Source organism: Streptosporangium sp. NPDC023615 (assembly GCF_040640155.1).
In the GTDB taxonomy this organism is placed as follows: domain Bacteria; phylum Actinomycetota; class Actinomycetes; order Streptosporangiales; family Streptosporangiaceae; genus Streptosporangium.
Map to the genome: position 1 here is coordinate 57537 of NZ_JBFABE010000005.1, position 55171 is coordinate 112707.

Sequence of the window (55171 nt, forward strand, 5' to 3'; positions counted from 1 at the left end):
CTCGACACCGAGATGATCACCGTTTCGGACGGTTTCGAGCAGCGCGACGCGGGCCGCCGTCACCCGCAGGCCGGCACCTCGAAGCTCCTCGGCGGTGGTCGGGGGCTGGGATGCGGTCATGACCCCAACATACCCCAATAAACATGAACAATTAAAGATAATGAGTGATTCAAGTTCGAGGCCGCGGGCAGGCCGGGGCCTCGGGACGCAGGTCACGGGCACCGCGCCGGGGACGAGGACGGCCACCGGCTCGACGGCGCGCAGCGCGACCATGGTGGCCGTGTCCGGCGACGACACCCCGGCGAGGCAGACGTCCCCGGGGGTCGCCGCGCGCCGTACCAGCTCGGGGCGGGGCGGTAGACGTAGCCGTCGCGGACCAGGTCGCCGCGGTCGGCGAGGTACTCGATCAGGCGCTTGCGGAAGAAGTGCGGCTGCCGCTCCGGCCCGGTGGACGGCGGCGGCGCCTCCGGGTCGTGCACGGCCTCGCCCGTCGCGAACAGGTGCCGCATGGCGATGCGCGACAGCACCAGCGCGGCCTCGTACCTGATGCGTTCGAGCTTGACCGTGTACTCGGGCGTGCAGATGTCGCCGATGTCGATCGCCGCGATGTCGGCGCGCGTCGCTTCCTGGAGTGGCTGAGTCACGACGTGACCTCCGTGTTTCCTGATCCGAGCCACTTCACGGCGGCGTCCCCCTCGACGACGTCCAGGATCAGGTCGCCTCCCGGCGGAAGCAGCGGCACGCATCTGCGGCCGGGGCCGTACGCTCCGTCCGGCCGCTCGGCCGTGTAGAAGCTCTCATGCCCGAAGTCCCCCAGCCCTTCCTCGGAGGCGCCATCGGGGTCCGGGGCGCGCGCGGATCCCCTCCCCCGGAAAAGAGGCAGCCCCGGACCGGCAGGTGGAACAGGGTGTCCGCCCGCCGGAGTCGTCCGCTTCCGGTTCGTCAGGAGGCGGGTCCACGCCGTCCGGGTGAAGATCGCCGGCGCCGTCCGGACGGCAGTCCGCCCACCGGCGCGACGGTGTGCGTCCCGTCGCCCGTGCAGCGCCACACGGCGATGCCGTCCTCCGGTTCGGCGCGCAGGCCCCGATCGTGCACGGGACAGACGGGCCACGTCCTCCAGATCGCCTCCATGACCACTTCCTGGGTGGCGTCGGCCACGCCCCAGAGCGCATCGGCACCGGGGCCGAGGCCGTTGCCCTGGCAGATGCCCTGGAACTCCACCCATGCCGCGCCCATGGGGTCCCAGTCAGGGACGATCATCCGAAGCGTCCCGGTGATCCCCGCGGCGCGGACGTCGCGCTCCACGACCTTCAACGCCTCCTCCAGCGATGTCAGCAGGCCAGGTTCCAGGGCGAAGGTCGGCCGGAACCCGATCCCCTCGAGAAGGGTCTCGCCCAGCCGGACCAGGTCGGCGTCCGTCAACCCGGCGGCGGGGCGTTCGAGGAGCTCCCGCGTGACAGGAGTGGACACGCCCCACTCCTCCATCAGGCAGGCCAGCTCGACGAGAGGTTCGGCGTCAAGACCACCGCCGCGCAACGCCGTGTGGACGCGGGCACTCAACTCGCCGACGGCCCGATCGGGTTCACCGGTCGTTCCGTCCCTCATCGCCTCGGTGCCCTCGGCTTCGCCGCTCGTGCTTGAGAGCCAGTCGTACGGCTCCGTAGATGATGAGGAACAGAATCATTCCGACCATCAGCCAGAAGACCGCCAAGGTGATCCACCCCGTCGCTCCGATATACATTCACCCTCGCCTTTCTTGCCGGTTCGGTCGTTTCATGGGTTATGCCACATATTGGCCTCATGATCCACACGAGGGTAGCCGATCGCCGCGCGGAAGCGGAGCGACCGACGGCCCCGTACCGCGGCCCTCCGCCCGGGCTGTCGAGTTGCCTTCCCTGCCCCGGCGCATGACCATGGAGAAATGCGGGACGACCCGATATTCGAATCCATCCACCGAATGATCGAGCTCCGCGACCCCGAAGGGTTGCTGAAAGCCGGTGCGCCCGACGACGAGTACGAACCCGAGGTGAAGGACCTGGCCGCTCTGGTTCGAGGAGAGAACGTCATCACCGCCGAGTCCGTCGCCGCGGTCTTCGATCACTGGTTCGGTGAGACGTCGACGTGGACGACCCGGTGTCCGGGCGAGGTGAGCCAGGTCGCCGCCGAACTGGAGGCGATGCGCTCCAGGCTCCGGAGGTAGGGGCCGGCCGCCCCGATCCTCTGTGGTCCCGGCCGGCGTGCCGGGACGTACGGCACCGCGGGCGCACGGTCGCGAGCGCGACGAGGATGCCGGCGACCGCCACGGCGAACAGGGCCCAGTGACCGGCCACGAAGAGCGGGTCCCGCGCCAGGAGCCGCTCTCGCAGCTCGGGCGGGAGCGGGTCCTTGTCCGCCAGGGCGTTCGCCCCCAGCGCCTGCGCCGGCTTCATCAGGCCGTAGGCGCAGGTACACACGCAGACGGCGTACGCCGCGTACGCGGTCGGCTCCCGACGCGTCCGAAGGCGGCACCCGGAAACCGTTCGGCTTCCCGGGGGCGGCTTCGCCGGCACGACGGATGTCCGCATGAAGCCTTCAGTCTTTCCGTGGCGAATGCTTTGTCCGTTACCCAGCGTTTCTTTCCCCGCGAACCCGGATCTCATGGAGAATGAGCCGGCAGGCCGGGCGAAAGGGTCGCACCGGACAGGCCGTCCGGAATGATCCGGGCCGGATGGAACCGTTGACGTACGCGGGCGTGTTCCTCAAGGCGCGTCGGGAGACGGATGGCGACGGTATCCGTTCCACCGGCACATCGAGGAATGCGAGGGATGGTCTCCGATGAAGTGGCCGGTCGGCGGGTGGGGGCCGGCGCGTACGTCGGCGGCGGCTTTCACCGTCATGGCCGTGCTGGGCGGAACGATATTCCACCTGTCGAGGCACGCATCGAACACGGAGCCGATGGACTGCGCCCGATTCAGCCGGGTCGTCCTGATGGGGTTCGCCGTCGCGAACCCCGACCAGAGCATGGGATTCACTCTCGTCCCCGACGACGAATGCAGGCCGCACCCCGATCACGACGGCAGGATTCCGCCGTTCGACGGCTCCCTGAGGGTCCCCCTGGGACATCGCATGCGGGCCGGCAAGGATCTCGGGGAACAGCGCGTCCCGCCGGCGGAATTCCGGCAGGACCCCTCCGGGGAGATCCATCTCCCCGTACCCCGGCCGTGGCGTCTGACGGAGGCGATGTTCTCGTTCGGGAGCGGGGACCCGAAGGCGACGGGTCTGCTGAGGCTCGGCGTGCCGAGGAGACTGAACCGGCATCGGGCCGTCGTTCACGCGGTCGTCGCCTTGAAGCGCCCCCTGCGCGAGGAGGAGGTCAACGACCTGCACGCCATCGGACTCGACGAGGTGCTCCTGCTCTCGCCCGGCCAGGACGGGAAACCCTTCGGCTGGCCCTTCGCCTATCCCGGCCTCGTCGGCGGATTCGACGCCTTCGGAAGTCCGGGGAGCACTTCCAGGACGGCGGAGTTCAGGCGATGGGTGTCACTGCTGCAACCCCAGGACGCGCCCGCCCTGAAGCGGCTCGGCCTCGATCTGCCGGAACTGCGGAGACGCGCCGGAGAAGGCCTCGTCCACGGCTTCACCGTCATCAGCTCGCCGGGCGTCCTGGAGCACATGGCCAAGAATCCGAAGGCCCGCTCGGTGAGCCTCGTGGACGTCGTCCCGGAGATCCGATGACGGTCCCTCCTCCCTTCCTCCCGGGCCCGCCGGAACGGCCGGCTTGACTCTCCAGTGACTGGAAGGTCGATGCTGCAGTGGTGAACGACCGCGACGACCTGCTCACCATCGGGCAACTCGCCGATCGCACGGGCATGCCGGTACGGACGATCCGCTTCTGGTCCGACGCCGGCGTGATTCCGCCGACGGGCCGGTCGGCCGGCGGCTACCGCCTGTACGACGCGGAGGCCGCCGTCCGGCTCGACCTGGTGCGGACGCTCCGCGACCTGGGGCTGGACCTCGCCACGGTCCGGAAGGTCCTGGCCAGACAGTGCACGGTGGCCGAGGTGGCGCGGGAGCACGTGCGGGCGCTGGACACCCAGATCCGTTCCCTCCAGCTGCGCCGGGCGGTGCTGCGGTCGGTCACCCGTCGGGAAAGCACGAACGAGGAGATGATTCTCATGAACAGGATGGCACGCCTCTCCGCTCGCGAACGGCAGCGGATGATCGACGACTTCGTCGACCGCACGTTCGACGGCACGGACGCGCAGGCGCCGGGAGCGCACATCGCGACCCTGATGCGCGGACTTCCGGCGGATCCGCCGGACGACCCCACTCCGGAACAGGCGGAGGCCTGGCTGGAGCTCGCCGACCTCGTGGCCGACCCCGATTTCCAGGAGAGCGCACGCCGGATGGCGGTGGCCGGCAGCGCGCCCGAGAACGCGTCCGGACCGCAGCCCTTCGACTTCGCCGCGGTCCTGGAGCACGCCGGGAGCGCCGTGGCCGCCGGGGTCGCCCCCGGGTCGGCCGAGGCCAGGGCGGTCGTGGACCGGATCGTGGACCCGGCGCTGCCCGCCGGGGACCGTCGCCGGGCGGCCGACGAGACGGAGACGTTCACCGACCGGCGGGTGGAGCGGTACTGGCAGCTCATGGGGGTGCTCAACGGCAACGCGCCGTTCACGCCCGTCGCGCACGTCTTCGAGTGGTTCATCGCCGCGCTGCGCGCGTCCGCGCACTGACCGGGAGCGCCGACCCGCCCGCGCGTCACGCACCCCTGTCCCGGCGGACGGCGGCCGGGCCGGGACAGGCCCGGTGAGCGCTCACCGCCTGGGAGGTCTGCGGTACGTGACCGGCCTGTCCCCCTTGCCGGGGAATGCCATGATCAGCAGACGCTGGCCGCCCCGCTGCTGTCCCTTCCACGCGAACCAGTCGTGGTGCACGCGGATCCGGTAGTGCCCCGCACGGCCGTCGAGCGACAGGTCGGGAAGGGCGGTGCCGCTCAGGTCGTCCCCGAGCACGATCTGGCCGGTGGGGCTGCGGTAGCCGACCTCGGCGACGTGGTCCCAGCCCCTGGTCTCCACCGGCGGGCGGCGGGTGTAGGTCTCCAGCGTGACGCAGAGGCCGAAGTCGGCCTGGGTGTCGACCATCAGGTGACCCGGGAGGGCGGCCACCAGGCCGTCCTTCTGGACCCGTTCGAGCAGGCCGTCCTCGAACGGGTCCCCGCCGTCCCCGCCGTCCTCGCCGTCCCCGGTCGGCTCGTACGCCTCCAGTATCCCGTAGTCCGTCCACTGGGGTTCCTTGACGCGGGTCGCCTTGGCCGGCCTGACGAGCGGGCGGTGGCGCGGGCGCGAGTCGCACATGCGCCGCGCGTCGTCCTCCCACTCCTGGTCCTGTTGGCTCTGTTCGGCGGCCGTGGCCTTGACCACGGCGGCGGCGCCGGGGCAGATCTCCGCGAGCGGGTAGGTCAGGTGGTCGCGCTCGAGCCCCTCCGTCGCCCGGAGGCGGGCGACCTCCCGGGGATCGTCGCGGGTGTAGACGCCGCACATCCAGCGGGCGCGGGCGAGGATCACGGAGTCGGGCGCGGTGCCGGAGAACTTGATCACGTTCCCCTGCCGGAGGGAGCACACGAGTCGCTGGTCCCGGGTGAGCCCGGATCTCTCGGGCTCATCCCCCCACGATTCGTCCGGGGCGCAGTCCTCGGCCGTGGTGACCGGGCTGGGGGGCTGGTCGGCCGCGGTCACGAACCCGAGCACGACCAGCGAGGCGAGGGCGGTCGCCAGCACGTGGCGGCGTGGGCGCCGGGTGGGCGGGGTCGGGTACAGGAACAGCAGGAGCACGGCGGGGACGAGCAGGGCCGCGCTGTACCACAGCGGTGAGATACCGAAGAAGACCTCACCGTCCCTCCCCGGGGTGAACATCTCCCCCGGGTAGATCTGCGTGCCCTCGTAGGGGAACGCGTCGAACTCCCCCGACGCGGGCGCCGCGGTGACCGCGCTGACGAGGCCCACGGCCGCGGCGGTGATCAGCGTCTGTGTCGTGAGCCGCACGGCGCGGCGGGTCCGGCGCAGGACGGCGACCAGGATCAGCAGGGCGGGTCCGCCGACGCCGACGAGGGCGTCCAGGAAGAACCATGTCAGGGCATTGCCGCTGCCCCCCTCCACGCGGACGAACTGCTCGATCACGCCCCTGGGGCCGATCCAGAGGTACCTGCCGTGCGCGAGGTTGACGGCGGCGGGGATCAGCGGGAGCAGGACCGCCACGGCGGGCAGCGGCCACCACCGGGCCGCCGGCCGTACCGGCTCCCGCTCCGGGAACGGTCGCGGAAGGGGGTTCGCCAGTTCGTGGGCGGTCCTGGCGTACCACACCAGCCCGAAGACGCTGACGGCGCCGAGGAGGGAGTAGACGGTGGGCATGTGGGGGAACCCGCCACCCCCGAAGGTGACCATCCCCCTGGGCTGGAGGAGGGACAGCACCTGCGCGACGACGCCCGCCCGGACGGTCGCCGCGCTCCAGCGGGGGTCCCTGGCCTGGGCGATCAGGATCGACACGCACCACGCCGTCCAGAGGTGGCCGTACCCTCCGGCGAGGTGGAGGATCCGCGTGGCGGAGTGCAGTTCGAAGGCGCTCGTGATCTCCTCGCCGATGCCGCTCGCGCAGGCGACGAGCCCGACCACGAGTGAGAACAGCCGCGGCCCCCGGGAGACGGTGTCACGCAGCACCACGAAGAACAGCCAGACAAGGGCGAGTTGCACGAGGCCGGAGGCGATCCCCGCCACCGTCCAGAACCAGTAGATCTCCAGCGCGACGACCAGCGGGGCACCGGCGACGAGGACCAGGCCGTACCCGACACCGAGGTACAGGGCGAGCCGCAGCAGGCCGGTCCTCCCGCCCCGGTGCGCGAGCTCGCCGCGGACGCGCCCGCGCAGCACCTGCCACAGGGCCCACGCCTGGAGTGCCCCGGCGAGGACCAGGAGGAGCGCCAGCCCCCGCGGGACGGTGAAGTCCTCTTCGCGGAAGCCGGGGAACCAGCTCGTGCCGGACTCGCGGGTGACGACCTTCCACAGGAGGTCGCCCTTGCCGGTGGTCAGCGCGAGGACGCCCAGCACGACGATCACGGCGAGGTGGCCGAGCGCGATCGGGGCGGCGATCCTGCCGAAACGGTAGCGGCGCATGGCCATCTCTCGGGAGGGCGGAGCGGTCGAAGCGCCCAACCCTAGCGAGTCACCGGGAAATCGATCAAGCTGTGCGAGCGGGAGCTCTCGCGGACCGCCGTCGCCTCAAACACTCCGGCCCCCGCCCGCACGGAGCGACGGGACGGGGCCGGGCGGCGTGCAGGAACCGGGCGGGCGTGCAGGGGGAACGTGCCGGTGTCTCAGGGGAACGTGCCGGCGTCGACGCCGTAGATCGCGCTCAGCAGGGGCATGGTCAGGGCGGCCATCTCGGCCGGGGACCGCGGGCATCCGCGCTGGAGCCAGTCGGTGACCACGCCGATGAGCGCCCCGGCGGTGAACGCGGCGGGGACGTCGTGCGGGATCTCCGGCGACGACCCGTCGCGTTCGGGGAGGTCGCCACCGGCGAGGGCCTGGCGCACGCGGTCGTGGACGCCCGCGGTGACGCGGCGGCGGATGTGGTCGGTGACGCGGGCGCTGCCCTGCGGTCCCAGCAGGCCGCGGTAGAGGCCGGCGTGCTCGGCGAGGCTGGCGAAGAACGCCTCCAGCGACCGGCTCGCGTCCAGCGTCACGTCCACCGTGCCGGGACCGGGGCCGGGCAGGGACCCGATCAGGTCGTCGATCATCGCGGTGCAGGCGGCCTCGGCCAGCTCGTGGACGTCCCGGTAGTGGTCGTAGAAGGTCGAGCGGCTCACCCCGGCGCGTCCGGCGACGTCGGCGACGCTGATCCGGGACAGGTCCTGCTCCTCGACGAGCTGGATCAGCGCGCGCGCCAGAGCGGCGTGGGTGCGCCGCACCCGCCGGTCGCCCGAGGGGGTGCCGCCCGTTCTGGTGGTGGCCACGTCCATCACCCTACCTTCTCACGACACATGTAGGTTTTCCTACATGTGTCGGTTAACCTGGTGGCAGGGCGGAGGGAGCGACGACATTCACGCCGTCCGTTCACGAGGAGAGGCCGAATGAGTCCCAGCGAGCAGGTCCTGAACTACCCGATCCCCGGTGACGCGGCCCTGGAGCCGCCCGCGGAGTGGGCGGAGCTGCGCCGGCGGTGCCCGGTGAGCGAGGTGAGGCTGCCCAGCGGTGACCGGGCGACCCTGCTGACCCGCCACGAGGACGTCAAGCGGGTGCTCGCCGACCCGCGGCTCACCCGTCAGCTCAACGCGCCCGACGCGGCCCGGCTGTCGGCGGACGGGGGCGGGGTCTTCAGCAGCGAGATGGCGCAGATCATCCCCGACGGGGGTGAGGAGCACCTGCACTGGCGGCGCCTGGTCGTCAAGTGGTTCACCGCCAAGCGCATGGCCGCCCTGCGGCCGGTGATGACGGAGATGGCCGACCGGCTCGTCGACGACATGGTCGCGGGGGGCCGTTCCGGCGACCTGCGGACCGCGCTGGGCTTCCCGCTGCCGGTGTACGTCATCTGCGACATGCTCGGCGTACCCGCGGCCGACCGGGACCGGTTCGCCTACTGGTCCGACACCCTGCTCAACCTCACCCGCTACGGCCGGGCCGAGATCGAGGCCGCCCAGGTCGAGTTCTTCGAGTACATGGCGGGTCACGTCGCCGCCAAGCGCGCCTCGCCGGGCGAGGACCTGCTGAGCGAGCTGATCGCGGTCGGCGGCCCCGAGGAAGGCGGGCTGTCGGACACGCAGATCCTGGTCACCGGCATGGCACTGCTGGTCGCCGGGCACGAGACCACCGCCAACATGATCGGCAAGATGGTCTGCATGCTGCTGGCCGACCGCGGCCGGTGGGAGCGGCTGGTGGCCGACCCGTCGCTGGTGCGCACGGCGGTGGAGGAGTCGCTGCGTTTCGACGCCAACGCGGGCATCGGCCTGCCGCGCTACCTGCCCGAGGAGACCGAGGCCGGCGGCACGGTCCTGCCCCGGGGCACCACCGTGATCTGCAGCATGGCCGCGGCCAACCGGGACGAGGACGTCTTCGAGGACGCCGCCGAGATGGACCTCGGCCGCAGCCCGAACCCGCACCTGGCCTTCGGGTCCGGCTCCCACTCCTGCCTGGGCCAGGCCCTGGCCCGCACCGAGCTGCAGGTCGTGCTGGAGGTGCTGCTGCGCAGGCTCCCCTCCCTGGAGCTGGCCGTGCCCGCCGAGGAGCTGGAACCGGTGGAGGGCCTGGCCGTCGGCGGCCTGCGCACGGTCCCGGTCCGCTGGTGACCGCGCACCGGCCGGGGCGTCGCGGACGTCACGCGCCGGGAAGCCGTGCCTCCAGGCCGTCGAGGAGGGCTTCGAGGCCGTACTCGAAGGTGTGGTCGGGGGCGGCGGCGTAGTCCAGGGCGGGCGGCGTCTCCAGGCGGGCGCGCAGCCGGGGGAACCCCATGGCGACCTCGCCCGCCCTGGCGACGGTGTCCTGGATCAGTGCCTCGGCGTCCGCGCCGTTCCGGCCGAGCCTCCGCTTCAGGGACACGGTGGCCGACGCGCCGAGGACGGCGCCCATGACGAAGGTGAAGACGGTGGCCGCGGCGCGGTCGGCCTGCGCGCCGGTGAAGCCGGCCGCCTCGTAGACGGCGAGGCTGTGGTCGTCGTGGCGCGCCTTGCCCGGTCCGTGGAACAGGTGGGAGCCGAAGGCCTGGACGAGCCACGGGTGCCGTCCGAGCATCGCGTGCAGGCCGGTCGCCATCGCCGTGGCCGCGGCGCGCCAGCCGTCCGCCCCTGGGTCGGGCAGCCCGATCTCGTCCCAGACGCGGTCGCCCGCGAGCAGGAGCAGGTCGTCCTTGTTCTTGACGTGCCAGTAGACCGCCGTCGCCGCCGCGCCGAGCCGCTTTCCCAGGGCGCGCATGTTCAGGCCGTCCAGGCCCTCCTCGTCGAGGAGCTCGATCGCGGTCCGGATGATCTGTTCCTTGGTCAGCGTGTCGCGCGGCATGCGCTCACGATAGGGCACCGGAACCGACTTGAACAAAGTTCAGGAAAGTTGTTGAACTTAGTTCAGGCGGTGCGTTACGTTCTCCTTGAACTTAGTGCAAGTCGATCGCGGCGCCACCGGGCGCCCGCCGGAGGAGACCTCTCGTGAACACTCTCGTCGCCGTCATGCAGCTGCTCGTCGCCGCGGCCTTCCTGAGCATCCCGCTGGTGCGCCACCGCTACGGGGCCACCGCGACGGCCGGCGCGCAGGCGGAACTGGAGCGCCAGGGAGTACGGCCCACCGTCCTGGCCGAGAACGGGATGAGGTTCGACGCCGGTGGCCACGAGACGGCGGTCCCGGCGACGGTCGCCGCGGTGATGACCGCGCTGGCCGGGCTCAACCTGGCCGGGAGCGACCACGCCCCTCTCCTGAACGTGATCTTCCAGTCGATCGTCCTGGCCGGGAGCTGCCTCATCCTGTACAGCCAGGTGACGGCCACCCGGTCCGTACAGGCCGCCTTCCGGCGCAAGGGCGACCCGATGCTCGCCCGCGTCGACGTCCCCGCCCTGCTCAAGGCGGCCGAGGACGGCTTCCCGGCCTGGACGTGGACCCTGCAGAAGGCGCGGCACGTCGTGGCGTTCGGCGCCTCGATCCTCGTGCTGGCCGCGGTGTTCGCCGCCTGACGGGCGAACGACCCGCTCTCACCGCGCTCCGCTCCTGTCGTCCTCGCCGCTCCTGTCTTCCCCGCCGCTCCTGCCGTCCTCGCCGCACCGTCGCCGGTGCGGCCCGCTCCCCCGGAGACCCACCGTGCCGCCCTCCGTCACCGTCGCCGTCACGCTGCAGCTCCTGCTCGCCGCGACCTTCGTCGTCATCCCGGTCACCGCCGGGATCACCGGGGCCAGGGCCCAGCGGGCGGCCGAGGCGGAGATGGCCAGGCAGGGACACCCGGCCGCGCTCCTCGCCCGGCACGGGATCAGGTTCGAGGAGAGGCCCTGGGAGTTCGCGCTCGCCCTGGGCGTCGCCGCGTGCCTGGCGATCCCGGCCTGGCTCAACCTCACCGCGAGCGGGACCGGCCGCGTCCTGTCGTGGATCGCCGAACCGCTCGTCCTGCTCGCCGTCGGCTCCGTCACCGCCGGGCAGGTGTTCGCCACCCGCTACACCCGGGCCGCGCTCGCCAGGTCCGGCGACCCCGCCGCGCGGGACGTCGACGCGCGAGCCGTGATCGCCGCCGCGAACACCGGATTCCCCTCCTGGCTGCGCCCTCTCGTCCTGGCGCGCTTCGCGCTCACGACCCTGGGCTCGCTCCTGGTCATCGTGCTGCTGGCGACACCCGAGGCCGGCGCGTACTTCCGCTGACCGGCGCACGTCCCTCCCACGACACATGTGACGCCATCATGACGTCACAGCGCCCAGGTACTCCGAATGCGTGTTTCCGCAGATCAACGCGGCGAAGCAGATTCCCGTACGGGGAAACACACCCCGCGGACGAGGACGACGGCCGGTGTGACGCCAGAAAAAGCCGCCCGTGACTTGAAATGGCGTCATGATGACGCCATAGTGACGTCATGGATCTCACACCGTATGTCGACACCCTCCGGCGCGATCTGGCGGTCGCCGCGGAGGCGGGCGGTCCGGACGCCCGCGCGCTCGCCGAGCGCCTGATCGCGCCGCTCGAGTCGTCCGTCCGGCTCGCGCTGCTGGAGGCCCTGTCGGCCGCCGCCGGTGAGATCACCCGCGATCTCGCGCCGGGCTCGGTCGACGTACGGCTGCGCGGGCGCGACCTCGACTTCCTCGTGACGCCACCGGCGGCCGACCGGTCGCCGGAGGAGCCGCGCGCGAGCAGCCTCAGGAGCGCGCTGGCCGGCGCGGTGGAGGTCGCGATGGGCGTGCGGGCGCCCGTCCCGGAGGAGCCCGCGGAGAGCGACGAGGGCGGCACGTCCAGGATCTCGCTCCGCGTCCCCGACCACCTCAAGCCGCGCATCGAGCGGGCCGCCGCGCGGGAGGGGCTCTCGGTCAACGCCTGGCTCGTCCGCGCCGTGTCCGCGGCGCTCGACCCCGGCGACACCGGCCGCCGCTCCGGCCACGCCGACGATCCGGGAACCGGCCGGCACTACACGGGCTGGGTACGCTGACGCGACCCGCGCACCCCGCCGGACCCGTCCCGCCGGCCCCGCGCCGTCACCGCTCATCGCCCGTCCCCGCGGCCCGGACACCCGCCATCGTTCACCTGTGAGGGCACCGCCATGCCGACGTTCGACACCCCGGAACCGATCCACGCCGTCATCGAGCTCGCGACCGCCGACGTGCGGATCCACGCGAGCGACCGCGCCGACACGGTCGTGGAGATACGACCGAAGGACGGCTCCGACGACGCCGACGCGCGAGGCGCGGAACAGATCCGGGTGGAGTGCTCCCGCGGCAGGCTGCTGGTGAAGGCGCCCACGCCCACGCTCCGCTCGTGGTTCCGATGGGGCTCCGCGGTCGAGGTGCGGGTCGAGCTGCCGACCGGCTCCCGCGTCGACGCGAGCACGACGGGGGACTTCCACTGCGAGGGCCGCCTCGGGGAGTCCAGGTTCGAGACCTCCGACGGCCACATCTGGCTCGACCGCACGGGCAGGCTGCGGCTGAACACCGCCGACGGCGACGTCACGGTGGTCCGGTCGGCCGGGCACACCGACGTCACCACGGCCAACGGCGAGATCCGGATCGGTGAGATCGACGGCTCGGCGACGATCAGGACCGCCAACGGCTCCGTCACGCTCGGCGAGGTGACCGGCGACCTGCGGCTGAAGACGGCGTACGGGGACATCACGGTCGACCGTGCGCTGGCGGGCGTCGACGCCAGGACCGCGACCGGTGACGTCCGGATCGGCGAGGTGGTACGCGGCCAGGTCGTCCTGGAGACCGCCTCGGGCGAGATCGAGGCCGGCATCCGCGAGGGCACCACCGCCCACCTGGACGTGAGGACCGAGTACGGCACCGTGAACGTCCTGCTGGACCCCTGCGACGGCCCCCGGCGCGGCGACGAGACCGCCGAGGTGCGCGCCCGGACCTCCAACGGCGACATCGTGATCCGCCGCGGCCGGCCGCCGACCGGCTGACCCCCCGTTCACCGGCCGCCCCCCGGCGGCCGGGACACCACAGAGGAGAGACCCATGCCCCCCGCGATCGTGGCCGAAGGCCTCGTGAAGAAGTACGGCGACGTGATCGCCCTCGACCGGCTGGACCTGTCGGTCCCCGAGGGGACGGTGTTCGGCCTGCTCGGGCCGAACGGCGCAGGCAAGACCACCACGGTACGGATCCTGACCACACTGCTGAGACCGGACGCCGGCCGCGCCACGGTCGCGGGGTTCGACGTCGTCCGCGACGCCCGGCGGCTGCGCTCCCACATCGGGGTCTCCGGGCAGTACGCCGCCGTCGACGACCACCTCACCGGCGCCGAGAACCTGGAGATGGTGGGACGGCTCCACCACCTGGGCACCGGGCGCAGCAGGGAGCGCGCCCGCGAGCTGCTGGAACGCTTCGACCTGGCCGGGGCGGCGGACCGCCCCGTGCGGGGCTACTCCGGCGGCATGCGGCGGCGGCTCGACCTGGCCGGGGCGCTGGTCGCCGACCCGCCGGTGCTGTTCCTCGACGAGCCCACCACCGGCCTGGACCCCCGGGCCCGCGCCGGGCTGTGGGACGTCCTGGCCGAGCTCGTCGCCGCCGGCACGACGCTGCTGCTCACCACCCAGTACATGGAGGAGGCCGACCGGCTCGCCGACCGGATCGCGGTGGTCGACCACGGCCGGGTCATCGCGCTCGGCACCGCCGACGAGCTCAAGGACCGGGTCGGCGGCGACCGGATCGCGCTGACCGTGACGGACCCGGCCGACCTGGAGAACGCCGGCCGGGCGCTGGCACCCCTGGCCGTGGGGGAGACACAGGTCGACGCCGCCGCGCTGCGGGTGATCGTCCCGGTGGCCGGCGGCGCCGCCTCGCTCGCCGACGCCCTGGCGAGACTGGCCGCCGAGCGGATCGCCGTGAGGGACGCCGGCCTGCGGCGGCCGACCCTCGACGACGTGTTCCTGACACTCACCGGACACGGGACGACGAAGAACGTGAAGGAGCACAGCCGATGAACGCCCTGCAGGTCGCGATCGCCGACGGAATGACGATCACCAGGCGCAACGCGCTCAAGATCAAGCGTGCCCCCGACCTGATCGGGGGCGTGATCACCCTCCCGATCGTGTTCGTGCTGCTGTTCGCCTACGTCTTCGGCAGCATGATCGTGATACCGGGCATGTCGTACCAGGAGTACATGATCCCCGGGATCTTCGTGCAGACGATCGTCACGAGCGCGCAGATCACCGGGTACACCCTGACCCAGGACCTGCAGAAGGGCATCTTCGACAGGTTCCGCACGCTGCCCATGGCGCCGTCGGCGGTGCTGATCGGCCAGACCGCCTCCGACGTGCTGATGAACGTCAGCAGCGTCGTCGCGATGTCGGTGATGGGGCTGATCGTGGGGTGGCGGATCGGCTCGTCGCCGCAGGAGGCCGTCCTGGGCTTCGCGATGCTGCTGCTGTTCGCCTACGCGTTCTCCTGGGTGACGGCGACGATCGCGCTGGCCCTGCGCACCCCCGAGACGTTCAACAACATCGCCACCGTCGTGTCGATGCCGCTGGTCTTCCTCTCCAACGCCTTCGTCGACAGCGCGCGGCTGCCCGGCCCGCTGAAGGTGTTCGCCGAGTGGAATCCCGTCTCCACGATCGTCCAGGCGGCGCGCGAGCTCTTCGGCAACATCCCTCCCGGCCTTCCCGTTCCGGACGCGTGGCCGCTCCGGCACGCCGTCCCGGCGTCGTTCCTGTGGTCGGCGCTGCTCCTGGTCGTGTTCGTCCCGCTGGCCACGCGGCTCTACAAGAGAGCGGTCAGCCTGTGACGGCCCCCGGGGCAGGCGGCGCGCGCCTCTCCGGCGCGGACCGCGACAGGGTCGTCCGGCGGCTGCGGCTCGCCTTCGCCGAGGGACGTCTCACCCCCGAGGAACTGGACGAGCGCCTCGATCGGGCCCTCACCGCCGTCCCCGGCGGCGACCTGGCGCCGGTGGCCGCCGGTCTGCCCGGCCCCCCGTGGACGACGTGGTCCGCCCCTGGTCCTCGACCGGGCGCGTCCCGCCGGTGCGTCCGTCACCCGCGCGTCCGGCCCCGCCGGTCGGGGGCCGGACGCGCGCGGGCCGGGGCGGGACCCCGGCCGGGGGCTCAGCGCCGGTCGCGGAACGTGCGGCGCAGGTCGTCGACCCAGGCCTCGGGGATCTCCCAGGGGATGAAGTGCCCGCCGTCCGCGTGGGCGGTGAGGTTGACGTGGTGGTACCAGGCGGCGCGGTCGCCGGAGAGCCAGCTCCGGACGCGCTGCTCGGGGGTGGTGACGCCCGGCGGGTTCTCGTGGCCGACGAAGGTGATGCCGGTGGGGGCCTCGACGACCGGCCACCGGTCGTGGGAGGGGGTCCAGGGGTAGCGGTTGGCGTTGGCGTAGTAGCGCATCGAGGTACCGACGGCGTTGTTCACCCAGAAGATCGTCGCGTGGGTGAGCAGGTCGTCCTTGGAGAAGACGTTCTCCACGTCGCCGCGGTTGTCGCTCCAGTGGTCCCAGCGCTCCAGGAGCCAGGCGAGCAGGCCGACGGGCGAGTCGGCGAGCCCGTGGGCGAGGGTGTCGGGGGCGAGGACCTGGGCGGCCAGGTGCACGGCGAAGCGCCGCTCCAGGGCGACGAGCCGCCGCCGCACGGGCTCGGGCAGGTCCTCGGGGATCGGCTGCCCGCCGCTGAGGTCCCAGGCCCGGTCGCCGTTGAACATGGTGAGCTTCTGGCCGGAGCCGATGTGGACGGCGTGCAGCGCGTCGGCGTACTTGTGGCCGAGCTGGCCGGTGACGAGGGCGCCGATGTCGCATCCGGCGGCGGCGTACCTCCGGTGGCCGAGAACGCCGGTCATCAGGGCGTGCCAGAGGTCGGCGACCTTCCAGAAGTTCATGCCGGAGTGGTCCGGCAGCGGGGTGGAGAAGCCGAAGCCCGGCAGGGAGGGGACGATGACGTCGAACGCGTCGGCCGGGTCGCCGCCGAAGGCCGCCGGGTCGGCGAGGGGGTCGACCACCTTGGACCAGTGCCAGAAGGTCCACGGCCAGCCGTGCGTGAGGATGAGCGGCACGGGGGCGGGCCCGGCACCGGCCCTGCGCATGAAGTGGACCGGGACGCCCCGGACGTCCACCCGGTAGTGCTCGTAGGCGTTGATCGCGGCCTCGGCCGCGCGCCAGTCGTACCGGCGGAGCCAGTGGTCGGCGAGTTCTCGCAGGTAGCCGCCGTCGACGCCGTAGTACCCGTCGCGGTCACCCGTGCCGTCGGGCCATCTCGTGAGGCGCAGCCGGGCCCTGAGGTCGTCGAGCACGGCGTCGGGGACGTGCAGGGGCGCGGGTTCCAGCGGGAGGCGCGCTGTGGTCGCCATGGTGTTCCTTTCCGGGGTGTACGAGGCGGGCGCCGCGGACCGGCGCCCGGCGTCCGTGGACGCGCCGTGGACGCGCCGTGGATCGGCACGCGACGTCCACGGGCGCGGGACCGGCGCCCGACGGTCACGGGCGCGGGGATCAGCGCTCGACGTCCATGAGCGCGGCCATCCGCGCCAGGGCGGGCAGTGCGGCGCCGATGGCGTGCCGTTCCTCGGGGGTCAGGGTCTCGGACAGCCGCGCGAGCCGGTCGACGCGGTCCTGGCGCCGGGTGTGGACGATCCGCGCGCCGGCCGGGGTCACCTGGACGAGCACCGCGCGGCGGTCCTCGGGGTCGGGGCGGCGCTCCACCAGCCCGTCGCGCTCCAGCCGGGCGACGAGCTGGGTGACGGCGGGCTGGGTGATCTGCTCGGTCGCCGTGAGCGCGGTCAGCCGCATGGGGCCCCTGCCGGCCAGCGTGTGAAGGACCGACAGCGTGGTGAACGTGTGCCTCTCGGCCGAGGGGAGCCGGATGAAGCTCCGGATGAACTCCTCCAGGACGGCGGCGAGATCGCCGGCGTCGAGATCCTGCCGATTCCGCGGTGCCATGGAGCGAATGTATCACTTGCTTATATAAATTACTTATACGACTCTCGCGTGTCCGTCACCCCCGGATCACCCCCGGACCCGGCGCCCCGGGAGTGCCGTGCGATCTCATCCGCACTCGTGGACGTCTTTACCGCCATGAGTTACTTTTCCCGACATGAGGCTTAGATCGTTGACGCGCTCCCTGCCGGTCCTGTCGGCGCTCTCGGTGGTGTCGGTGTCCTCGGTGCTCTGCGTGACCACCGTGACCGCCGTGCCCGTCGGCGCGGAGACCTCGGTCTCCCGGCTCGGCTGGGACGTGAGACCGACCGGCGTGACCTCCCGCCTGCGGGGCCTGTCCCCCGTCAGCCATGACGTCGTGTGGGCCTCGGGCAGCGAGGGCACGGTCCTGCGCACGGCCGACGGCGGGCGGAGCTGGTCGAACGTCGGCCCGCCCGGCACGGAGGCCCTGCAGTTCCGCGACGTCGAGGCCCTCGGCCCGCGCGAGGCGGTGATCCTGTCCATCGGCCAGGGCGCCGACTCCCGCGTCTACCGCACCGAGAACGCGGGCCGGACCTGGGCGGAGACGTTCCGCAACGACGATCCCCGCGCCTTCTACGACTGCCTGGCCTTCTTCGACCACAGGCACGGGCTGGCGATGAGCGACCCGGTGGACGGGAGGTTCCGCATCCTGTCCACCGACGACGGCGGCCGGAGCTGGCGCGTCCTGCCCTCCGGGGGGATGCCCGCGGCACTCCCGGGCGAGGCCGGGTTCGCCGCCGGCGGCCAGTGCCTGACCACCTCGGGCGGGCGCGACGTCTGGCTCGCCACCGGCGGCGCCGACCGTTCCCGGGTCTTCCACTCCGGCGACCGCGGCCTGACCTGGACCGTGAGCGACACCCCGATCCCGGCCGCCGACCCCGCCCGCGGGGTCTTCGCCCTCGCCTTCCGCGGCCCCCGGCACGGTATCGCGGTGGGCGGCGACTACCGGCCCGACCAGGAGTCGCCGGCGGCGGCGGCGCTGACCCGGGACGGCGGGAGGACCTGGCGGCCCGCCGCCGCCGCGCCGCCCGCCTACCGGTCGGGGGTGAGCTGGCTTCCGTTCCCGCCCTTCGCGGCCGTCGCGGTGGGCCCGTCCGGCAGCGACGTGACGCTCACCTCGGGGCGGACCTGGACGACCTTCGACACCGGCTCGTTCGACACGGTCTCCTGCACGGTCCGCGCGGGCTGCTGGGCGTCGGGAGAGCAGGGCAGGGTGGCCCGGCTGCGGCTGGGCTGAACCGTCCCGCTCTCCCTCCGGTTCCGCCGGGAGCCGACCGGGCGGGGACGCTCGATCCGCGACCGGCCTGGCCGGGGAAGCCGGACCGGCGACCGGATCGGGGACGGGTCCCGAACCGGCCGCCGGGGCCTGAGGCCGAAAACGGTGACCGGGTCAGGGGTGGACGCTGAACCGGCCGAAGCGCCCCCGGTGATACAGCAGGGGACGGTCCGGACCGTTCGCGACGGCCTCGGCGACCAGGCCCACCACCAGGATGTGGTCTCCCACCTCGATGGCCCGGTGGGGCAGGCAGATCAGGTGCGCCGAGACGTCCCGCAGCAGTGGCGCCCCCAGTCGCCCGGGGCGCCACCGGGTGGGTTCCGCGAAGCGGTCGATGCCCTTGCGGGCGAACCGCGACGCGAGTTCCGCCTGGTCTCCGGCGAGGATGTTGACCGCGAAGTGATCGGCCGCGCGCAACCCCGGCCAGGTGGTGGAGTGCCGGTCGACGTAGAAGGAGACCAGCGGCGGGTCCAGGCTCACCGACGAGAACGAGGTGGCGGTCAGCCCGATGGGCACCCCCTCGTTCTGCGCGGTGATCACGACGACGCCCGCGGCGTGCGCCGCGAGGGTCCGGCGGAAGGTCTCGCGGTCCACGGCCTGGCCGGACGGGGCGGGCAGGCCCCCCGGGACGACCGGACCGGACGGAACGGGCGGGACGGGCGGGGCGGACAGGCCGGTCGAGGTGACCGGACCGGGCGGGCGGGGCGGGCCGGAGGGGCGGGGACGGGCCGTCCGCGGGGTCTCGGTGAAGGGCTCGGCCGGGCCGGGGCGGACCGTCCGCGGGGTCTCGGCGATGGTCTCCGTCATGCTTCCGCTCCTTGCCTGAGGGGCTCTCGCAGGGCCGAGGTCACCTGGGGGGCGACCCGGTCGGCCCACAGATCGAGGTGGGTGTCGAGGGCGGGGATCTCGGACTCCACCACCGCCAGCCCGGGGGTGGGCACGAGCGCGCCCAGTTCGACCAGCACGGGCCGCAGGTGGATCTCGACGGCCAGGGCGTGCCGGGGGTCGCCCATGACCAGCAGCGGCAGCGCCACGGTCCCGGACAGCGCGCCCCCGGGCAGCCGGTCGAGGAACACCTTGAGCAGGCCGGTGTAGGTGGCCTTGTAGGTCGGGCCGGCCACCACGAGCACGCCGGCCCCCGCGACCAGTTCCAGCGCCGCCTCCACCGCCGGGGACGGGACCGGCGCCAGCAGGTGCGGTGCGAGCGCCGCCAGGTCCACGACCTCGGGCGGGTCGTCGTACCCGATCCGCCGCCCGAGCGTCCCGGCCGCCGCCACGGCCACGGCCCGCGTGCGGGATCCTTCGCGAGGATTGCCGACCAGTGTCACGACGGAGCTCACGACGCCACCACCGCCTCGGGCAGCGCGGCGACCGCGGACGGCGCGTAACGGGAGGCCGGACGCGGCAGGCCGTAGTTCTCGCGCAGCGTGCGGCCCTCGTACTCGGTCCGGAACAGGCCCCGAAGCCGCAGTTCGGGGACGACGTGGTCGACGAAGTCCTCCAGGCCGCCGGGCAGGATCGGCGGCATGACGTTGAAGCCGTCGGCCGCGCCCGCGGTGAACCACTCCTCGATCTGGTCGGCGATCCGCTCGGGGGTGCCGGCCACGACCCGGTGGCCACGCCCGCCCGCCAGGCGGCCGAGGAGCTCCCGGACGGTGAGGTTCTCCCTGCGGGCCAGGTCCACGACGAGCTTGCGGCGGCTCTGCGCCCCCTCGGTCTCGACGGAGATGTCGGGCAGCGGCCGGTCCAGCGCGTCGTGCGTCAGCTCGATGCCCGTCAGGACGGAGAGCTGGGCCAGGCCGTAGGCGGGGGTGATGAGGTCCTGCAGCTCCCTCTCCAGGCGGCGCGCCTCCTCCTCGGTGGAACCGATGATCGGGGAGATGCCGGGCAGGACGAGCAGCTCGTCGTGACCCCTGCCGTACCGGGCCAGGCGGCTCTTGAGGTCGGTGTAGAACTCCCGGCCCTCGGCGAGGGTCTGCTGCGCGGTGAAGACCGCCTCGGCGTGCCGGGCGGCGAACTCCCTGCCGGCCTCGGAGGAGCCGGCCTGCACCAGCAGCGGGTGTCCCTGCGGCGGGCGGGAGGTGTTGAGCGGGCCGCGGACGGCGAACCGCTCCCCGGCGTGCTCGATCGGGTGGATCCTGGTCGTGTCCGCGTAGACGCCGCCGTCGCGGTCGCGGACGATCGCGTCGTCCTGCCAGCTGTCCCAGAGCTTGGTGACCACGTCGAGGAACTCGTCGGCGCGGGCGTAGCGGTCGGCGTGCGCGGGACGATCGACGCCGAAGTTGCGCGCCTCGGCCTCACCGGCGGAGGTGACGATGTTCCACCCGGCCCGGCCGCCGCTGATGTGGTCCAGGGAGGCGAACTTGCGGGCGACGTGGAACGGCTCGTTGTACGTGGTGGAGACGGTCGCGATCAGGCCGATGTGGTCGGTGACCGCGGCGAGCGCGGACAGCAGGGTGAGGGGTTCCAGGCCGCCGAGCGCGTTGTGGCGGACGTCGCCGTGCAGGGCCAGGCCGTCGGCCAGGAAGACCGAGTCGAGCCGGCCCCGCTCGGCGACGCGCGCGAGTCGCTGGTAGTGCCGGACGTCGTTGAGCCGGGCGGGCTCGGTGCGCGGGTGACGCCAGGCGGCCTCGTGGTGGCCGACGCCCATCAGGAAGGCGTTCAGGTGGAGCCTGCGGGTGGTCATGAGGTGGTCCTCCACGTCGAGAAGCGGCGCTCCACAGCGAGGAGGAGCAGGTTGAACAGCAGGCCGAGCGCGGAGATCGTGATGATCCCGGCGTACATGTCGGGGATGCGGAAGCTGAACTGCGCGTCCTGGACGAGGTAGCCCAGGCCGGCCTTGGCGCCGACCATCTCGGCGAACAGCAGCACCAGGATCGAGGTGGCCCCGGCGAGGCGGATGCCGGTGAAGATGGTCGGCACGGCGGCCGGGAGGATCACCTTCTGGAACAGCCGCAGCGAGCCGAGCCCCATGGACCTGGCTGATTTGATCAGCAGCGGTTCCACGGTCCTGACCCCGCTGACGGTGTTGAGCAGGATCGGCCAGGAGCAGGCGTAGAACACGAAGACGATCTTCGAGGGCTCGCCCAGGCCGAGGACCAGGATGAAGACCGGGAGCAGGGCCACGGCCGAGGTGTTGCGGAACAGCTCCAGCACCGGGCTGAGGAAGTCGGCGACCGGCCGGTAGCGGCCGATCGCCAGGCCGACCGGGACGGCGACCAGGATGGCCAGCCCGAAACCCGAGACGGAGCGGATCAGCGACGCCCGGAAGTGCTCGACGAGCTGCCCGGAGACGAGCAGGTCGTACCAGGCGAGCAGGACCTGCGAGAGCGGCGGCACGAACACCGCGTCCACCACCCCGATCCGGGGCAGCACCTCCCAGATCCCGGCCAGCAGGGCGATGGCCGAGGTCCTGCGCAGCAGCAGCCCCAGCCACGACACCGCGGACGTCCGCGCGGCGCCGGAGACCCTGAAGAAGTTCGTGGCCCGGTCCTCGGGGGTGGGCACGTCCCCTCTGGCCCGGTTCTCGGGGGTGGGCGCGTCCCCTCCGGTCCGGCCCTCGGCGGTGGGCACGTCGTCCCTGGCCCGGTCAGCGCGGCCTCCCGTCACGGGGACGGCCCCGACGGCGGCCCCGGCGGGTACTTCGGATGTGGTGAGCGCGTCAGCCAACGGTCCGCTCCTGTTCCTGAGCCGTGGCGACCTCGTCGCGCAGCAGCGTCCAGACGTGATGGCGGTACTCGCCGAAGACGGGGTCGGCGCGCAGGTCGCCCTCGCGCGAGTCGAAGGCGACGTCGACGATCCGCTTGATCCGGCCGGGCCGGGAGGTCATCACCGCGACCCGCTGCCCGAGGTAGACGGCCTCGTCGATGCCGTGGGTGATGAACACCACCGTCTTCTTCGTCTTCTCCCAGATGCGCAGCAGCTCCTCCTGGAGGGACTCGCGGGTCTGCGCGTCCAGCGCGGCGAACGGCTCGTCCATCAGCAGCACGTCCGGGTCGAACGCGAGGCTGCGGGCGATCGCGACGCGCTGGCGCATGCCCCCCGAGAGCTCGTGCGGGTAGCGGTGCTCGAACCCGCCCAGCCCGACCAGGTCCAGGTAGTGCCGGGCCCGCTCGCGCCGTTCCCTTCTCGGTACGGCCTTGGCCTCCAGGCCGAACTCGATGTTGGCCAGGGCGGTGCGCCAGGGGAACAGCGCGTACTGCTGGAAGACGACGCCGCGGTCCAGGCCGGGGCCGTGGACGACCCGTCCGTCGATGAGGATCTCGCCGCCGGTCGGTGCGGTGAGGCCGGCGACGAGGTCCAGCAGGGTGGACTTGCCGCAGCCGCTCGGGCCGACCAGGGTGAGGAACTCGCCCTCGCGCACGTCCAGGTCGACTCCCTCGACCGCGGTGAACGGGCGGTCGGAACCCCTGATCCGGAAGACCTTGTCCACTCCCCGGATCCCGATCTTCACGGGCCGGGCGGCGGCCCCGTTCCCGGTGGCGCGGCGTTCGGCGGCCCCGTTGCCGGCGGTGCGCGGGCTCATGACGCGCTCCCCGCGGCGAGGGGGTTGAACTCGTTGGTGTAGAGGTCGGACACCTTCACCTGGCCGGGCTTGATCTCGCCCTCGCGTTCCAGCCAGTCGATCCAGGTCGTGAACTCCTTGTCGGCGATCGCGCCGCCCCTGTTGTGCACCCCGCTGCTCTTCCAGAACTCGACGGCCGTGGCGTCCTCGTTGCGCCCGCGCCCGGCGATGATCTCCTTGTACTTGGCGATCACCTCCTCGCGGGGGTGGGTACGCGTCCACTCGACGGCCTTGGCGAAGGCGTTCACGAACGTGCCGGTGGTCTTCGGGTTCTGCTCGATGAACCTCTGGGTGAGCACGACGCTGCCGGCCGTGAAGGAGCCGAACAGGTCGATGTCCTTGAACAGGGGTTTGATGCCGCCGCGCTCCAGGGCCTTGTCGCGCAGGATGCCGGAGAGCGCGGCCACGTCGATCTGGCCCTGGCGCAGCGCCTGTTCGGTGTTGACCGGCGGCACGACCACCAGTTCGACCTTGTCGATCTCCTGGGGGGTCAGGCCGCCGCGCTTGAGGTACTCCTTGAGCACGGCCTCCAGGTGGGCGCCGAGGGTGTTGACGCCGATCTTCTTGCCGATCAGGTCCCGCGGGCCCTTGATCGGTGATCCGTCGGCGACGAAGTAGCCGATGTAGCTGTCCTTGTCGCTGCCGTAGTAGCCGACCACGGCCTTGATGGGGGCGCCGGCCGCCTTGAGCTTGACGATCGCGCCGTTGAACGCGCCGCCGAAGTCGGTCTGGCCGGTGGCGGCCGACTGGATGTCCTGCGGGCCGGAGATGGTGTTGCCGACCCACTTGAGCTTGACGTCACCGAGGTAGCCGAGCGCCTGGGCGAGTTCGGGGAAGGTGACGGCGCCGACGCTGCCCTGGTAGCGCAGCTCGGTGACCTCGGCGCCCGTACGGGACGATCCCGAGGCGGAGCCGCAGGCGGTCAGGGAGAGGGCCAGCAGTGCGGACGGGAGGGCGTGTCTGGTTCTGATCACGGAAGTCGTCCTCGGAGAGGAAGGGCATGCTCGCGCGGCGCCGTGGCGCGGGCGGGACATGCCGATGGGACGGGACATGGGGGAGGCGTGGGCACCGTCGGCCACGCGAAGGGGTGAGGGGCCGGGAAGGCGGCGGGACGCCGCGCCCCTCACCGGCAGGGCGATCGTCAGTGATCCGTGATCAACGACACTGCGCGCTGGCGACGTGACAGAAGTCCACGTGCGGGCGCCGGGTCAGGTGAAGCCCATTGCTCATGCTCCGAACCTACGGTCCGGTGGAACAGAAGTCAACATTTCCTACTGGCTTTACATGAAATACCCCTGCCGTGAGGGGAGGCACCTCGACGAGGTCGGGAACGCCGACCGCGCCGACCGCGCGGGGCACGCCGGTCGCGCCGGTCGGAACGGCCGGGCCGCCGGGCCGCCGGGACGCCGGGCCGCCGGGACGTCGCGCCCCTCCGACCGACCGGTGGCGAGAAACCCCCGCTCGTCGCGGAACACCACCGCGAGGATCGCACTCCCGGACCGGGTCCCGACGTACGATCGGCCAATGACCGAAATGACCGAAACCGCGTCCGGCTGGCTCTCCCCCGACGAGCTGGCGTCGGCCCGCGAGCGGATGCCGATCCTCTACGTCGACGCCGTGCCGGTACGGCTCGACGAGGCGGGAGTGGTCACGCACGTCGGCCTGCTCCTGCGCATCGGGGCGGACGGCGCGGTCAGCCGCGCCCTGGTCTCCGGGCGCGTGCTCCTGCACGAACGCGTCCGGGACGCGCTCATGCGCCACCTGGAGAAGGACCTCGGCCCGACGGCGCTGCCGCAGGTTCCCGCCTCCCCTCAGCCGTTCACCATCGCCGAGTACTTCCCCTCCCCCGGCGTCACCCCCTACCACGACCCCAGGCAGCACGCCGTGTCCATGGCCTACGTCGTCCCGGTCACCGGTGACTGCCGTCCCCGGCAGGACGCCCTCGACCTCGTCTGGTTCACGCCGCGGGAGGCCTCGTCGCCGATGGTGCAGCAGGAGATGACCGGCGGCCAGGGCGTCCTGCTGAAGCAGGCCCTCGCGCACGTCGGCTGCCTGTTCTGACCGCCTTCCGGGGGCCGGGCCGGGCCACCCCGGTACGGCCCCCGCTCCACCCGGCCGGTCGTCGCCCCGGCGCGGCCCCGTTCCGCCCGGCCGGTCGGTTCGTCCGGTCGGCCCGGCCGGTCGGCCCGGCCGGTCAGTCCGGCCGGTCAGTCCGGCGCGGCGGTGTCCTGGCCGGAGGCGACGTCGCGGATGTTGACCGGCCGGTAGGCCCGGAAGTCGTCGCCCGGCTGAAGACCGTGCCGGACGACGCGGTGATCGGTGCCGTACTGGGCGCGCTGCTGGTACGCCCAGTACGAGGTGCGCCCGGAGTCGGCCCACCTGTCGAAGATGACCACCGCGCGGGCGGTGTTGCCGCCCACCGGATCGATGACCAGGTCCCCCCGCGCCAGCTCGGACATCCCTATACGGCGGCTCAGGGCCGGTGAGGCCAGGTTGATCGTGTTCGGGCCGGGTTTTCGGAGCCCGAGCGCCATGGAGGCGTAGCCGGAGCCGTCGGTCCGGTACCCGTCGTGATTCCTGGTCTGGCTGTAGGGAACGCGCCGCGCGGTGCCCGGGTTCCAGCTCCGGGCCCGCTCGATCACCGTGTCGCGGTCGATCGCCCTGGCCTTGGCGCCGGTGGCCGTCCTGGTCCGGTCGACGGCCCCGCCCGTCGGCTCGGCCTCCCTGTCGTCCCCCTTCATCAGGACCGACCCTCCGATCAGGACACCCGCGGCCATGCCCAGGAAGAGGCCCACCGCCGTTCCGATCAGGAAGCGCCGTCGCGGGCGGCTCGCGGGCGGCCGCGCCGCGGTCATGCCCCGTCCCGGCTCGGTCGCGTCGAGATCAGGGGCCCCCGTCCCGAAGGCCGGTACGCCCGCTCCGAAGGCCGGCATGTCCGTCCCGAAGGCCGGCATGTCCGTCCCATGAGGCGGCACGCCTGTCCCGAACGGCGGCACGCCTGTCCCAGGAGGCGGCATGCCCGTCCCGGGGCCCGGTCCGGCCGTGCCGTACCCGGACGTCGTCACGCCGGGTACCGGTGCGGCGGGACCGCGCTCGACCATGGTCAGATCGAGGTCCGGCACGGTCACTCCCGGTCCCGGTACGGGCTCGCCATTCAGGGACCCGGTCGCCTCGGGTCCCGGTACGGGCGCGCCGGTCCCCTTCCCGGCGGTCTCACGCGTCCGGTCCTCCGTCCCCGGAACATCCGCCGACGCCCCCGGAACGCCCGGCGTCCCCGGAACGCCCGGCGTCCCCGGAACGCCCGGCGTCCCCGGAACGTCCGCCGCCCGCCGGTCCCGTTCGGCCGCCTCCCACAGCCTCCGGAACCTTCCCTCCTCCTCCCCGCAGAGCCGGGCGAGGCCCTCCACGGAGTCCAGGGGGATCCACGTCTCCCCCGAGAGCCATCGTCCCCAGGACGACCGGCTCGCGTGTGTCGCCTGTTCCAGCGCTCGCAGGTCCAGCCCCGCCCGCTCCCTCAGGGCTCTCAGCTCCTGGAGGAGGACACGTGTCGGCTCGGGCAGATCATCGGACAGTGGTCGCTGTCGCCGGTTCCGGCTCGTGTTCCCGATCCCATTCACCACGGTGATTCGTCCCAACCTTGTCTCAGTTGTCTGAGTCATTGCAGGTCACGTCGGTCCCATTCGTAGCTATTGTCCCGACTTCATCAATTTCACGATGTGTTTCAGGAATTTCCTGCCAACGTGTGTCCTCGTCCGACCGAACGATCAATGGCAGGAACAAGGAGAGCACATGTCCTCGAACCGAAGCTCCTGGATCACAGCGGGACATCTGGCGCTCGCCACCGTGGTCGCCTGCGGGGGCGGCCTGGTGACGGCGGCCTCCGCGCAGGCGGCGTCCGCGCAGGCACCCTCCACGCAGGGGTCCTCCACGCGGGCGGCGTCCCTCACCCTCACCGGACCGGCCGTGACGGCGACCGCTCCCCCGGCCGCCACCCCCACCCCCGCGCCGACCCCGTCCCCGTCCCCCACGAGCACGACCGCACCGGACCCGGACGGTGAGACCGAGGCGCCCCCGCCCGGCACCCCGGCGGACGAGTACGGGGAGCCGGACACGGGGTCGGAGGCGGAGGAGGCGACCACGTTCGCCGCCGCCACCATCACCCGCTCGCAGATGATCGCCCGGGCCAGGACCTGGAACCCCGGCACCTCCAAGCGCGTGCCCTACAGCCAGAGCAAGACACGCGGCGGCTACCGCACCGACTGCTCGGGCTACGTCTCCATGGCGCTCGGGCTCGGCAAGCCCGGCCCGATCACCGTCGGGCTCGCCAAGAGCACGTACTCCAAGCGCATCACCATGTCCCAACTGCGCAGGGGTGACCTGGTCATCGACGCCATCGGCAGCAACACCACCCGCCACGTGGTCATCTTCGACAAGTGGGCCAACGCCAAGAAGACCTCCTACTGGGCCTACGAGCAGCGCGGCGGCTACGGCACGGACTACCGGACGCGCACCTACGGCCTGGCGTCGGGAAGCCAGTACAAGGCCTACCGGGCGAACAAGATCCGCGAGGACGCGCCGAAGCCGCCCACCACGGTCACCCGCGCCCAGGTGATCACCCGCGCCAAGAGCTGGAAGCCCGCCACCGCGCAGCGCGTGCCCTACAGCCAGACCAGGTTGCAGGGCGGCTACCGCGCGGACGGGTCCGGCTACGTCTCCATGACGCTCGGCCTGGCCAAGCCCGGCCCGAACACGGTCGCCCTGGCCAAGAGCACCTACACCCGTCCCATCAAGATGACCGAACTGCTCCAGGGTGACCTGGTCATCGACCCGGTGGGCGGCACGACCGCCCGCTCGGTGGTCATCTTCGACAAGTGGGCCGACGCCAAGAAGACCTCCTACTGGGCCTACCAGCAGCGCGCCGGATACGGCACCGACCACCGCGTGGTCAAGCACGGCCTGACCGCCGGCACCCAGTTCAAGGCCTACCGTTCGCTGAGGGTTCGCTAGTGCTCCGGTCACGACCCCACGCCGCTCCATCGGCACCGGCCGGGATCGCGGGGGCGTTCCTGCTCGCGGTGGCCGTGGCGGCCACGGTGGTGACCGTCCCCGGCTCACCGGCCCGCGCGGCCGTCCCCGGCTCACCCGCCCGGACGGCCGTCTCCGCCGCCCCGCTGCCGGTCGCGCTCGGCGCGCCCGCGGAGGCGGCGGCCCTCGCCGCCCCCCTGCCGACCTCCCCGTGCGACCCCGGCGGGGTGACGGCGGAGGACACGGCACTGGCCGCCGAGCTCAACACCCGGCTGACCATGAAGATGCGGGGCTACATGGACGGTTACCGCGTCTCCTGTGCCCGCGCGGTGGTCGGGGCGGTCCGCGCCCGCGGGCTCGCGCGGGAGGCCGCCGTCGTCGCGGTCACCACGGCCGTCGTCGAGACGGGTGTGCGGAACATCAACCGGGAGGTGGACCATGACAGCCTGGGCGTGTTCCAGCAACGGGCCACCTGGGGCAGTGCCGCCCAGCGGCTGGACGTGGCCTGGTCGACCGGCGCGTTCCTGGACAAGATGCTCCGCACATACCCCGACGGCTCGTGGCGGTCCGCGGTGGTGGGCGATGTCTGCCAGCGTGTCCAGGTGTCGAAGTACCCGGAGCGCTACCAGCCGCAGGCGGCGGACGGGCAGATGATCGTCTCGGCGCTCTGGCCCGTCTCCGGCGTGACGCGGTCGGAGGTCGTCGCCCGTGCCAGGACCTGGAATCCGGGTACGGCGCGGCGGGTGCCCTACAGCCAGACCGCCCGGCACGGCGGCTACCGGACCGACGGCTCCGGCTACGCCTCCATGGCGTTGCGGCTCGGCGCGCCGGGACCGGATTCCCGAGGACTGTCCTCGGCCCGCCACAGCAGGCCGATCCCGGTCTCCGAGCTGCGCTCCGGTGATCTGATCATCAGGGCCACGGGCCCGGCCACCGCACGCCAGGTGATCGTCTTCGATCGGTGGGCCGATGCCGGACGCACCTCCTACTGGGCGTACCAGCAGCGTCGCGGGTACGGCACCGACCACCGGCGGATGAGCGAGGGGCTTTCGGCCGGGAGCGGTTTCACCGCCCACCGCCCCCTCACCATCCGCTGACCTCTCCGGCGAGAGCCCGGTCGCCGCAGCGACCGGGCTCTCGTTCGGGACGGGGACGGGTCCTCCGGCGGCGGGACGCCGGTCCCCTGCCGGATCCCGGCGGCGGGACGCGTCCGCTCCCGGGCTCCGGCGGCGGGACGCCCGGCCGGTCTCAGGCTCCGGAGACCGGCCGGTAGGTGCACACGTGCACGCCCGTGTCGCTGACGACCGTGGAGGCCAGCTCCATGGTGCGCAGCCCGCCGTCGTCGGGGAAGATCGTCTTTCCGCCGCCGAGCAGCACCGGCATGACCATGAGCCGGAGCTCGTCGACCAGGCCCTCGCTCAGCAGGAAGCGCACGAGCGTGGGGCTCCCCATGACCACCAGGTCGCCGCCGTCCCTCCCGCGCAGCTCCCGGATGCGGGCGGCGGCCTCGGCGCCGGGGATGAGCGTGGTGTTCTCCCAGGTCAGGTCGTCGTCGCCCAGCGTGCCGGACACGACGTACTTGGGAAGGGCGTTCATCCGGTCGGCGAACGGGTCGCCGGCCCGCTCGGGCCACGCCCCGGCCATGGTCTGCCAGGTGCGGCGGCCGAACAGCAGCGCCCCGGCCTTGGCCAGCGCGTCGTCGAAGGCGCCGCCCACCGTCTTCTCGTCGAAGAACGGGTGCGACCAGCCGCCGTTGGCGAAGCCGCCCTCGACGTCCTCCTCCGGGCCGCCCGGTGCCTGCACGACGCCGTCCAGGCTGATGAACTCAACGATCACGATACGCATGGGATGTCTCCTGTGAAGGTGCGGTGCCGGAGGTTCCGGCACCGCTGAACCGGTGTGAGGAAGGGGACGAGGGCGCCGCTCCCCGTGGGGAGCGCCTCGCCTCGGTCGGCCGGTCGGCCGGTCGTCGTTCGCCGGTCAACCGGTCAGCCGGTCAGTTGGTCAGCAGGTCAGCAGGTCAGCAGGTCAGCCGGCCAGTCGGTCGGCCCGGTGGGCAGGCAGGTCAGCCGGTCGCCGGCCGGCCGAAGTGCTCGATCGCCCAGGCGTCCCACGCGGCCTGCTCGTCGCGCCCCGCGAAGTTCTGGTGCCCGAGCACGAGCGCGTCGCCGCGTTCGGCGCCGGAGTGGATGAACCGGTACAGGCCCTCGCCCGCCCGCACCCCCAGCCCGACGGGCAGGATCGCGTGGTAGACGACCCCGGCGGAACCGTCGGGAAGCCGGACCTCGTCGCCCGCGGCGACGTCCGGCGTGACGCCCAGCGCCCCCGTCACGATCTTCCAGACGGCGTCCGCGCCGCCCGCTTCCGGCCGCAGGACCGTCGTGACCGAGGGGGTCCGGCCGGTGAAGTGCGCGAGGTACTGCCTGAGGGTCTCCAGGTAGAGGGGCCATCCGGCCTTCATCGCCTCGAACTCGGTCTCCCAGTCGTCCCCGAGCATGCCGCTCTGCACGATCCGCAGCACGGTCGTGCCGCCGGCGCGCCCCTCGACGAGGTACTCCGTCGCCATGAACCGGCCGTCGGAGGTCTCCTCGCCGCGCATGCCGAGGCGGGCGCCCGGCTCGTAGGCGGTGATCGTGGACCGGTCGGCGTACCCCATGACCGTGAGGGTCGCGGGATCGCCGACGGACGTGCCGAGCTCGGTCCGCCCCATGAACCAGGAGTCGACGCCCGGTCCCGTCGCGATCGCGTCCCAGACCTGCTCGGGAGTGGCGGCGAGCTCGATCGCCTGGTTCAGCTCGAACGGGTGTGTCATCGAGTGCCTCTCGTGGATATTCCGGCCTTCAGGCCGGGGAGGAAACGGAAGCGGGAAGGCGCTCTGGCGCCTGGGCGTGCCTGGACCCGCACGACCCGCTCCACCCAGCAATTAACTGATCTTTCCCCTTCCCTCGGGGAGGGGAGAATGTCAACGGGATTCCTTCGTGCTCGGATGGAGGGCGACGACGATCCGGTGGTCACGGCCTCGTTCGGCGGACTCGTCGTGGTACTTCGACACCAGGGACGTGACGGCCTCGGCGAGCTCGGCGGCGAACGCGGCCCGGTCGGCGGCCGAGGCGAAGCGCACCTCGCCGTCGATCGCGAAGGTCGCGACGCGCCTGCGCACCCTGGCCGCGCCGGTGATGAGCGTCCCGACGTCGCGGACCAGCCGGGCCGCGACGGCCAGCAGCCAGCTCGCCGACAACTGGTCGGGAGAGCGGGCCGGGTCGGGCTCGACCGACGCCAGGGCGGTGGGGGAGATCACGTAGGAGGCCGCGGTCGCGCGCATGATGCGCTCGTTGACGTTGCCCTTGCGCCGCTCCTCGATCATCTCGACGAGCCCGTGCGCCTCGAGCGTCTTCAGGTGGTAGTTGACCTTCTGCCGAGGCAGGCCGACCTTGGCGGCCAGCATGGTCGCCGAGCCGGGCTCGCTCAGCTCGGCCAGCAGCCGGGCCCTGATGGGGTCCAGCGATACCTCGGCGGCGGCCGGGTCCTCGATCACGGCGATCTCCTGCATGACCACAGACTAACCACCGACAAATAAAATCGTCAAGGAGGTCTTATTTTCCGGTGGAGCGCGCGGACCGCGTGGGATCCGGCCGGCGAGCCGCCGCACCCCTCTCACCCGCGGGGCCGTCCGGGATACGCTGCCTGCGAAGGTCGGCGCACCGTCGTTCGGAGAGGACGTCATGGTCTGGCTCGTCACCGGGGCGAACGGCATGCTGGGGCACGAGGTGGTCGCGCGGGCGCGCGAACGGGGACACGACGTGGCCGCGGCGGGCCGTCCCGACCTCGACATCCGCGACCCGGCCCGTATCGACGCCGCCTTCCGGGAGACGACCCCGGGGGTCGTGGTCAACTGCGCCGCCTGGACGGCCGTGGACGCGGCCGAGAGCCACGAGCCGGAGGCGTACCGGGTCAACGCCGACGGCCCGCGCCTGCTCGCCGAGGCCTGCGCCCGGTACGGCGCCCGGCTCGTCCACGTCTCCACCGACTACGTCTTCCCCGGCGACGCCGTCGCCCCCTACCGCGAGGACGATCCGGCGGGCCCGCGGACCGCCTACGGACGGACCAAGCTGGCCGGGGAGGAGGCGGTGCTCGACCTGCTGCCCTCCGCGGCCGTCGTCCGGACGGCCTGGTTGTACGGCGCCCACGGGCCGAACTTCGTGCGCACCATGCTCCGCCTGATGGACGAGCGGGAGACCCTCGACGTGGTCGACGACCAGCGCGGGCAGCCGACCTGGGCGGCGGACCTCGCCGGGCGGCTGGTCGCGATCGGCGAGACCGGCTCGGCGGCCGGAAGGTTCCACGCCACCAACTCCGGCGAGACCACCTGGTTCGCGTTCGCCCGGGAGATCTTCCGGCTGGCCGGCGCCGACCCGGACCGGGTGCGCCCGACGACCTCGGCGGCCTTCGCCGCCCCGGCCCCCCGGCCGGCCTTCAGCGTCCTGGACGACACCCGGTCGCCGGAACTGGGCCTTGAACCGCTCCGCCCCTGGCGGGACGCGCTCCACGCGGCCCAGCGCGGCTCGGCCCTCCGCCCGGCCCGGCGGACCCCGGACCTTCCCCCGGCCCGGCGGGACCCGCGCCCCGGACCGGCCCGGCGCGACCCGGGGCTCGAACCGGCTCAGCCGATCCCCGGCCCCGACGCGTAGAAGGTCACGCACTCCTCGTACGAGGGGAGCAGGCCGCGGTCGCGCGCCTCGGCGAGGGTGGGCGCGGCGGTGTCCTTGGGGGACAGGAACGGCTCGACGCCGTCGGGCCAGGCGATGCCGAGCGCGGGGTCGAGCGGGTGCACGCCGTGCTCCCTGGTCGGGTTGTAGCCCTCCGAGCAGAGGTAGATCACGGTCGCGTCGTCCGTCAGCGCCAGCAGGCCGTGCCCCAGCCCCTCGGACACGAACACCCCGCGATGCTCCTCGTCGTCGAGCCGCACCAGTTCCCAGCGGCCGAACCCCGGCGAGCCGACACGGATGTCGACGACCACGTCCAGCACCGCCCCCCGCACGCACTTGACGTACTTTCCCTGACCCGGCGGGACGTCGGCGAAGTGGATGCCGCGCAGGGTGCCCCGCCGCGAGACGGAGAAGTTCGCCTGGGAGAGCCGTAACCCCCGGCCGGTGGCGGCGTGGAACTCCCCCTCCCGAAACCATTCATGAAGACCACCGCGATCGTCGACGTGAATCCTCGGGGTGTCGATCCACGCGCCCTCGATCTCCATCGGTTTCATTCCGGCCGCTCCTGATCCGTGTCGTATGGTCGCACCGCGTGGAACGTGCCACGGAATTTCCCGCCGGGGCACTCCGTCGCCGCTATACGGTAACCCGCCGAAGGCCCCGGTGACCGAAGTCGGAGCGATTCATACTTCGGTCGGAGAATCCACTCCCGACGGCGACCTCGGTCGGGACGGGAAATCCCCATGGCCGATTCCCCCGACGGCGAATGTCCTTAACCTGGGAGCGTGCGGAAATCCATCCAGTTCATCGGCCTCGTCCTCGCCCTCCAGGGGGCCAGCGGGACGATCGACCATCTCGTCGGCCAGCCCTTCCTCGGCGTGGTGCTCAACTTCTTCAACCGCGTCGTCGTCGCCAACGTCGCCTTCCTCGAGGGTCGCGAGATCTACGCGAATCTGATCCTGGCCGCCCTCGGTGTCATTATGGTGATCGCCGCGGAAAGGGCCCCGTCATCCTGAGGGGAACGCCCTTCGTGCGCGGTGGCCCCGTCCCGGCACCGCCGGTTCCGGCAACGGACGACAAGCATCGGCACGGGCCTTTCCGGAAGGCCGGAAAAGAACGGCGTACCGCTGCCCCCGATGGAAAGAGCCGGAAATCGCGACCGAAGAGCGTGAAAGAGGCCGGTACCGCGACGGGAGCGCACGCGGCGGTCTCCCCGGAACGGCCACCATGTTTCACGATGTCCTAGGGTGACGGCATGGCCGAAATCTTCGTCCCGAACGGTTCGTGGACCTTCGACGGTGAGACCCTCCGGATCGTGCCGGGCGGGAGCGACGCGCACGAGCTGCGCAGGACCCTCGGCGAGCTGACGATCCCCCTGGCCGCGGTGGCCGGTGTCTCGTTCGAGCCCTCGCGCAAGGGCGGCGACCTCCAGCTCCGGCTGCGGCCGGGGGCCGACCCGCTGAGCGACGTGGTCGCCGGGCGGTTCTCCGGCGCCATCGACCCCTACCGGCTGGCCGTTCCCAAGGACCGGGTCTGGGCCGCCGAGTACCTCGTCGACGAGGTGCGTTCGGCACTGGCGCTGGAAGGGGTGCCGGGCGGTCCGTGCGAGAGGTTCCTGCTCCCCGGCCCCGCCGTGCCCGTGTCCGCCTCGGCGGGCGACGGCACGGTGAGCTTCGACGGCGAGCGGATCCGCCTGGACTGGACCCTGTTCGCCACGTCGGGCAAGCAGTCGGCGGGTTCGCAGACGTTCCTGCTGGGGGACCTGGAGGGTGTGGAGTGGGCTCCGCAGAGCGGTGCGGGGTACGGGCACCTGCGGTTCCGGCTCAGGCAGGCCGGCGCGGCCAGGTCCCCGGAGGACGACGTCCACTGCCTGTCCTGGGGCCTGCAGCGGTACGGCGGGGTGACCGCCCTGGTCGCCGCCGCGGTGCTGGCCAGGCTGCCGCGCCACGTCGAGGGACGGTCCGCGCTCGCGGCGGCACCGGACGACCGGCGTTCCCCCGACGACCGGCGTCTCCCGGACGCGCCGGAGGGCCACCGGGTCCCGGCGCGGGGCACGACCGGCCTCGACGAGCACGACGCGGTGATGCGCCGCCTGGGCGAGCTCGGCGAGCTGTACCGCTCGGGGGTGCTCACCGACGAGGAGTTCGCCTCGGCCAAGCGGTCACTGCTGCGCCGTCTCGAAGAGACCTGAGCGGGAGGGACCGACCGTGCCGCCCGCCCCCCGGCGCAGCGTTCGCGACTGGATCGTGGACATCGGCCTGTTCCTGGCCGCGGCGGCCTTCGGGGTGCTGACGCTCTCCGACCGCCTGGCCGCGCCCCCGCTGGACATACCGCTCTGGGCCTTCCGGCTCGACCAGCTCGTCGGCGTGCTGGGCTGCGTCGCGCTGTGGGCGCGCCGGCGGTGGCCGGTCGGCCTGGTCGTCGTCCTCGTCGTCCTGTCGGCCTTCTTCGAGCTGGTCGCGGGCGCGATGCTGGTGGCCCTGTTCACGGTGGCGGTGCACCGGACCGTACGGACCACGGCGCTCGTCTTCGCGGTGAGCATGGTCTCCAGCCTGATCTTCGTCACGGTCCGGATCATGCCCGGCATGCCGGGCGAGGTGCTGTTCATGGTGGGTTTCGTGGCCCAGAGCGCCGCCACGGGCTGGGGCCTGTTCGTGCAGCACCGGCGCCGGTTGCTGGTCTCCCTGCGGGAGAGCGCCGCCAGGGCCGAGGCCGAGGCGCAGCAGCTCGCCCGCGAGACGATCGCCAGGGAGATCCACGACGTCCTCGGGCACCGGCTCTCCCTGCTGAGCGTGCACGCCGGCGCCCTGGAGTTCCACCCGGACGCCCCCGCCGAGGACATCGCCCGCGCCGCCGGGGTGATCAGGCAGAGCGCCCACCAGGCGCTTCAGGACCTGCGGGAGGTCATCGGTGTCCTGCGTGCCCCCGCCGGTGAGCTGCTGCAACCGTCCCTGTCCGACATCGAGGAGCTCGTCGCCGAGTCCCGGCGGGCCGGGATGCGGGTGGAGCTGAGCCAGGAGGTCCGCGAGAGCGTCCCCTCCCGGGCGGGCGGGACGGCGTACCGGATCGTCCAGGAGGCCCTGACCAACGTCCGCAAGCACGCCCGGGGAGCCGAGGTGTCGGTGCGCACGGCCGGGACGCCCGGCGAGTGGCTCACCGTCGAGGTGCGCGACCGCCCCGCCCCCGTGCCGGGGACCTCGCGGGCGCACGACCGCGCCGCCCCGGCACCCGCCGCCCCGGCACCGGCGATCCCGGAGACCCCTCGCCCCACCCGGGCGCCCTCGGAGACGCACCGTCGCCCCGCCCGGGACAGCGCCGCCCCGGCACCGGCGGCCCCGTCCGAAGGGGGCGCCGGGCGGGGACTGGCCGGACTGGCCGAGCGCGTCGACCTGCTCGGGGGGCGGCTGGAGCACGGCCCCACCGCCGAGGGTGGCTGGAGCCTGTCGGCCTGGTTACCCTGGCCGGCATGACCTCCCCACCGCCGCCGCAGGTCACCCTGCTCATCGCCGACGACGACCCGCTGGTCAGGGCGGGGCTGGCGATGATGCTGAACGGCGCCCCCGACCTGCGGATCGTCGCGCAGGCGGGCGACGGCAGGGAGGCGATCGCCCTCGCGGACCTGCACGGCCCCGACGTCGTCCTGATGGACATCCGGATGCCCGTGATGGACGGGCTGGCCGCGACCAAGGCGCTCCGGTCCCGTCCCGGCGGCCCGGAGGTCATCGTGATGACCACCTTCGACGCCGACGACCACGTCGTGCGCGCGCTGCGCGCCGGCGCGGCCGGCTACCTGCTCAAGGACACCCCGCCCGCCGAGATCGTGGCCGCGGTGCGCCAGGTGGCCCTGGGCAACCCGGTGCTCTCCCCCGCGGTGACACGGCGCCTCATCGCCCGGGTCGCCGGGGCCGACGGCGACGAGCGCCGCGCGCGGGCCAGGGAGCGGCTGTCCCGCCTGGCGGACCGGGAGCGCGAGGTGGCGCTCGCGGTCGGCCGGGGCATGTCCAACGCGGAGATCGGCGTCCTGCTGCACCTCACGCTGGCCACGGTGAAGACGCACGTGTCCAGCGTCCTGACCAAGCTCGACCTCAACAACCGGGTCCAGATCGCGCTGCTCGTCCACGACGCGAGCCTGCTCGACCCCCCGTGATCACCCGGCCCGCCGCCTGCTCTTCCACCAGGAGGGGTTGTCGACGTACCAGCGGACGGTCTCGGCCAGGCCGTCCTCGAAGGCGATCCTCGGCCGGTAGCCGAGGGCGCGCAGCCGGGAGTCGTCGAGCGAGTAGCGGCGGTCGTGTCCCTTGCGGTCGGCGACCCGCTCGACCATGTCCCAGCCGGCGCCCAGCGCGTCCAGCAGCATGCGGGTGAGCTCCAGGTTGGTCAGCTCGGCGGTGCCCGCGATGTGGTAGACCTCGCCGGGCTCGCCGCGCTCGGCGACCAGGCGGATGCCGCGGCAGTGGTCGTCGGCGTGGATCCAGTCGCGGACGTTGCCGCCGTCGCCGTAGAGCGGGACCCTCCGCCCCTGGAGCAGGTTGGTGACGAAGAGCGGGATGAGCTTCTCGGGAAACTGGTACGGCCCGTAGTTGTTGCCGCACCGGGTGATCGACACCGGCAGCCCGTGCGTGACCGCGTAGGCGCGGGCGATCAGGTCACCGCCCGCCTTGGCCGCCGCGTACGGCGAGCGCGGGCGGAGCGGGGCCTCCTCGTCCCAGGAGCCGGTCTCGATGGATCCGTACACCTCGTCGGTGGACACCTGCACGATCCTCGGCGTGCCCGCCTCCAGGCAGGCCTGCATCAGCGTCTGGGTGCCCAGCACGTTGGTGCGGACGAACTCCGACGCTCCCTCGATCGACCGGTCGACGTGCGACTCGGCCGCGAAGTTGACCACGACGTCGTGGCCGGGCACCACCCGGCCGAGCAGCTCGGCGTCGCAGATGTCACCGTGCACGAAGTCGTGTGGGACGCCGTCCAGGTTGGCCCGGTCGCCGGCGTAGGTGAGCCGGTCGAGCACGGTGACCCGGGCCTGCCGGAGGGTGCGGACGAAGTGTGAGCCGATGAACCCGGCGCCGCCGGTGACGAGGACTCTCATGGGCGGGCTGCGCCTTTCGCTGGGAACCGGCCACGACCGGGGACCGGACCTGGCACGCGCCGTCCCGCCACCCGGCCACCGGCCTGCCGCCACGGCCGGCACGGGACGCGGCGAGGTCCCGGCCGTGGCGGCCGGAAGAGGGCGGCCGGTCGCGGATCACACCGACGCGACGTCCTCCTCCTACCCCCGCCGGGGCAAGCGCCGCACCGGGAGCGCCAGGGCACCGTAAAACTTGCCCCGCCCCCTTGCCGCTCCGCCGCTCCCTGCTCCTCGGGCACCGGGACGCGCACGCCCGGACGTCGGGACGCGCGTGCCCGGACGGCCACCGGGCCGGGCCGTACGGGAGGTCAGCGACGCCCGACGAGACCGAGGATGCCGGGTGCGGTGAGGTCGATGACGACGTCCTCCCCGTCCTCCGGGGAGGCGGGCCGCCACGCGTGCACCGGAACGACCCCCGGCTCCAGGATCTCCAGGCCCTCCATCAGCTCCGCGAGCCGTTCCGGGCCGCGTGAGGTGAGCCCTCCGGCGTTGGTCAGGCGGTAGGGCCGCTGGCCGGCCTCGTGCACCTCGGCGCTGACGTCGCCCTCGAAGGCGTGCGAGACGATCACGTGGCTTCCCGGGACGAGCCGCTCGCGGATCGCGGTCAGGATGCGGGTGACCACGGCCTCGTCGGGGACGAAGTGCAGCATCGCCGTCAGCAGCACGGCGACCGGCCGCGTGAAGTCGACGACGCCGTCGATCTCCGGGTGTGTCAGGAGCAGCTCGGGCTCCCGCATGTCGGCCTGGACGACCGAGGTGTGGGGGTTGTCCTCCAGGAGCGCGCGGCCGTGCGACAGGACGATGGGGTCGATGTCGACGTAGACGACCCGGGCCTCCGGCGTGACGCGGTGGGCGACCTCGTGCACGTTCTCCCGTGTCGGCAGCCCCGATCCGATGTCGAGGAACTGGTCGACGCCCTGGCGCGCGACGAATTCGACACTCCGCGAGAGGAATGCCCGGTTCTCCCGGACCATCTGCCGAATACCGGGAAGTACCTGTATGAACTGTTCCGCGGCCTCCCGGTCGGAGGCGAAGTTGTCCTTGCCCCCGAGGTAGTAGTCGTACATCCGGGCGACACTCGGGGTGCTCGGATCGATGCCCTCCGAGACGGCGTCGTGATTCGTCATATCCCTCCTTCTCGTCCCCAAGGAATGATAGAGAATATCGGTCGTCTCATGGATCTTTATTAGAGATCACGATTTTTCGGCACCTGTAAGGCGACCCGGTTTTCCGGCACCTCTTTCCCGGACTCGCCTTTCCGGCCGCCCCTCTTTCCGGCCGCCCCTCTTTCCGGTCGCGTCCCCGCCGTCGTCCCGGCGCGTCGGCCGATCCCGGCGGGCGCCCGCACTGTGGCAAAGTGTCATGATGCGTTTCCATGCCGACCTGCACATCCACTCCAGGTACGCCCGGGCCTGCAGCAAGGACAGCGATCTGGAGCATCTGACCTGGTGGGCGCAGCGCAAGGGCATCGCGCTGATGGGCACCGGCGACTTCACGCACCCGGTGTGGTTCGAGCTGCTGCGCGAGAGCCTCGTCCCCGCCGAGCCGGGGCTCTTCCGGCTCCGCGACGACCTCGCCACGGGCCCCGCCGCCGACGTCGGCGGCGCGCTGCCGGCCGGCGTGGTCCCCGGCCAGGTGCGGTTCATGCTCTCCAGCGAGGTCTCCACGATCTACCGGCGGGACGAGCGCACCCGGAAGATCCACCACCTGATCTACATGCCGGGGTTCGACGAGGCCGCGGCGTTCAACCGCGCGCTCGAGAAGGTCGGCGACCTGGCCGCGGACGGCCGTCCCGTTCTCTCCATGGACTCCCGCGACCTGCTGGAGCTCACCCTGGGCAGCGGTGACGGCGCCTACCTGGTGCCCGCCCACGTCTGGACGCCGTGGTTCGGCGTGTTCGGGTCCAAGGCGGGGTTCGACACGGTCGAGGAGTGCTACGGCGACCTGTCGGAGGAGATCTTCGCCCTGGAGACCGGCCTGTCCAGCGACCCGGCCATGAACTGGCGCGTCTCCGCCCTGGACCGCTACCGCCTGGTCAGCCACTCCGACGCGCACTCGCCGCCCATGCTCGGCCGCGAGACCACGGTCTTCGAGACCGACCTGGACTACTTCGCCGTGCTGCGGGCGCTCCGGACCGGGGAGGGGTACGCGGGCACGACCGAGTTCTTCCCCGAGGAGGGCAAGTACCACCTCGACGGGCACCGCGTCTGCGAGGTCCGGCTCGATCCCTCCGAGACGCGTGACCTGGGCGGGAGATGTCCGGTGTGCGGCAGGAAGCTCACGGTCGGGGTGCTGAGCCGGGTCGAGGACCTCGCCGACCGGCCCGAGGGGTTCCGTCCGGACGGCGTAGCGGGCTTCCGCAACCTGGTGCCGCTTCCGGAGATCGTGGGAGAGGTCCTCGGGGTCGGGCCGAAGAGCAAGAAGGTCGCCAGGCAGATCGACGACCTCACCGTGGCGCTGGGCCCCGAGCTCGCCGTCCTGCAGGACGTGCCGGTCGGCGACATCGCCGCCCATTCGCGACCGCTCGCCGAGGCCGTCGACCGGTTGCGCCGCGGAGAGGTGATCCGCGACCCCGGGTACGACGGCACGTTCGGCACGATCCACCTCTTCGCGCCGGACGAGCCGGAACGGACGGCCACCGCCCCCACCCTGTTCTAGGGACCCTCACCGGACATTCGTCGCGTCAATTCATCACGCGAATTCATACGCCGCCGCCGTACACCGAATTCGGGTCTGGATTTCGGACGCGGCGTTTCCGTCGCGGGACGTCATGCGAATCCGGCGGGGCGTGTGACGCCGCCGGGAGGAACCGCGGGGAATCCCGCGCGCCGCGGGTCGCGCGGGTCCCGCCCCGCGCCTTTCCGGGCGGGGCGGGACGGTCAGCGGTCCTCCCTGATCCGCTGTTCGTTGCTCTTGCTGCTCTGGTACGCCTCGTACCCCGGCCTCCACGTCCAGGTCTCGGTGAGGTCGCCGGTCTTGACGGTCAGCGTCCCCGAGGGCGGGTAGCCCTCCTCGGAGGCGGGCCGTGGCGGCATGGGGTCGGCGCAGGCGATCGGCGCGGCGAGCGACACCGCGGCGGCGGTGAGGGTCACGGCGGTGAGAAAACGGGCAACGGACATGTGTCCCCCCATGATGTGCGAACGGTACGGCGGGGGTATCACCGGGCGCCGGTCACAACGAACCACACCGATGATCAAGACTCTGGCCGAGTGACGTTCGACTCGCGGCGGGCACCGGGACGACGGCCGGTCACCGCCCCACCGGCGCCGACCCGGCGGTCCCTGACGGAACGCCGGACCGTCCGGCCGGTCACCCCGTCAGGGACCGCCGGGACGGCCGGTCGTGGTCTCCCGGTCGCCCACGGCGCGCAGGACGGCGTCGGGAACGACGAGGTCGGCGCGCGGGCGGGTGGCCGCGACGAGGTCGGCGTTGCGCTGGTCGGTCCCGAGCGTCCAGGTCATGGCCGCGTCGGCGTCCTTGCCGAAGCGTTCGTGGCGGGAGACGAGGCGGCGTACCCGCTCGTCGTCGGCGAGGTCGCAGTACCAGGTCTCGTGCAGCAGGGGACGCACCCGCGACCAGTCGCCCCGGTCGAGCAGCAGGTAGTTCCCCTCGGTGACGACGAGCCGGGCGGCCCGCGCGACCGGGATGCTCCCGGCGACGGGCTGTTCCAGGTCGCGCTCGAAGGCGGGCGCGTAGACCGTCTCGTCCTCGTCGTCGCGCAGGCGGCGCAGCAGGGCCGCGTAACCGGCCGCGTCGAACGTGTCCGGCGCTCCCTTGCGGTCGCGCCGTCCCAGCCTGTCGAGCTCGGCGTCGGCGAGGTGGAAGCCGTCCATCGGCACGTACGCCACCCACTCCCCGGCCGGCAGTCCCTGGGGAGGCGCCGGGCGCAGCAGGGCGACCAGGTGTTCGGCGAGGGTGCTCTTCCCTGCCCCGGGACCGCCGGTGATGCCCAGCAGCGCGCGGTGCCCGTCGCGGACGAGGGATCGGGCCCGGGTGACCAGGTCGTCGAGGGACGTCATCCCCGAACGCTAGCCGAGCCGGTCCGCCGTCTCCAGCACGGAACCGGGCCGGTCGGGACCGGCGCCGGGGGACGGCCCCGAGGTCACCCGGAGTCGGCGTTGAAGGACAGCTCCGAGGTCACCCGGTAGCGGTCGCCGCGGTAGATCGAGCGGGTGAACTCGACGATCCGGCCGCCGACGTCGCGGGCGGTGCGCTCGAAGAGCAGGGCCGGGGCGTGCTGGGGCACGTGCAGCAGCTCGGACTCGGTCTCGTCGGTGACGGTGGGCTCTATCGTCTGCACGGCCGTGCGGACGTCGACGCCGAAGCGCTCCCTCAGGAACCGGTAGAACGACCCGGACTCCATGTCCGCCGGGACGATGCCGTCGACCAGGGCGTACGGCAGGTGGATGCGCTCGATCGCCATCGGCTCGTCGTCCACGACGCGCAGCCGCACGACCCGCAGGACCGGGTCGGCCGGGGAGACCTGGAGCCTGGCGGCGAGCCGCGCGCCGGCCGGGGCGGAGCCGAACTCCAGGATGTGACTGAGCCAGGTGCCCTCGGCGGGCGGGGCGTAGAACGAGTTGCCCGTCGTGGAGGCCAGCGCCTGGGTGACCCGGTGCGGACCGGTGAACGTGCCGCGCCCGTGCTCGCGGACCAGCAGCCCCGACCTGACCAGATCGTCGATCGCCGCGCGGACGGTCGGCCGGGAGACGCCGAGCTCCCGGCACAGATCCCGCTCCGAGGGGATCGCCTCGGCCGGTCGCATGTCGGCGATGAGGTCGAGCAGGACGTCGCGCACCCGGTCGCGCTTGAGCCCGGACCTCATGTTCAGTGTCACGTTCCCACCCTACCAACCTCTTACCTATTTCTTACCAGTTGACCGAGGAAAATCAGGTCTTGACGGCGGAACTGGTAACAGCCACCCTATGCAAAGCAAGCCAATTACTTACCAATATCTGACCTCTGGGAGCACCGATGAGGCACCGTCTCCGCGCCGTCACGGCTGTGCTGGCGCTCGTCGCCGGCCTCTCCGCGTGCGGCTCCTCCGAGCCGTCCTCCTCGTCGGGCCCGCCCGGCTCCGCCGGCGCCGGCCAGGAGGGCGTGAACCTGACCGTCTGGGTGATGCGGGACAGCTTCTCCGACGCCCTGCTCGACCGCTTCCGCACCCGCTACCGGGCGGCCCACCCCGGCGTCACGCTCGACATCCAGATCCAGGAGTGGGACGGCATAGGCCAGCGGGTGACCAGCGCCCTGGCCAGCAACGACGCGCCCGACGTCATCGAGGTCGGCAACACCCAGGTCGCCGAGTACGCCGCCAGCGGCGGGGTGCGGGACCTCACCGACAAGGTGGCCGACCTGGGCGGCACCGACTGGCTGCCCGGCCTGGCCGAGCCCGGAAAGATCGAGGGACGCCAGTACGGCATCCCGTGGTACGCCGCCAACCGGGTGGTCGTCTACAACAAGGACCTGTTCGCCAAGGCGAGGATCACCGCTCCGCCGAAGACCAGGGACGAGTGGCTGGAGATCACCGCGAAACTCGACAAGGGCGGTGACCAGGGCATCTACCTGCCCGGCCAGAACTGGTACACCTTCGCCGGGTTCGTCTGGGACGAGGGCGGCGACCTCGCGGTCAACGAGGGCGGCACCTGGAAGGGCGGCCTCGCCACCCCCCAGGCGCTGGCCGCGGTCGAGTTCTACCGCAGGCTCCAGGCGCTGGGCGACGGCCCCAAGGACTCCGACGAGGCCAGGCCGCCGCAGGCCGACGTCTTCGCCAAGGGCGACGTCGCCCAGATCGTCTCCGCCCCGGGCGGCGCGGTGGCGATCGAGAAGGCCAACCCCGGCCTCAAGGGGAAGCTCGGTTTCTTCCCGATCCCCGGCAAGACCGCCGACAAGCCGGGCGCGGTGTTCACCGGCGGCTCCGACCTGGTCATCCCCGAGGCGTCGAAGAACCCCGAGGCGGCGTACGAGGTGGTCAAGGCGCTGGCGGGTGAGGAGTTCCAGGCCGACATGGCCAAGGAGATGAGCTACGTGCCCAACCGCGTCTCCCTCGCGGGCGTGCTGGACGGCAACGAGGCGACGGCCGCGATGGCCGCGGGCGCCGCGAACGGGCACGCCACCCCCAACTCCCCCAACTGGGCCGCGGTCGAGGCCAAGAACCTCATCAAGGAGTACATGACCCGGGTGCTCACCGGAGGCACCCCCGCCACCGAGGCCGCCGCGGTGGACCGGAGCATCGCCGAGATCCTCAACACCACGTCCTGAGGAGTGTCATGTCCGCCCCCTCCCGGGCCCCGGACCGGCGGCACGCCCTCGGCCGGGACGTACCGGCACCGGCACCACCGTCCGCGGCGCGATCCGGGGCACGGCCGTCCCGGCTCGCCGGCCTGTGGCCCTACCTGCTGATCGCGCCCACCCTGGCGGGTACCGCCTACCTGCTGCTCTACCCGCTGATCCGCAGCGTCGTCATCTCCTTCCAGCACTTCAGGACGGGCGAGCTGATCCGCGGCGGGGCGGAGTTCGTCGGCCTGGGCAACTACGCGACGGTGCTCGGCGGGGCGGAGTTCTGGGCCGTGGTACGCAGGACCCTCGTCTGGACGGCCGTCAACGTCGTCCTGATCATGGTCATCTCCACCGCGGTGGCCCTGATGGCCGCCCGCCTGGGCCGGAGGATGCGGCTGGCCGTGCTGGGCGGCCTGGTGCTCACCTGGGCCACCCCCGTCCTCGCCGCCACCACGATCTTCCAGTGGCTGTTCCAGTCGCGGCTGGGGGTGGTCAACTGGCTGCTGGTCACGCTGGGGTTCGAGTCCTTCAGGGACTACACCTGGTTCGCCCACGGCACGTCCACCTTCGCCATCCTGGTCGCCCTGGTCGTCTGGCAGTCGGTGCCGTTCGCCGCCCTCACCCTGTACGCGGGCCTGACCACCATCCCCTCCGAGCTGTACGAGGCCGCGCGGATCGACGGCGCGAACGGGCGGCAGGTCTTCACCGCGGTCACCTTCCCCATCCTGCGGCCGCTCTTCGGCCTGATCACCTCGCTGGAGGTGATCTGGGTGTTCAAGTGCTTCGCCCAGATCTGGGCGATCAGCAAGGGCGGCCCGGGGGAGGCCACCACCACGCTGTCCGTCCACGCGTTCCAGGTCGCGCAGTCGCTCCACAAGTACGACCTCGGCTCGGCGATCTCCACCCTCACCGTGCTGATCCTGATCGCCCTGCTGCTCGTCCACCTGCGGCGGATACTCAAGCACGAAGGGGAGGAACCGTGACCACCCTGACGCCGGCCCAGCCGATCCAGCCGATCCAGCCGGTCCGGGCGGCCCGGCCGGCCCGGCGGGCACCCGGCCGCCGGCTGCGCCGCGCGCCGCTGAACCTGGCGGCCCTGGCCGTGCTGGCCGTCTCGGTCTTCCCCGTCTACTGGATGGTGCTGACCGCGTTCAAGCCCACCAGGGACATCCAGTCGCAGACCCCGACCTTCTGGCCCGCCCACCCCACCCTGGAGCACTTCGCGACCGCGGTGAACGCGGACGGTTTCTGGACGTTCTGGCGCAACAGCCTCGTCGTCACCGTGAGCGCGGTGGTGCTCGCCCTGGTGGTCGCGCTGCTGGCCGCGTTCGCGGTGGCCCGGATGCGCTGGCGCGGGCGCAAGGCGTTCATCCTGATGGTCTTCGTCGCCCAGATGGCCCCCTGGGAGGCGCTGCTGGTGTCGATGTTCATCATCGCCCGCGACACCGGGATGCTCGACAGGTTGTCGATGCTCAGCCTGATCTACTTCATGGTGACGCTGCCGTTCACCATCGTCACCCTGCGCGGGTTCCTCGCCGCGATCCCTCCCGAACTTGAGGAGGCCGCGATGATGGACGGGTGCGACCGGCCGGCCGCCTTCCGCCGGGTGGTCCTGCCGCTGCTCGCCCCCGGCCTGATGTCCACCTCGCTGTTCGGCTTCATCACCGCGTGGAACGAGTTCGCCTTCGCCAACGCGCTGATCATCAAGAACCAGGACGACCGGACGCTGCCCGTCTGGCTCTCCTCGTTCGGCAACGTCTTCGGCACCGACTGGGGGGCGACCATGGCCGCCTCGGCCCTGTTCATGCTCCCGGTGCTGCTGGTCTTCCTCGTCCTGCAGCGCAGGGTCACCTCGGGGATGATCGCCGGTTCCGTCAAGGGGTGAGCCCCCGCCCCGCACCGCCTGCAGGCGCGCCCGTCCGGGGGCGCCGTGAAGGGAAGACAACGTGATCATTCCGAGACCGCGGGACGTCGTGGCGACCGGCGGGGACCCCGTCCCGTTCCGGCGCGACCTCCTGCGGCCGATGCCCGACGACCCGTCCCTCGGCGAGGAGGGGTACCGCCTCGCCGTCTCCCCCTCGGGCGTCGAGCTCACCGCCGGCGGCCCGGCCGGCCGCTTCTACGGCTCGCGGACCCTCGCCCAGCTCGGACCGGAGATCCCGGCCGGGGTCATCGAGGACCGGCCCGGGTTCGCCTGGCGCGGGGTGATGCTGGACGTCGCCCGCCACTTCATGCCCAAGGCGTTCGTGCTGCGCCTCGTCGACCTGCTCGCCGAGCACAAGCTCAACGTGCTGCACCTGCACCTGACCGACGACCAGGGGTGGCGGCTGGAGATCGAGCGCTACCCCCTGCTCACCGAGGTCGGCGCGCGGCGCGGCGGGTTCTACACGCGCGAGGACATCCGGGAGATCGTCGCGTACGCGGCGGAGCGCTTCGTCACCGTGGTGCCGGAGATCGAGATGCCCGGCCACGCCCAGGCCGCCATCGCCGCCTACCCGCACCTGGGCAACGACCCGGACCGGAGGGTGGAGGTCTGGACCGAGTGGGGCATCAGCGAGCACGTGTTCAACCTGGAGGAGTCCACCGTCCGCTTCTGCCAGGACGTGCTCGACGAGGTCTGCGAGCTCTTCCCGGGCACCTACGTGCACGTCGGCGGGGACGAGTGCCCCACCGCCGAGTGGGAGACCTCCCCCGGGGCGCGGCGGCGGCTGGCGGAGCTGGGACTGGCCGGGCCGCAGGACGCGTGCGCCTGGTTCATCGGCCGGATGGCCGCCCACCTGGAGAAGCACTCGCGCAGGCTGGTCTGCTGGGACGAGCCCGACCGTGAGCCCACCCCCGGCACCACCGTCATGATCTGGCGGGACGAGCAGGCCGACCGCGGCGACAACGAGATCATCCTGGCGCCGCACACCCGGACCTACTTCGACTACCGCCCCTCCGCGGGCCCCTTCGAGACCCCGGTCGGCGGCCCCGGCGGTTCCGGTGACGGGCCCGCCGCCGACACCCGGAAGACCGTCCAGGAGCACGTCCTCACCCTGGCCGACACCTACGCGTTCGCACCCGACCCGGCCGCGCGGGGCGTGCAGTGCCAGCTGTGGACCGAGTACATGCCCACGCCCGAGCGGGTCGAGTTCATGGCCCTGCCCAGGATGTGCGCGTTCGCCGAGGTCGCCTGGGGCACGGCCGGCGACTACCCCGGCTTCCTGGCCCGCCTCGGCCCGCACCTCGACCGGCTCGGCGCACTGGGCGTCCGGGGCGGCCCGCTCATCCCCTGACCCCCTGACCCTCAGACCCCCACGCACGGGACCGCAGGCCACCCGGCCCTTCCGTCCGGTACCCACCAGACCCCGGAAAGCACCGACGAAAGGAAAGAACGTGCGCGGAAAGCTGTTACTGGGCGGGTTGCTGCCCGTCCTGCTGCTCGCGCTGGTGGGCGTCGCGGCCGGCCCGGCCGCCGCCCAGCAGTCCCTGCGGCTCCAGTACAAGACGAGCGCCACCGGAGCCACCGCCGACCAGGTCGAGCCCTGGTTCAACCTGGTCAACGGCGGCACCTCGGCCGTACCGCTGAACGGCGTGAGGATCCGCTACTACTTCAAGGCGGACGCCGGATCGCCGCAGTACCGTTTCGCGTGCTCGTGGGCGACGATCTCCTGCTCCACGATCACCGGCTCCTTCGGCACCCTGTCCCCCGGTACGGCCACCGCCGACCGCTACCTGGAGGTGGGCTTTACCTCCGGCACCCTGGCGCCCGGCGCCCGGACCGGTGACCTGCAACTGCGCTTCCACCGCTCCGACTGGCAGCGGATCAACCAGGCCGACGACTTCTCCTTCGGCCCGGCCCGCACCACGTACGGCGACTGGAGCAAGGTCACCGTCCACCACAACGGCGCCCTGGTCTGGGGCACCCCGCCCGCGGGCGGCGGCGGCCCGACCCCCACGCCCACTCCCACTCCCGGCAACCCCGGGGGCGCCGGGGTGGTCTTCGACGACTTCGCCTACACCGGCGCCGACGACCCGGCCATCACCGCGCACAACTGGACCGTGCGCACCAACAGCGGCGGTCCCGGCGTGCCCGGGGCGAGCTGGCCCAAGCAGAACGTGAGCTTCCCCACCGTCTCCGGCACCAACCGGGCACTGCAGCTCAAGGCCGGGACCGACGGCACGGCGGCGGGCACCCGGCAGTCGGAGGTGCTGCACCAGCGCAAGTTCCTGGAGGGCACCTACGCGGCCCGGGTGAAGTTCTCCGACGCGCCCATCAGCGGCCCCGACGGTGACCACATCGTGCAGACCTTCTTCACGATCACCCCCCTCGCCTTCGACATGGACCCCGCCTACAGCGAGCAGGACTTCGAGTACCTGCCCAACGGCGGCTGGGGCGAGCCCGCCAACATCATGTACACCACCTCGTGGGAGACGTACCGCAACGAGCCCTGGGAGGCGGTGAACGTCCACACCGAGGTCAGGCAGAGCTACGCGGGCTGGCACGACCTGGTTCTTCAGGTCTCCGGCGGCCAGATCAGGTACTACATCGACGGCAACCTCTTCGCCGAGCACGGCGGCGTCTACTACCCGGAGACGGTGCAGTCGGTGAACTTCAACCTCTGGTTCATCAACGGCGGCCTGGTGGGCTCGGCGACCCCGCGCGAGTACATCCAGCAGGTCGACTGGTTCTACCACTCCAAGAACGAGGTCGTCGCGCCGGCCGACGTGCTGAACCGCGTCAACGGCTACCGCTCGGCCTCGACCACCTGGGTCGACACCGTTCCCAGCTCCTGAGGTCCCATCCGCGAGTCCCCGAGGTCCCCACGGGACCCTGAGGCCCGAACGCACGGCCCGCGCCACCCCGGCGCGGGCCGTGCCCTTTTCCGGCCTCTCGATCGGAACAGGACGGAAGGATCGAAGGGTCAGGGGGCGGGAGGGCCGGAGGTGCGGGAGGCCGGAGGAGAGGCACGCAGGGCGGCCAGGGCGAACGCGGTGGCCGCCCGGCCGGCACGCATCATCTCCTCGGGGGAGGCGCCGTGGCTCATGTGCACGAAGGCGGCGAGCTTGGCGCCGCCGATCACCGCGCCGACGGCGGCCGACGCCTCGGTCAGGCTCAGCTCGTCGGGACAGGCCCGATGCAGTGCCTCGGCGAGCTCCCGCTGGACGTCGAAGAGGAGCAGCAGGCCCCGCGCCCGGAGCGAGGGGACGGTCATCGTGAGGTGGTTGATCGGGGCGATCTCCCGGCTGACCCGTTCGTCCATGTCGATCGCGGCGAAGCCGGTGGCGACGACGCGGCCCAGCAGGTCGGCGGCCCGTTCCCCGGGCGCGGCCTCGGCGATCACCGTCAGGGCGCGATCGGCGCCCTCGCGCGCGTTGTGGAAGATCACCTCTTCCTTGCTCGCGAAGTAGCTGAAGAAGGTGCGGGTGGAGACGTCGGCGGCGGCGGCGATCTCCGAGACGGTCGTCTGCTCGTAGCCCTTGCTCAGGAAGAGCTCCAGCGCCGCCTCGATGAGGGCGTGCCGGGTGCGCAGCTTCTTGCGCTCGCGCAGGCCCGACCCTTCACCCATACGGGACAGCCTAATCCATCAGATAACACTCTGCACGTGTTGTAATTTTGCATTCGATGTAGTTTTCTGGAGGGAACGGAGCGCATCACGAGAGGAACGCGGATGACCCAGACCCCATCCGAGGCGATCACCTTTCCCACCGGACGTCCCGGCCCCTTCGACCCGCCCGAGCGGCTGGCCTCGCTGCGCGAGGAGGGCCCCCTGGTCCGGCTGGCCTATCCCGACGGCCGGATGGGCTGGCTGGTGACCGGACACGCGGCCGTGCGCGCGATCCTGGCCGACCCCCGGTTCAGCTCCCGCCGCGAACTGCTGAACATCCCCGTGCCCTTCCCGCTGATGCAGGAGAGGCCCGGCCCGGCCGAACCGGGCCTGTTCATCCGGATGGACCCGCCCGACCACACCCGCTACCGCAGGCCGCTCACCGCGCAGTTCACGGTGCGGCGGATGAAGGCGCTGGAGCCCAGGATCGCCGAGATCACCCGGGAGCACCTGGACGCGATGGAGAAGGCCGGGCCGCCCCTGGACCTGGTGCGCGCGTTCGCGCTGCCCATCCCCTCGCTGGTGATCTGCGAGCTGCTCGGCGTCCCGTACGCCGACCGCGACGAGTTCCAGCAGGCCACCTCGACGCTGCTGAACCTGGAGTCCTCCATCGAGGAGATCCGCGGGGCGATCGGCGGCATCGCCGCCTTCTTCGCCCGGCTCATCGCCCTCAAGCGCGCCGACCCCGCCGACGACCTGCTCAGCGGCCTGATCGAGGGCGGCGAGCTGACCGACGAGGAGCTGGGCAACGTGGGGCTCCTGCTGCTCGTCGCGGGACACGAGACCACGGCCAACATGCTCGGCCTCGGCACGTTCGCCCTGCTGGAGCACCCCGACCAGCTCGCCGCGCTGCGCGCCGACCCCTCGCTGATCGACAACGCGGTCGAGGAGCTGCTCCGCTACCTCTCCATCATCCACATCGGCCCGACGCGCGCCGCCCTGGAGGACGTCGAGGTGGAGGGGGAACTCATCAGGGCGGGCGAGGTGGTGACGCTCTCGGTCCCGGCCGCCAACCGCGACCCCTCCCGCTTCCCCGACCCCGAACACCTGGACGTCACCCGCCCCGCGAGCGGGCATCTGACGTTCGGGCACGGGCTGCACCAGTGCCTGGGACAGCAGCTCGCCCGGGTGGAGATGCGCATCGCCTTCCCGATGCTGTTCGACCGCTTCCCCGGACTCCGTCTCGCCGTACCGGCCGAGGAGGTGGCCATGCGCGACACCATGAGCATCTACGGCGTACGGGAGCTGCCGGTCAGGTGGTAGGGCGCGCGACGACGGCCATGACGACCCCGCACATCCGGGCTTCGAGGTCGTCGGCGGTGGAGGCCCGGAGGACCACCGGGACGGGAGCCGGCCAGGCCGGGATCGCGAAGAACAGGCGTGAGTACGCGCCGTAGAGGACGGTCCAGTCCTTCCACTCCCGATCCAGCCGCTCCGCCTCGGCGCGGGCCCGGTGGTCCCACGTACGGCGGGGGACGAGGGCGGGGTTCACGCCGTCGCGGTGCCGCCCTCCGGCCGGTGCGGGCCCGCGCCGGATCACGAGGCCACCCGCCCGTTCACCTGCCGTGCTGTCTCCTCCTGCCGCTCGACCTCGGCCCGCAGCGCGTCGAGGGTGTCGGCGTCGACCGTACGCGCCGCCCCGGCGTCGAACTCGGCATCGGTGAACGGGACGACCCGGGAGGCCCACAGCCGCCCCTTGTCACTGAGAATGACCCGCCATCCCGAAATCACCGGCCCGGGTGTCGCTGATCTACCATCGTCCACGGATCGGACCTCCATCCGATCAAGGACCCGCCCGGACGTCGCGAGCGCCGGGCGGGTCCGGCTTTTTGAATGGGCAAGAGGGTTCTGGAACGCACCGCCGTACGAAAATCTGAGCGGAACGGTCAGTCGGTGAGGAGTGGGACCAGAGGTCCGCTCCTGGTGGGGCACCTGTGTCTCTACGTCAGGGCGGCACGGCTCCAACCCTCTCCGTGATAGCTCGCTCACTAAAAGTAGTGACACTGGAGTCATCATGGACGTGCGTGAGGCACGCACGCAAGCCTTACGCACATAGAATTTTCACGAACAGTAACGGCACAATGTCTCTATGCCAATGAAGTCCCCCACCGTCCGTCATCGCCGCTTGGGCCGTGAGCTGCGCCGACTTCGAGAAAACGCCGGTCTGTCCGTGCCTGAGGTGGCCCGGCGGCTCGGCTGGTCCGTCAGCAAGGCGCACCGCATCGAAGCTGGTCGGATCATGGTGTCTGAAGCTGATCTGGCCGCTGCATGCGATCTTTTCGGAGCGGACAGTGCGACGACGGCAAGTCTGATCCAACTCGGCAAGGACGCCGGGCGGCGTGGCTGGTGGACCGCCTACAGCGACGTGTTCACCGGCAGTTACATCAGCATGGAGGCGGAGGCGTCCACCATCATCAAGTGGGAGCAACGCGCCATCCCTGGCCTTCTCCAAAGTGAGGATTACGCTCGCGGAGTCATCAAGGCAACATTGCCCGAGCTGAGCGAAGCCGAGTTGAAGCGCCGCGTGGACGCTCGAATGGTACGCAAGGTCAGCCTTTTCGGCCCCAATGCCCCCACGCTTCATGTCCTGGTGGACGAAGCGGTCCTGCGCCGCCCTATCGGACCGCCGGGCGTCATGGCCCACCAGTTCGACGACCTTCTCCGAGTCATGGAGCAGGCCCACATCACCGTGCAGGTCCTACCGTTCAGTACAGGAGCACACATAGGGATGGAAGGCGGTTTTTCCGTTCTGTCATTCGATGCCGAGGACCCGGCTGTGGGGTACACGGAAGGTCCTGCGGGAGAGGTGTACATCGAAGCAGCCGATCAGGTGCGAAACCTCACGCTGACCTTCGAGCGTCTCATTGACGTATGCCTGTCCCCCGAGAAGTCTGCGGTGCTCATCGCCGCAGCAAGGAGTCACCATGATCTCCCTTGACCTGTCCGGCGCCGAATTCCGCAAGAGCAGTTACAGCGTTGGCGGCAACGACTGCGTGGAAGTGGCCACCAACCTTCCGGGTCTCATCGCCGTCCGCGACAGCAAAAACCCGTCCGGTCCGACTCTTACCTTTACCGCGAAGGGCTGGAACGACTTTCTGGCAGGCGTTCGCGCCGACGCCTTCTGACCGGCGGGAGCCTCCGGCCACGGCTCATCTCGGAACAAAGCTCAGGCATCATCATCGCCTCCACCGGGACGCGGCGACAGATCGCGCGCCCTTCCGCGTGCGCGTTCCGCACGGCGCCGACGGCCAGGGCGGGCACGCGGAGATCGGTGCGTGTGGAGGGGCGTCCGGGGTCACAGCCAGTCGTGTTCGCGGGCGTAGCGGGCCGCCTCGTGGCGGGTTCTGGTCTGGGTCTTCTGCATCGCGTTCGAGAGGTAGTTGCGCACCGTGCCCTCCGCCAGGTGGAGGCGGGTGGCGATGTCGGCGGCCGAGTAGCCCTCGCCGGTCGCCCGCAGCACGTCGATCTCGCGGTCGGTGAGCGGGCAGTCGTCGACGACGGCGAGGGCGGAGACGTCCGGGTCGATCCAGCGCCTGCCCCCGTGCAGGGTCGTGATGACGGAGACGATGTGCGCCGGTTCCGCGGACTTGCTGACGAAGCCCTGGACGCCGAGCCTGAGCGCCTTGCGCAGCACCCCGGGCCTGGCGTGGCGGGTCAGCATCAGGATCACCTGGTCCGGTCGCGTACGGCGGATCTCCGCGACGGCCTCGAGCCCGTCCGTGCCGGGCATCTCCAGGTCGATGACGAGCACGTCGGGCCGGTGCAGCAGCGTGGCCCGGACGGCGGCCTCACCGTCCTCCGCCTCGGCGAGCACGGTGATCTCGCCCTCCAGGGGGAGCAGCGCCGCCAGCGCCTTGCGCAGGAGGGCCTCGTCGTCGGCCAGCACCACGGTGGTCATCGAATGACTCCCGTGGCTACTCCGACCTTCAGGCCGGAGAGGAAACGGGAGCGGGAAGGCGCTCTGGCGCCTGAGCGTGCCTGGACCCGCACGACCCGCATGGCCCGTTTCACCCACCACCTAACTGATCTTGACGTATCGTGTGAAGCGTGGCGCAGATCGTGAAGCGGGCATTCAAGTTCCGCTTCCACCCGACGAACGAACAGGCAGCACAACTGTCTCGCACGTTCGGCTGCGCCCGCCTCGTCTACAACAAAGCCCTCCAACACCGCAGCCGCGCCTACACCATCGAAGGCCGCAAAGTCTCCTACGTGGAGTCCTCGGCCACACTGACGCAGTGGAAGAAGACCGAGGACCTCGCGTTCTTGAACGAGGTGTCGTCGGTCCCCCTCCAGCAGGCGCTGCGCCACCTCCAGGCGGCGTTCGCGAACTTCTTCGCCAAACGGGCCAAGTACCCCACCTTCAAGTCCCGCAAGAAGTCCCGGGCGAGCGCTGAGTACACCCGGTCGGCGTTCATCTACCGAGGCGGTCAGATCACCCTGGCGAAGATGGACGGACCGCTGAACGTCGTGTGGTCGCGTCCCCTGCCCGAGGGGGCGGACCCGTCCACGGTGACGGTGTCGAAGGACGCGGCCGGGCGGTGGTTCGTGTCGATCCTGTGTGAGGACCGCATCTCCCCGCTTCCCGCGACCGCGAACGTGGTCGGCGTGGATGCGGGGATCACGGCGCTGGCGACGCTCTCCACCGGAGAGAAGATCGTCAATCCGAAGCATGAGCGGGCCGACCGTAGGAAACTGGCCAGGGCGCAGCGGCGCCTTGCCCGTACGGAGAAGGGGTCGGCGAACCGGCAGAAGGCGAAACTCAAGGTCGCCCGGGTGCATGCCCGCATCGCCGACCGCAGGCGTGATCATCTGCACAAGGTCACCACGCGTCTCGTCCGTGAGAACCAAACGGTCGTGATCGAGGACCTCACCGTGCGCAACCTGGTCAAAAACCGCAAGCTGGCCCGTGCCGTCTCCGACACCTCGTGGCGTCAGATGCGCACGATGCTGGAGTACAAAGCACAGTGGTACGGGCGGGAACTGCTGGTGGTGGACCGCTGGTTCCCCTCCTCGAAGCTGTGCTCGGCGTGCGGCACGATCCAGCGGTCCATGCCGCTGAACGTCCGAGAGTGGGTGTGCGCCTGCGGCGCCTCCCATGACCGGGACGTCAACGCCGCGAAGAACATCCTCGCCGCCGGACTGGCGGAGAGGTGAAACGCCTGTGGAGCTGATGTAAGACCTCAACGAGAGTCCTCTCGGGCGGGCGGTCGGCGGTGAAGCAGGAACCCTCACGGGCGACCGTGGGAATCCCCTCCCTTCAGGGAGGGGAGGATGTCAAGTCGGTCGTCCTTCCACGCTGTGGGGAGCGGCGTCCGGACCGCCGTGCGGGAACGTCGCGGCCGTCAGGAAACGTCCGTCCTTCTGCTCCACGGTCAGCTCGCCCCCGCCGGCCGCCACGCGTTCCCTGAGGGCGGCGAGCCCCCGGAGCGCGGGAAGGGGAGCCTCCGGCGCGCCGTCGTTGACGATGGCGATGCCGGAGCCCGACAGGTCGATGCGCACCTGCCCGGCCTGCGCGTGCCTCAGGATGTTGGTCGTC

The 55171-nt window shown here is 71.9% G+C and carries 58 protein-coding genes and 2 pseudogenes (2 of these 60 only partly in view); 30 read left to right on the top strand and 30 right to left on the bottom strand.

The window, feature by feature from the left end:
* The 3 genes from AB0G16_RS05660 to AB0G16_RS05670 all read right to left on the bottom strand — a co-directional run.
* Positions 1–120 carry the 5' end (the start) of a Fur family transcriptional regulator gene (locus tag AB0G16_RS05660; protein WP_362799106.1) on the bottom strand. Its footprint begins 312 nt before the window's first position, so 120 of the gene's 432 nt are visible here — the first part of the coding sequence; the start codon lies at positions 118–120; the stop codon falls past the left edge of the window.
* Between the two features lie 92 nt (positions 121–212).
* Positions 213–644 (bottom strand): hypothetical protein, encoded by a 432-nt coding sequence (locus tag AB0G16_RS05665; protein WP_362799109.1) that lies wholly within the window; start codon positions 642–644, stop codon positions 213–215.
* 298 nt (positions 645–942) lie between these two features.
* The gene (locus tag AB0G16_RS05670; RefSeq protein WP_362799112.1) at positions 943–1605 is read right to left on the bottom strand and encodes a hypothetical protein; all 663 of its coding nucleotides are present in this window, start codon (positions 1603–1605) and stop codon (positions 943–945) included.
* A 316-nt stretch (positions 1606–1921) separates the two neighbouring features.
* On the opposite strand from AB0G16_RS05670, the gene AB0G16_RS05675 reads away from it, so the two are divergent.
* The 3 genes from AB0G16_RS05675 to AB0G16_RS05685 all read left to right on the top strand — a co-directional run bounded on the left by AB0G16_RS05675 (position 1922) and on the right by AB0G16_RS05685 (position 4712).
* Entirely contained in the window at positions 1922–2200 is a 279-nt protein-coding gene (locus AB0G16_RS05675; protein ID WP_362799115.1) for a hypothetical protein, read from the top strand.
* Between the two features lie 734 nt (positions 2201–2934).
* Complete coding sequence (locus tag AB0G16_RS05680) at positions 2935–3714, top strand: hypothetical protein (RefSeq protein WP_362799118.1); 780 nt, start codon at positions 2935–2937, stop codon at positions 3712–3714.
* An 80-nt stretch (positions 3715–3794) separates the two neighbouring features.
* The gene (locus AB0G16_RS05685; protein WP_362799121.1) at positions 3795–4712 is read left to right on the top strand and encodes a MerR family transcriptional regulator; all 918 of its coding nucleotides are present in this window, start codon (positions 3795–3797) and stop codon (positions 4710–4712) included.
* Between the two features lie 81 nt (positions 4713–4793).
* Here AB0G16_RS05685 and AB0G16_RS05690 read toward each other — a convergent pair whose 3' ends face one another.
* The gene (locus AB0G16_RS05690) at positions 4794–7145 is read right to left on the bottom strand and encodes a hypothetical protein (protein WP_362799123.1); all 2352 of its coding nucleotides are present in this window, start codon (positions 7143–7145) and stop codon (positions 4794–4796) included.
* Positions 7146–7345: 200 nt separating this feature from the next.
* Positions 7346–7984 carry a TetR/AcrR family transcriptional regulator gene (locus AB0G16_RS05695; RefSeq protein ID WP_362799126.1) on the bottom strand — a complete coding sequence of 213 codons (639 nt, stop codon included), beginning with the start codon at positions 7982–7984 and terminating at the stop codon, positions 7346–7348.
* Between the two features lie 117 nt (positions 7985–8101).
* Between AB0G16_RS05695 and AB0G16_RS05700 the strand changes: the two genes are divergently transcribed.
* Positions 8102–9313: a cytochrome P450 gene (locus tag AB0G16_RS05700; protein ID WP_362799129.1), complete on the top strand. Its 1212-nt coding sequence runs from the start codon at positions 8102–8104 to the stop codon at positions 9311–9313.
* Positions 9314–9341: 28 nt separating this feature from the next.
* On the opposite strand, the gene AB0G16_RS05705 is transcribed toward AB0G16_RS05700, so the two are convergent.
* Positions 9342–10019: a TetR/AcrR family transcriptional regulator C-terminal domain-containing protein gene (locus AB0G16_RS05705; RefSeq protein WP_362799132.1), complete on the bottom strand. Its 678-nt coding sequence runs from the start codon at positions 10017–10019 to the stop codon at positions 9342–9344.
* Positions 10020–10162: 143 nt separating this feature from the next.
* Between AB0G16_RS05705 and AB0G16_RS05710 the strand changes: the two genes are divergently transcribed.
* From AB0G16_RS05710 to AB0G16_RS05740, 7 genes and pseudogenes are all read left to right on the top strand, one after another.
* On the top strand, positions 10163–10681 hold the full coding sequence (locus tag AB0G16_RS05710; protein ID WP_362799135.1) for a hypothetical protein: 519 nt from the start codon (positions 10163–10165) through the stop codon (positions 10679–10681).
* 124 nt (positions 10682–10805) lie between these two features.
* Entirely contained in the window at positions 10806–11354 is a 549-nt protein-coding gene (locus AB0G16_RS05715) for a hypothetical protein (RefSeq protein ID WP_362799138.1), read from the top strand.
* 209 nt (positions 11355–11563) lie between these two features.
* Positions 11564–12130 (top strand): hypothetical protein, encoded by a 567-nt coding sequence (locus AB0G16_RS05720; RefSeq protein WP_362799141.1) that lies wholly within the window; start codon positions 11564–11566, stop codon positions 12128–12130.
* Between the two features lie 111 nt (positions 12131–12241).
* Positions 12242–13099: a DUF4097 family beta strand repeat-containing protein gene (locus AB0G16_RS05725; RefSeq protein WP_362799144.1), complete on the top strand. Its 858-nt coding sequence runs from the start codon at positions 12242–12244 to the stop codon at positions 13097–13099.
* 54 nt (positions 13100–13153) lie between these two features.
* Complete coding sequence (locus tag AB0G16_RS05730; RefSeq protein ID WP_362799147.1) at positions 13154–14119, top strand: ATP-binding cassette domain-containing protein; 966 nt, start codon at positions 13154–13156, stop codon at positions 14117–14119.
* Positions 14116–14919: an ABC transporter permease gene (locus AB0G16_RS05735; protein ID WP_362799150.1), complete on the top strand. Its 804-nt coding sequence runs from the start codon at positions 14116–14118 to the stop codon at positions 14917–14919. Before AB0G16_RS05730 ends, AB0G16_RS05735 begins: the two co-directional genes overlap by 4 nt.
* Positions 14916–15038, top strand: a pseudogene (locus tag AB0G16_RS05740) (DUF1707 domain-containing protein); the annotation flags it as partial. The gene AB0G16_RS05735 and the pseudogene AB0G16_RS05740, both read left to right, overlap by 4 nt.
* Positions 15039–15235: 197 nt before the next feature.
* Here AB0G16_RS05740 and AB0G16_RS05745 read toward each other — a convergent pair.
* Both AB0G16_RS05745 and AB0G16_RS05750 read right to left on the bottom strand, forming a co-directional pair.
* Positions 15236–16468, bottom strand: a complete 1233-nt coding sequence (locus AB0G16_RS05745) for an epoxide hydrolase (protein ID WP_362799153.1) — start codon at positions 16466–16468, stop codon at positions 15236–15238.
* 139 nt (positions 16469–16607) lie between these two features.
* Positions 16608–17054 (bottom strand): MarR family transcriptional regulator, encoded by a 447-nt coding sequence (locus AB0G16_RS05750; RefSeq protein ID WP_362799156.1) that lies wholly within the window; start codon positions 17052–17054, stop codon positions 16608–16610.
* Between the two features lie 154 nt (positions 17055–17208).
* Between AB0G16_RS05750 and AB0G16_RS05755 the strand changes: the two genes are divergently transcribed.
* Positions 17209–18309, top strand: coding sequence for an oxidoreductase (locus AB0G16_RS05755; protein ID WP_362799159.1), 1101 nt, complete (start codon positions 17209–17211; stop codon positions 18307–18309).
* A 153-nt stretch (positions 18310–18462) separates the two neighbouring features.
* On the opposite strand, the gene AB0G16_RS05760 is transcribed toward AB0G16_RS05755, so the two are convergent.
* From AB0G16_RS05760 to AB0G16_RS05785, 6 genes are all read right to left on the bottom strand, one after another.
* Entirely contained in the window at positions 18463–18966 is a 504-nt protein-coding gene (locus AB0G16_RS05760) for a flavin reductase family protein (protein ID WP_362799615.1), read from the bottom strand.
* 185 nt (positions 18967–19151) lie between these two features.
* The gene (locus tag AB0G16_RS05765) at positions 19152–19688 is read right to left on the bottom strand and encodes an NAD(P)H-dependent oxidoreductase (protein ID WP_362799162.1); all 537 of its coding nucleotides are present in this window, start codon (positions 19686–19688) and stop codon (positions 19152–19154) included.
* Positions 19685–21034, bottom strand: coding sequence for an LLM class flavin-dependent oxidoreductase (locus tag AB0G16_RS05770; protein WP_362799165.1), 1350 nt, complete (start codon positions 21032–21034; stop codon positions 19685–19687). The genes AB0G16_RS05765 and AB0G16_RS05770 overlap by 4 nt, the downstream gene beginning before the upstream one ends.
* A complete protein-coding gene (locus AB0G16_RS05775) occupies positions 21031–22017 on the bottom strand; it encodes an ABC transporter permease (protein WP_362799168.1) in 987 nt (328 codons plus the stop codon). Before AB0G16_RS05775 ends, AB0G16_RS05770 begins: the two co-directional genes overlap by 4 nt.
* Positions 22010–22873 (bottom strand): ABC transporter ATP-binding protein, encoded by an 864-nt coding sequence (locus tag AB0G16_RS05780; protein WP_362799171.1) that lies wholly within the window; start codon positions 22871–22873, stop codon positions 22010–22012. Before AB0G16_RS05780 ends, AB0G16_RS05775 begins: the two co-directional genes overlap by 8 nt.
* Positions 22870–23886 carry an ABC transporter substrate-binding protein gene (locus AB0G16_RS05785; RefSeq protein WP_362799174.1) on the bottom strand — a complete coding sequence of 339 codons (1017 nt, stop codon included), beginning with the start codon at positions 23884–23886 and terminating at the stop codon, positions 22870–22872. Before AB0G16_RS05785 ends, AB0G16_RS05780 begins: the two co-directional genes overlap by 4 nt.
* A 550-nt stretch (positions 23887–24436) precedes the next feature.
* Between AB0G16_RS05785 and AB0G16_RS05790 the strand changes: the two genes are divergently transcribed.
* A complete protein-coding gene (locus AB0G16_RS05790) occupies positions 24437–24973 on the top strand; it encodes an NUDIX hydrolase family protein (RefSeq protein WP_362799177.1) in 537 nt (178 codons plus the stop codon).
* 146 nt (positions 24974–25119) lie between these two features.
* On the opposite strand, the gene AB0G16_RS05795 is transcribed toward AB0G16_RS05790, so the two are convergent.
* Together AB0G16_RS05795 and AB0G16_RS05800 are read right to left on the bottom strand one after the other, a co-directional pair.
* On the bottom strand, positions 25120–25767 hold the full coding sequence (locus AB0G16_RS05795; RefSeq protein WP_362799633.1) for a hypothetical protein: 648 nt from the start codon (positions 25765–25767) through the stop codon (positions 25120–25122).
* A gap of 528 nt (positions 25768–26295) precedes the next feature.
* Positions 26296–26571 (bottom strand): annotated as a pseudogene (locus tag AB0G16_RS05800) (helix-turn-helix transcriptional regulator); the annotation flags it as partial.
* A gap of 130 nt (positions 26572–26701) precedes the next feature.
* On the opposite strand from AB0G16_RS05800, the gene AB0G16_RS05805 reads away from it, so the two are divergent.
* Positions 26702–27919, top strand: a complete 1218-nt coding sequence (locus tag AB0G16_RS05805) for a hypothetical protein (RefSeq protein WP_362799180.1) — start codon at positions 26702–26704, stop codon at positions 27917–27919.
* A complete protein-coding gene (locus tag AB0G16_RS05810; protein ID WP_362799183.1) occupies positions 27919–29034 on the top strand; it encodes a hypothetical protein in 1116 nt (371 codons plus the stop codon). The genes AB0G16_RS05805 and AB0G16_RS05810 overlap by 1 nt, the downstream gene beginning before the upstream one ends.
* A 151-nt stretch (positions 29035–29185) precedes the next feature.
* Here AB0G16_RS05810 and AB0G16_RS05815 read toward each other — a convergent pair whose 3' ends face one another.
* From AB0G16_RS05815 to AB0G16_RS05825, 3 genes are all read right to left on the bottom strand, one after another.
* The gene (locus AB0G16_RS05815) at positions 29186–29782 is read right to left on the bottom strand and encodes a dihydrofolate reductase family protein (protein WP_362799186.1); all 597 of its coding nucleotides are present in this window, start codon (positions 29780–29782) and stop codon (positions 29186–29188) included.
* A 220-nt stretch (positions 29783–30002) separates the two neighbouring features.
* Complete coding sequence (locus AB0G16_RS05820) at positions 30003–30749, bottom strand: SRPBCC domain-containing protein (RefSeq protein ID WP_362799188.1); 747 nt, start codon at positions 30747–30749, stop codon at positions 30003–30005.
* A 150-nt stretch (positions 30750–30899) separates the two neighbouring features.
* Positions 30900–31487 carry a helix-turn-helix domain-containing protein gene (locus AB0G16_RS05825; protein WP_362799191.1) on the bottom strand — a complete coding sequence of 196 codons (588 nt, stop codon included), beginning with the start codon at positions 31485–31487 and terminating at the stop codon, positions 30900–30902.
* A gap of 172 nt (positions 31488–31659) precedes the next feature.
* Between AB0G16_RS05825 and rfbD the strand changes: the two genes are divergently transcribed.
* Positions 31660–32625: a dTDP-4-dehydrorhamnose reductase gene (rfbD, locus tag AB0G16_RS05830; RefSeq protein WP_362799194.1), complete on the top strand. Its 966-nt coding sequence runs from the start codon at positions 31660–31662 to the stop codon at positions 32623–32625.
* Here rfbD and rfbC read toward each other — a convergent pair.
* A complete protein-coding gene (gene rfbC, locus AB0G16_RS05835; protein ID WP_362799197.1) occupies positions 32598–33197 on the bottom strand; it encodes a dTDP-4-dehydrorhamnose 3,5-epimerase in 600 nt (199 codons plus the stop codon). The genes rfbD and rfbC overlap by 28 nt on opposite strands.
* Positions 33198–33428: 231 nt before the next feature.
* Between rfbC and AB0G16_RS05840 the strand changes: the two genes are divergently transcribed.
* The 4 genes from AB0G16_RS05840 (at position 33429) to AB0G16_RS05855 (ending at position 36790) form a co-directional block, all read left to right on the top strand.
* Positions 33429–33659, top strand: coding sequence for a hypothetical protein (locus AB0G16_RS05840; protein ID WP_362799199.1), 231 nt, complete (start codon positions 33429–33431; stop codon positions 33657–33659).
* Between the two features lie 239 nt (positions 33660–33898).
* Positions 33899–34834 (top strand): DUF4429 domain-containing protein, encoded by a 936-nt coding sequence (locus tag AB0G16_RS05845; protein ID WP_362799202.1) that lies wholly within the window; start codon positions 33899–33901, stop codon positions 34832–34834.
* Positions 34835–34850: 16 nt separating this feature from the next.
* Positions 34851–36113: a histidine kinase gene (locus AB0G16_RS05850; RefSeq protein WP_362799205.1), complete on the top strand. Its 1263-nt coding sequence runs from the start codon at positions 34851–34853 to the stop codon at positions 36111–36113.
* The gene (locus AB0G16_RS05855) at positions 36110–36790 is read left to right on the top strand and encodes a response regulator transcription factor (RefSeq protein WP_362799208.1); all 681 of its coding nucleotides are present in this window, start codon (positions 36110–36112) and stop codon (positions 36788–36790) included. Before AB0G16_RS05850 ends, AB0G16_RS05855 begins: the two co-directional genes overlap by 4 nt.
* On the opposite strand, the gene rfbB is transcribed toward AB0G16_RS05855, so the two are convergent.
* Together rfbB and AB0G16_RS05865 are read right to left on the bottom strand one after the other, a co-directional pair.
* A complete protein-coding gene (rfbB, locus tag AB0G16_RS05860; RefSeq protein ID WP_362799211.1) occupies positions 36791–37729 on the bottom strand; it encodes a dTDP-glucose 4,6-dehydratase in 939 nt (312 codons plus the stop codon). It abuts the gene before it with no gap.
* Between the two features lie 347 nt (positions 37730–38076).
* Positions 38077–38895 carry an SAM-dependent methyltransferase gene (locus AB0G16_RS05865; RefSeq protein WP_362799214.1) on the bottom strand — a complete coding sequence of 273 codons (819 nt, stop codon included), beginning with the start codon at positions 38893–38895 and terminating at the stop codon, positions 38077–38079.
* Between the two features lie 235 nt (positions 38896–39130).
* Between AB0G16_RS05865 and AB0G16_RS05870 the strand changes: the two genes are divergently transcribed.
* Positions 39131–40426 (top strand): endonuclease Q family protein, encoded by a 1296-nt coding sequence (locus AB0G16_RS05870; RefSeq protein ID WP_362799217.1) that lies wholly within the window; start codon positions 39131–39133, stop codon positions 40424–40426.
* 221 nt (positions 40427–40647) lie between these two features.
* Here the strand turns inward: AB0G16_RS05870 and AB0G16_RS05875 are convergent, their stop codons facing one another.
* The 3 genes from AB0G16_RS05875 to AB0G16_RS05885 all read right to left on the bottom strand — a co-directional run bounded on the left by AB0G16_RS05875 (position 40648) and on the right by AB0G16_RS05885 (position 42605).
* Positions 40648–40887, bottom strand: coding sequence for a hypothetical protein (locus tag AB0G16_RS05875; protein WP_362799220.1), 240 nt, complete (start codon positions 40885–40887; stop codon positions 40648–40650).
* Positions 40888–41085: 198 nt separating this feature from the next.
* Positions 41086–41787 (bottom strand): nucleoside/nucleotide kinase family protein, encoded by a 702-nt coding sequence (locus AB0G16_RS05880; protein WP_362799223.1) that lies wholly within the window; start codon positions 41785–41787, stop codon positions 41086–41088.
* 83 nt (positions 41788–41870) lie between these two features.
* Positions 41871–42605, bottom strand: a complete 735-nt coding sequence (locus AB0G16_RS05885) for a GntR family transcriptional regulator (RefSeq protein ID WP_362799226.1) — start codon at positions 42603–42605, stop codon at positions 41871–41873.
* A 137-nt stretch (positions 42606–42742) separates the two neighbouring features.
* Between AB0G16_RS05885 and AB0G16_RS05890 the strand changes: the two genes are divergently transcribed.
* The 5 genes from AB0G16_RS05890 to AB0G16_RS05910 all read left to right on the top strand — a co-directional run bounded on the left by AB0G16_RS05890 (position 42743) and on the right by AB0G16_RS05910 (position 48823).
* The gene (locus AB0G16_RS05890; RefSeq protein ID WP_362799229.1) at positions 42743–44029 is read left to right on the top strand and encodes an extracellular solute-binding protein; all 1287 of its coding nucleotides are present in this window, start codon (positions 42743–42745) and stop codon (positions 44027–44029) included.
* Positions 44030–44037: 8 nt separating this feature from the next.
* Positions 44038–45030 carry a sugar ABC transporter permease gene (locus tag AB0G16_RS05895; protein ID WP_362799232.1) on the top strand — a complete coding sequence of 331 codons (993 nt, stop codon included), beginning with the start codon at positions 44038–44040 and terminating at the stop codon, positions 45028–45030.
* Positions 45027–45932, top strand: a complete 906-nt coding sequence (locus AB0G16_RS05900; protein ID WP_362799235.1) for a carbohydrate ABC transporter permease — start codon at positions 45027–45029, stop codon at positions 45930–45932. The genes AB0G16_RS05895 and AB0G16_RS05900 overlap by 4 nt, the downstream gene beginning before the upstream one ends.
* Before the next feature lie 61 nt (positions 45933–45993).
* Complete coding sequence (locus AB0G16_RS05905) at positions 45994–47322, top strand: beta-N-acetylhexosaminidase (protein ID WP_362799238.1); 1329 nt, start codon at positions 45994–45996, stop codon at positions 47320–47322.
* A gap of 100 nt (positions 47323–47422) precedes the next feature.
* Positions 47423–48823, top strand: coding sequence for a cellulose binding domain-containing protein (locus AB0G16_RS05910; RefSeq protein WP_362799240.1), 1401 nt, complete (start codon positions 47423–47425; stop codon positions 48821–48823).
* Positions 48824–48951: 128 nt separating this feature from the next.
* On the opposite strand, the gene AB0G16_RS05915 is transcribed toward AB0G16_RS05910, so the two are convergent.
* Entirely contained in the window at positions 48952–49596 is a 645-nt protein-coding gene (locus AB0G16_RS05915) for a helix-turn-helix domain-containing protein (RefSeq protein ID WP_362799242.1), read from the bottom strand.
* 102 nt (positions 49597–49698) lie between these two features.
* Between AB0G16_RS05915 and AB0G16_RS05920 the strand changes: the two genes are divergently transcribed.
* The gene (locus AB0G16_RS05920) at positions 49699–50898 is read left to right on the top strand and encodes a cytochrome P450 (protein WP_362799245.1); all 1200 of its coding nucleotides are present in this window, start codon (positions 49699–49701) and stop codon (positions 50896–50898) included.
* On the opposite strand, the gene AB0G16_RS05925 is transcribed toward AB0G16_RS05920, so the two are convergent.
* Both AB0G16_RS05925 and AB0G16_RS05930 read right to left on the bottom strand, forming a co-directional pair.
* On the bottom strand, positions 50888–51127 hold the full coding sequence (locus AB0G16_RS05925) for a hypothetical protein (protein ID WP_362799248.1): 240 nt from the start codon (positions 51125–51127) through the stop codon (positions 50888–50890). The genes AB0G16_RS05920 and AB0G16_RS05925 overlap by 11 nt on opposite strands.
* A 44-nt stretch (positions 51128–51171) precedes the next feature.
* Positions 51172–51366: a hypothetical protein gene (locus AB0G16_RS05930; RefSeq protein ID WP_362799251.1), complete on the bottom strand. Its 195-nt coding sequence runs from the start codon at positions 51364–51366 to the stop codon at positions 51172–51174.
* 358 nt (positions 51367–51724) lie between these two features.
* On the opposite strand from AB0G16_RS05930, the gene AB0G16_RS05935 reads away from it, so the two are divergent.
* Both AB0G16_RS05935 and AB0G16_RS05940 read left to right on the top strand, forming a co-directional pair.
* Entirely contained in the window at positions 51725–52573 is an 849-nt protein-coding gene (locus AB0G16_RS05935) for a helix-turn-helix transcriptional regulator (RefSeq protein WP_362799254.1), read from the top strand.
* Positions 52560–52760 carry a DUF397 domain-containing protein gene (locus tag AB0G16_RS05940; RefSeq protein WP_362799257.1) on the top strand — a complete coding sequence of 67 codons (201 nt, stop codon included), beginning with the start codon at positions 52560–52562 and terminating at the stop codon, positions 52758–52760. The genes AB0G16_RS05935 and AB0G16_RS05940 overlap by 14 nt, the downstream gene beginning before the upstream one ends.
* A gap of 170 nt (positions 52761–52930) precedes the next feature.
* Here the strand turns inward: AB0G16_RS05940 and AB0G16_RS05945 are convergent, their stop codons facing one another.
* On the bottom strand, positions 52931–53533 hold the full coding sequence (locus AB0G16_RS05945) for a response regulator transcription factor (RefSeq protein ID WP_362799263.1): 603 nt from the start codon (positions 53531–53533) through the stop codon (positions 52931–52933).
* Positions 53534–53682: 149 nt separating this feature from the next.
* On the opposite strand from AB0G16_RS05945, the gene AB0G16_RS05950 reads away from it, so the two are divergent.
* Positions 53683–54789, top strand: coding sequence for an RNA-guided endonuclease TnpB family protein (locus AB0G16_RS05950; protein WP_362799266.1), 1107 nt, complete (start codon positions 53683–53685; stop codon positions 54787–54789).
* A 120-nt stretch (positions 54790–54909) separates the two neighbouring features.
* On the opposite strand, the gene AB0G16_RS05955 is transcribed toward AB0G16_RS05950, so the two are convergent.
* On the bottom strand, positions 54910–55171 hold the end of the coding sequence (locus AB0G16_RS05955; RefSeq protein WP_362799269.1) for a histidine kinase. 899 nt of this gene lie beyond the right edge of the window; only the last 262 of its 1161 coding nucleotides appear in the window; its start codon lies off the right edge, out of view — the gene reads right to left on this strand; its stop codon occupies positions 54910–54912.

Bases quoted from the DNA above. Each gene is read 5' to 3' on its own strand.
- AB0G16_RS05670 (WP_362799112.1), bottom strand. From the start codon at position 1,605: ATGAGGGACGGAACGACCGGTGAACCCGATCGGGCCGTCGGCGAGTTG.
- AB0G16_RS05675 (WP_362799115.1), top strand. From the start codon at position 1,922: ATGCGGGACGACCCGATATTCGAATCCATCCACCGAATGATCGAGCTC.
- AB0G16_RS05680 (WP_362799118.1), top strand. From the start codon at position 2,935: ATGGACTGCGCCCGATTCAGCCGGGTCGTCCTGATGGGGTTCGCCGTC.
- AB0G16_RS05690 (WP_362799123.1), bottom strand. From the start codon at position 7,145: ATGCGCCGCTACCGTTTCGGCAGGATCGCCGCCCCGATCGCGCTCGGC.
- AB0G16_RS05700 (WP_362799129.1), top strand. From the start codon at position 8,102: ATGAGTCCCAGCGAGCAGGTCCTGAACTACCCGATCCCCGGTGACGCG.
- AB0G16_RS05705 (WP_362799132.1), bottom strand. From the start codon at position 10,019: ATGCCGCGCGACACGCTGACCAAGGAACAGATCATCCGGACCGCGATC.
- AB0G16_RS05720 (WP_362799141.1), top strand. From the start codon at position 11,564: ATGGATCTCACACCGTATGTCGACACCCTCCGGCGCGATCTGGCGGTC.
- AB0G16_RS05725 (WP_362799144.1), top strand. From the start codon at position 12,242: ATGCCGACGTTCGACACCCCGGAACCGATCCACGCCGTCATCGAGCTC.
- AB0G16_RS05730 (WP_362799147.1), top strand. From the start codon at position 13,154: ATGCCCCCCGCGATCGTGGCCGAAGGCCTCGTGAAGAAGTACGGCGAC.
- AB0G16_RS05735 (WP_362799150.1), top strand. From the start codon at position 14,116: ATGAACGCCCTGCAGGTCGCGATCGCCGACGGAATGACGATCACCAGG.
- AB0G16_RS05745 (WP_362799153.1), bottom strand. From the start codon at position 16,468: ATGGCGACCACAGCGCGCCTCCCGCTGGAACCCGCGCCCCTGCACGTC.
- AB0G16_RS05750 (WP_362799156.1), bottom strand. From the start codon at position 17,054: ATGGCACCGCGGAATCGGCAGGATCTCGACGCCGGCGATCTCGCCGCC.
- AB0G16_RS05755 (WP_362799159.1), top strand. From the start codon at position 17,209: ATGAGGCTTAGATCGTTGACGCGCTCCCTGCCGGTCCTGTCGGCGCTC.
- AB0G16_RS05770 (WP_362799165.1), bottom strand. From the start codon at position 21,034: ATGACCACCCGCAGGCTCCACCTGAACGCCTTCCTGATGGGCGTCGGC.
- AB0G16_RS05780 (WP_362799171.1), bottom strand. From the start codon at position 22,873: ATGAGCCCGCGCACCGCCGGCAACGGGGCCGCCGAACGCCGCGCCACC.
- AB0G16_RS05790 (WP_362799177.1), top strand. From the start codon at position 24,437: ATGACCGAAATGACCGAAACCGCGTCCGGCTGGCTCTCCCCCGACGAG.
- AB0G16_RS05795 (WP_362799633.1), bottom strand. From the start codon at position 25,767: ATGACCGCGGCGCGGCCGCCCGCGAGCCGCCCGCGACGGCGCTTCCTG.
- AB0G16_RS05805 (WP_362799180.1), top strand. From the start codon at position 26,702: ATGTCCTCGAACCGAAGCTCCTGGATCACAGCGGGACATCTGGCGCTC.
- AB0G16_RS05815 (WP_362799186.1), bottom strand. From the start codon at position 29,782: ATGCGTATCGTGATCGTTGAGTTCATCAGCCTGGACGGCGTCGTGCAG.
- AB0G16_RS05820 (WP_362799188.1), bottom strand. From the start codon at position 30,749: ATGACACACCCGTTCGAGCTGAACCAGGCGATCGAGCTCGCCGCCACT.
- AB0G16_RS05825 (WP_362799191.1), bottom strand. From the start codon at position 31,487: ATGCAGGAGATCGCCGTGATCGAGGACCCGGCCGCCGCCGAGGTATCG.
- rfbD (WP_362799194.1), top strand. From the start codon at position 31,660: ATGGTCTGGCTCGTCACCGGGGCGAACGGCATGCTGGGGCACGAGGTG.
- rfbC (WP_362799197.1), bottom strand. From the start codon at position 33,197: ATGAAACCGATGGAGATCGAGGGCGCGTGGATCGACACCCCGAGGATT.
- AB0G16_RS05845 (WP_362799202.1), top strand. From the start codon at position 33,899: ATGGCCGAAATCTTCGTCCCGAACGGTTCGTGGACCTTCGACGGTGAG.
- AB0G16_RS05855 (WP_362799208.1), top strand. From the start codon at position 36,110: ATGACCTCCCCACCGCCGCCGCAGGTCACCCTGCTCATCGCCGACGAC.
- rfbB (WP_362799211.1), bottom strand. From the start codon at position 37,729: ATGAGAGTCCTCGTCACCGGCGGCGCCGGGTTCATCGGCTCACACTTC.
- AB0G16_RS05865 (WP_362799214.1), bottom strand. From the start codon at position 38,895: ATGACGAATCACGACGCCGTCTCGGAGGGCATCGATCCGAGCACCCCG.
- AB0G16_RS05870 (WP_362799217.1), top strand. From the start codon at position 39,131: ATGATGCGTTTCCATGCCGACCTGCACATCCACTCCAGGTACGCCCGG.
- AB0G16_RS05875 (WP_362799220.1), bottom strand. From the start codon at position 40,887: ATGTCCGTTGCCCGTTTTCTCACCGCCGTGACCCTCACCGCCGCCGCG.
- AB0G16_RS05880 (WP_362799223.1), bottom strand. From the start codon at position 41,787: ATGACGTCCCTCGACGACCTGGTCACCCGGGCCCGATCCCTCGTCCGC.
- AB0G16_RS05890 (WP_362799229.1), top strand. From the start codon at position 42,743: ATGAGGCACCGTCTCCGCGCCGTCACGGCTGTGCTGGCGCTCGTCGCC.
- AB0G16_RS05895 (WP_362799232.1), top strand. From the start codon at position 44,038: ATGTCCGCCCCCTCCCGGGCCCCGGACCGGCGGCACGCCCTCGGCCGG.
- AB0G16_RS05915 (WP_362799242.1), bottom strand. From the start codon at position 49,596: ATGGGTGAAGGGTCGGGCCTGCGCGAGCGCAAGAAGCTGCGCACCCGG.
- AB0G16_RS05920 (WP_362799245.1), top strand. From the start codon at position 49,699: ATGACCCAGACCCCATCCGAGGCGATCACCTTTCCCACCGGACGTCCC.
- AB0G16_RS05935 (WP_362799254.1), top strand. From the start codon at position 51,725: ATGCCAATGAAGTCCCCCACCGTCCGTCATCGCCGCTTGGGCCGTGAG.
- AB0G16_RS05940 (WP_362799257.1), top strand. From the start codon at position 52,560: ATGATCTCCCTTGACCTGTCCGGCGCCGAATTCCGCAAGAGCAGTTAC.
- AB0G16_RS05945 (WP_362799263.1), bottom strand. From the start codon at position 53,533: ATGACCACCGTGGTGCTGGCCGACGACGAGGCCCTCCTGCGCAAGGCG.